Source organism: Paenibacillus sp. R-74696 (genome assembly GCF_055814915.1).
This window is the reverse complement of record NZ_JBPULM010000048.1, coordinates 1-57,671: the sequence shown is the minus strand read 5'-3', so window position 1 is coordinate 57,671 and position 57,671 is coordinate 1. Positions and strand designations below refer to the sequence as shown.

Sequence of the window (57,671 nt, the reverse complement as noted above, 5' to 3'; positions counted from 1 at the left end):
GGTAGTCAAAAAGTCCTCCGAACTGCTCATTGCAAGTGTCGATGGCGAAAAAATCAATATTACGGATGCTCTTAAGGAAAAAGGTTATTTTTACTATGATTATCGGGATGCTGCTGACATCCTTCATCGACTATATATCGTTAAAAATGCAGGGGGTACCAAGGATTATGCAGAACGCTGGTATTCCCAAGCTGAGTGGCTGCCGGAGCTTGGCATGAGTGGAGGTTCAAGGGGACTCAGCGGACCCTTGGGGATGGCCATTGGTTTGGCCGAACAAGATGTGAAATATGATCATGCTGAGCTTGAAACCGCGCTGCAAAAGCATTTAAAACATTATTGGAATGAATATGGGGAAGAATCGTTTTAACCCATAATGATTAAAAAGGAATTTTTGTTACGCTAACGGAGAAAGTTAGCTCAATAAACAGCGGCAGTCTAAGACGATATTACTCGTCTCTGGCTTGCCGCTGTTTTTAATGTTGGGATAGTTGTTAAAAAATGTGATGCTTCCAGCCGTTCAGCTTGGCAATTGCCTCGACATAATAATAATCGCCATAGATGAGCGATACATCGATAAAGCTAGTGCCGCTGCCCGTTCCATGCAGCAAAATCGCCTCATGCTCCGGCTGCTCCCATGTCGCATAATTTTCCGTCAGCGAACGCAAAATCCGCTCCGCAGCATTCGCATACAAGCTTTTCTCGCCCGGTGCCACAAGCTGCGCCAGCTCCAGCAGGCCAGATGCGGCGATGCTTGCCGCCGAGCTGTCCCGAAACAGCCGCTCATCGTCTCCGAGACGGAAATCCCAATACGGCACCTGATCCTCCGGCAGGCCAGCGATAAAATAATGGGCGATGCGCTTCGCCGTATCTAGGAACCGCTCATCTCCAGTATGGCGAAACGTATTTGTAAAACCGTATAGTCCCCATGCCGTACCGCGGCTCCATGAAGATTCCGGCGAATAGCCTTGGCCGCCGAAGTTTTCGAGGTAGGCACCATTTTCAGCATCAAAGGAAATAATATGCTTAGTGGAGCCATCTGGACGAATGCCGTGCTGCATCGTCGTCTCGGCGTGACTGATCGCAATATGCTTGTAGCGCGGATCTCCGGTCACTTTGCTCGCCCAGAACAAGAGGGATATGTTCAGCATGCAGTCGATAATGACCCAGCCATACTTATCCTCATTCCAGGCCCGAATAAATTTGCCGACCGGATTGTAACGGGCAGCGAGGAAGTTCGCTGCTTCGATTCCTCGGCGCAAAGCATCGTCATCGCCGGTGAGCGTATGCTTAATAACCGCAGTCGGCAAAAACTGAAAGCCAACATCATGATGCAGCTCAACCGTCGGCTTAATAAACCATTGCTCTAGCGTTTCATCCCAATGCCATGCAGCATCCTTGTATGCTGGCTTGCCCGTCATATCATGCATAATCCACAGCAGCCCCGGCCAGAAGCCCGTCGTCCACCAGTCGGACCCAATATCGTCAAATTTCCCGTCCTTGCCCGCAAAATGTGGACATTTGTCGCCGATTTGCTGAACCATGCGCTCAGCCTTGCTGTCCAGCCGTTTCATTATTTCTTGCCAATAGGACTCAGTCATTGTGCAGGCCTCCATCATTTTTGAATATGTGGTGACCTGAGTATAGCCCGTTTGAGACACGGGAAGTTGCAATTGAATATAAAGAAATGTTTATATTTTGTCATTACTGATTTTTGCGGTATTTGAGCGGTGTCGTTCCAAGCGCTTTGCGGAATAGCTGGTTAAAATAGGAGGCGTTCGGAAAACCGACGGCAATGCCAATCTGCTCAACGGACAAGTCGGTCGTGCGCAGCAGCCGGCAAGCCTGCTTAATGCGTCGGGCAGTCAAATAATCGACAAGCCGGCTGCCGGTTTCCTGATGAAACAGTCTGGAAATATAGGATTTGGACAAATGCATTTCTGCCGCCAGCTGCTCCAAATGGATTTCTTCATGGTAATGCTCCTCGATCCAGCGCATCATTCGCTCGGAATAGCGCAGCGAACGATGCTGCTCGGCAGGCAGGAGAGTGCTGTCGCCCATTTCCAGGCAGCTTACGAGCTGAAGCAGCAGCATGGTAATATTTTCAACATTTTCATGATGAATCGAACCGTTTGGCTGCTGATTGCAGTCGTAAGACTGCAGCATCCATTCCATAACCTCGGCTCGCTCGCTCAGATCAAAGCCGCACCGATCATTTGTGCCCTGCCATAGAGCCGAAAAGATCGTCTTCCGATTGGGAAAACCAAGCAGCAGCTTCTCAGCGGCATAGGGGTCGATGTAAAAAATCGAGCGATGAAACGGCTTTTCCGTTGAAACGTCCGAATAAATGCGATGCAGCTGATAAGGCTGGAAGAAAAACAGCATGCCTCCGCGAATATCGTACATTTGCTGATTGACGACAATATGCCCCTGGCCGCGATGGATGTACATAATTTCACAGCATTGATGCCAGTGGTAATAACCTTTGTAATGGTCGTTCGTGTACAGATTATAATTCCACACGAGCGACTGCTGATTTTGAAAAAGAACAGGTTCGAACAGCTGCTTCATAAGCCCTCCGCGATGACAAAATATAAACATTTGGATTCGGTTAAATTATAGCCTTATACAGAGGAAGAAAGCTATGATTCGGAACCTCTCTTTTTTGTTGCGAAGTGCTGTCCACTATCAAAACCATATTTGGCGAGATACTGCGGATACGAATGAAGATGCACAGCCCTTGCCGTGCGCTGAGCTTCCTCCCGGTGCTCCGGAACCTGCTCAGCCTCAACATAATCAGCCAGCACGTCGATGACGTCATCGAGCAGCTTCGCCCGAAAATACAGTTCCAATCGTTCGAGGGCCGCAGTCCCGGCTTGTGCCAGAACTTTATCTCTCCATATCGGCCAGGACGGGTTATGCGTTAGTGGCCAAAGCAGTACCGAGTAGTCCATCGCCGCATCGCCCTGGCCAGTTAGGTCGTCCCAGTCGATTATCCGGAAGCCGTAATTGTCGCATGTCAATATGTTGTTGCTGTTCAGATCGTTATGAAAAACATCGCTCGCAGGGTGTAGAAATGCAGGGGTGCGCCGAACGATATCCCGCAGCCTCTGAACCTCTTCTCCAAACCACAATATCGTCTCGTCCGATACAAAATCACGGAGCAGCTCGCGCGAATTTCGGATTTCTTCGAGATCCTCCGTAAACCGGGTAATATACTCGTCCTCGAACGCCTCCGCATAAGTGCGGGTCTCAGTATTAGGCAGCATTCCGCGAAGACGTTCGTCGCGATGGAGCTTAGCGACGGTCTCTATGACACCCGTTAGCGCAACCTCAGGATTCCGTGTTTCCATAAGCGGGATCGCTTCCTCGATAAATTCAAAAACGAGTCCGTAGGGATATCCCGGCACGATTTCGTACTCAATTGCATGGACCAGCCTGGGCGCGGTGTAGTTCTCGGCAAGATAATCACTGACGCCCGCCCATTGCTGCAGACGCGCAGCCTTGCTAGGTGGGGCCAGCTTGACATGAAGCTGAGTGCGTCCGTCCGTCAGCCGGACAGACAAGTTGCCGAAGCCTCCAGGGTTATAAATATATGATGCATGGATATGATTTGGCTCTAAATCAAGGGCATCGGCGTTCACTGACGCCCATTCCGCAATTATTTTTTCAACCAGTTGTACCTGCATATCTGCACCCTGCTTTCCCGGCATATTTTGGTCAATTCCGAATAGTTTTGCATATGATTAGCCTGAAATATATTCCCCGAACAGCTGCCGCGCTTTATCCCAGTCTACGCCTAGCTCGCCCTTCCAGCCTGCCCATGGCATCTCCATATCGGAGCGTCCTTTCGTATTGCTTAGCTGAAGCTCGCCGTTCAAAATGTCCTCCATATTCGTCCAAGAATCAGGAGTGAGGGGGAGAACCGTATTGGGCAATACCCCTACCGATGCTAGGGATTTCAGAATGCTGCGGCGCATGCCAGGTGTTCCTTTCAGAAGCTTCGCTGCGGTAAGGCACTTCTCCAATTTGCCGGGCGTTTCATCGTCCTCGGCTTCATCAATGAAGTGCAGAAGCTGGGAGAACTTTTGAATATCCTCAGCCGTTGGAACAATGGGACCATGCTCAGTCAACTCAGCTAACTCGGTCAAATGGGCGTATGCGCCCACTGTCGAATCATAGGCATTGCCCAAATGAATGGCGTACCGAATATACGTTAGATGCTCGTACTGGTCTTTGCTGAATCCGCAATATTTGCAGCATACGAAACGCTCCGCCTGCTCATACGGATGCTCCTGCATATGAATCATCTGTTTATAGTTCATTAAAGAAGAGATACCCGCTGGAAAGCTGCCGCCAACGCCGGCAATGAATACGCCAGCAATGCTGCCCCATGAAAATGCTTCATTGGATTGAAGCGAAATGAGCTTGCGGTTCAGCTCGTCATGGGTAAGCAGCTCGATTTTATTAGCTTCCCACTTATAATGCTCAAGCAGTTCACGCTCACTTGGCTCCAAAATATCCGTGTTATATAAACTGATGCTGCGATCTGGATTGTAGTGGGAATTGGCATACTTATAAAGCTTTTTGAGCGCTTTCATCAGTTTTTTATCCATTATGTAGACTCCTTGTCTATTATAAATGATGTAGAATGCCCTTCAAACCTAAGCTTAATAGCAACGCATGGAAAAAGGCAAATCGGGGAGGAAGAATTGGTAGAATACGCTAATAGGATGGTACAATAGGAAGCAAGAGCATGGTGAGCAGGAAGCAGGAAGCAGGAATAGTAGAAGCTAAAATGAAACAGAAGCTTGTTATTATCGGCAAGGAGGACATGGATAATATGAAAGAAGAGCTTATGGAACGATTAAAGGCGTTCCTTTATCGGGAGGATAATCTTTCTTTAGTCGGCATTGCTGCCAGCCAAGAAGAAATCGCAATGGCACAGGAGCGGCTGAATGTAAGCTTTCATGCGGACTATGTTCATTTTATCCAGAAATTTGGCGGTGCGTATGCGGGTCTGGCTGTTCATGCGTTCTCGAATGGCTCCAGCATTGGAAAAGAAACGGTTGTCGATTTGACGCTGGAGTTTCGAGAGCAGTTTGAAGGAAGTCTACTTGCCGAGCTTTTGGAGAGCAGCTATGTGATATCGATGGATGGCTCCGGCGATCCTATTATCATTAATCCGGCTGGGCAGGTTCTCATCTGCTATCATGATAATGGGGAAATGAAGCCATTGGCAGACTCATTTGAGGCGCTGATTGAGGATTGTTTTTTGGAGTGGTGAGAGATGACGGACAAGAAAAATCAGGCTGGCGGAGATTGGGGCTCCCTAACGGAGGCTGAGCAGGAAGTTGCGGCTTTATGGCTGCTGTAAGCCGATATGTATAACGGCGGGTTTTTGCAGTTTTTTTGCAACTGGGGATATGAAGCTTATTTGTACGCCGTTCGTGCTTTAAACACCATTGCAGCGCCAAAAGCGCTGGATATTCTCACAGGCTGCTATGCGGAGATTGATGCCTATAAGGATGATCCGCGATTGGAAGCGCTTTGGGACATCCCGAAGGTGCTGACGGAGGAAGAGAGCGATGCGCTCGAAGAGCAGGATGAGCAGTTTTGGGCGGATGAGGACAAGCTGTCCGAGAAGGCTTATGCGCATTATCATCTTTTGTTGCAGTTGAAGCCTTAATTATGGAGGAAATAGATGGGGACCGATATTCATTGTTTCGTAGAGCAAAAAATGTATCGCTATTCAGGTATAGATCAAACGGGAACATGGATTTCAATTGTAAATATGGTGAGTACCATAGCACGACTTGGTATACCGCTAAAGAAATCTTAGAATACGATTGGAACCAAGTGTTTGAATTCGAAGATGAAACGATGGACGGAAAAGTTTATATGGATACCGTAAATTATATGGAATGTAGCCGTGCTTTCTTGGATGTCGTCAACCGTTTGGTTGGAAGGAGAGAAGCATCAGAGCTACGTCTGATTATTACGTTTGATTGTTAAAAACCTTAAACAAACCCGTCAATTTGGTGCATGAACTGTCGGACTCCTTCGGGGCGAATTTGATACTCTACAAGTGTGGAAGGGAGGGCAACTAAAGATGCTTGAGCACATGAACCGGGCATTGGCCTATATGGAAGAACATTTGACGGAGGAGATTGATTTTAAAGAGGCGGCAAGGCGGGCGTTATGCTCGGAATATCATTTTAAGAGAATGTTCTCATTCCTTGCTGGGCTTACGATGTCTGAGTACATTCGCCGCCGGCGTCTAACGCTGGCTGCCTTTGAGCTGCAGCAAAGCCAGGTTAAAGTCATCGACGTTGCGATGAAATATGGCTATCAATCACCGGACGCATTTACGAAGGCGTTTCAGCTTTACCATGGGGTTACGCCATCCGAAGCAAGAAGCAGCGGACCATCGTTAAAGGTTTGCCCTCGCATGACCTTCCAGTTAATCGTTAAAGGAGGAGTCGAAATGAATTATCGCATCGAGGAAAAAGCGGATTTTCGCATCGTAGGCATTCACAAGCGGGTGCCCATCCAGTTTAACGGGGTTAATCCGGAAATCGCGGCAATGTGGCAAAGCTTGGATGAGCAAAAGATAACTGCGCTCAAGCAGCTATCCAATATCGAGCCTTATGGCATGATTAGCGGCTCGGCGAATTTCTCGGAAGGCCGGATGGAGGAGAAGGGCGAGCTGGACCATTATATTGGCGTGTCCACAACGCTCGCGTGTCCGGTGCCATTTTCACAATTGGAGGTTGCAGCATCTTCCTGGGCCGTATTTGAAGCAGTCGGGCCATTCCCGGGTACGCTTCAAGAAATTTGGGGCCGCATTTATTCGGAGTGGTTTCCGTCTTCCAGCTATGAGCAAGTGGAGGGGCCGGAGCTTTTGTGGAATGAGCATAAGGACATCACGTCCGCAGCGTTTAGAAGCGAGATATGGATACCGGTCAAAAAGCGGATGTAAGAAAGTAACGATTGATGCAGCGTATATGAAAGGGAAGCCGGAAGGAAGCGGGCTTCCCTTTTTGCATTCGTTGAGATTGCTGAATCAAGGTTAGGGACAACACTTCAGGCACATCTATGATTCCCACTATTTTCATTTTTAGCGGCATGCGCTATATTTGAGAGAAATAGAATGTAACGATAAATGAGGGGTTTATAATCATTTTGAGAAAACAGATTAAGTTAAGCCACGTGATTTACTTGGTATTTTTTGTTTTGCTGCTGATTGCTGTGCGCTGGAGCTGGCAAAATCAGCTCACCGTAGAGAAACCGCCAACGGTAAAGCAAGGCGTGCTGGATTTGCGCGGTGTAGATTTGGATGAATCCAAGCCGTTTCTGCTGGACGGAGAATGGTTATTTTATGCGGGGCAATGGGTTGGCGCGTCTAATGTAGAAAGCGCTGTTAAGGGACAACTGCTCCAGGTGCCAGGCAAATGGAATGCGGCCTTTGACCATGCTGATCAAGAGGCATACGGATACGGAACGTATTATGTGCGGATTTTGCTTGATCGGCCTTCGGTGGAGCCATTTAGCGTGTGGTTTCAATCCATTTATACCGCTTCGGAGGTGGAGATTAACGGGGAGCTGCTGGCCAAGTTCGGCGAGCTTGCCGAGGGGCAGGAAGGACATGTTTCCGAAAATAAATCATTCAAGGTGAGCTATGACGGTGAAAATCAAGTGGAGCTGGATTTGTTCGTTCGAGCATCTAATTATGAAGCGCCGCTGAACGGCGGCATTATTCGTTCTGTACAGATGGGCACAGAAGAAGGCATTGACCGAATCTATACCTATTCCAGTGCTTTTCAGCTAATCGTCATTGTCATTTTCCTGCTGCATGCGTTATATGCGCTGATCATTTATTTGATTAATGTTCGAAAAACAGAATTTATTATGTTTTTTCTCATGATGATTGCAGCGGCCATGACGGTTGCCGTATATCACCACGGGCTTTTATTCCAGTTAATCCCTGCTGATTTTGGAGGGACGTTGAAGCTGAAAGCTTATGCGTATACATGGTTCTCTTTCTTTCTGCTCATGATGGGCAGGGCTTTTATTGGGGTTACCCGCAAAGGCCTGTTGTTTTATAGCTATGTCTGCCTACTAGCGGCGTATACGATTTTTGTCGCAATGGGACCGCTAGAGCTGGTGCTGTATTCGATAGAATCGGGGCTATACATGCTGCTGTATTACCTCCCTTTGTTCTGGACGACCTATTATTTTATGAAAATGGTGTTAAATCAGGCAGAAGGCGCATTATTTCTCTTATTTTCCGTCGTATGTGTCATTAATAATATTTTGTGGGGAACGCTGTATTACGCCGGAACGTCGCAATATATGTTTTATCCGGTCGATTTAATTGCTGCGATTACCAGCTTCTCGGCCCATTGGTTTAAAAGATATTATCACAATTGGCATGAAAATGTTTCGCTCAACGCCCAATTGGCGGAGTCGAATCGCTTGAAGGATCGTTTTCTCGCCAATACGTCGCATGAGCTGCGCACGCCGCTGCACGGCATTATGAACATTGCCCAAAGCGTGCTGACAAGAAAAAAACACATGCTGGATGGGCAAAGCCAGCGCGACATGGAGCTGCTCATTATGATCAGCCGCCGGATGTCGCTTATGCTGAATGATCTGCTGGACGTCGTCAGGCTCCAGGATAAAAGGATTCAAGTACGAATGACCGCGGTGAAAGTTCAGTCAGTAGCTGCTGGTGTGCTGGATATGCTGCGGTTTTTGACCGAGGGAACGAAGGTTAAGCTGCGGATGGACATTAAGGAAAATTTGCCGCGTGTCTATGCCGATGAAGAACGATTAGTGCAAATTATTATTAATTTGGTGCACAATGCATTGAAATACACCCAAGAGGGAAACGTGGAGCTGGCTGCTGAGCTCATAAACGGACAAGTGCAGATACGTGTAACGGATACAGGAGTGGGTATGGATGAGTTGATGCAAAAGCGTGCTTTCAAGCGCTACGAGCAAGGCGCTTCTGGCAGAGGGGGAATTGGGCTCGGGCTAAGCATCTGCAAGGACTTGGTCGAATTGCATGGTAGCGAGCTGTTCGTCCAATCCCAGCCGGGCAAGGGAAGTATGTTCAGCTTTAACTTGTCCGTATTTGATGAGAGTGTGGAAGATGCGCTGACTCAACCGATGATTTTTGTGAAAAAGGAAGCGGAATCACTGGCGTCTGTCGGCGCACAGCTTGCAGCAGGAGCGGACGCGATGGCAGCCGCCCGTTATGATTTAACCGAAGTCGATCTGCCTGCTTTAAAGTCTGAAGGAGGTGCTGAACGAATTCGTGTGCTGGCCGTTGATGATGATCCTGTCAATCTGAAGGTGTTGGTTCATATTTTGTCCGCGGATATGTACCATATTGAAATGGCGTTTTCCGCGCAAGAAGCATTGGACAAGCTCCACCGTGAGCAGTGGGACCTTGTTATTGCAGACGTTATGATGCCAGGCATGTCAGGGTATGCATTGACGAGGTTAATTCGCGAGCGTTTTACGCTGTATGAGCTGCCGATTATTTTGCTGACCGCGCGCAGCGAGCCGGAAGACATTTATGCCGGTTTTGTGGCGGGAGCGAACGATTATGTTACCAAGCCCGTAGATGCGCTGGAGCTAAGGTATCGGGCGGGGTCTCTTTCATCGCTCAAGCAGGCGGTTAATGAACGATTAAGCATGGAGGCCGCTTATTTGCAGGCGCAGATCCAGCCGCATTTTCTGTTTAATGCTTTGAACTCGATTTTGGCGTTAAGCGAAATTGATGCGGATAAGATGAGAAATCTAGCAGAAGCGTTTACATCTTACCTGCGTATTAGCTTTGACTTTCTCACCGCAGGCAAGCTGGTACCGCTGTCGCGGGAGCTTGAGCTGGTGGAAAATTATTTATATATTGAGCAGCAGCGTTTTGGCGAGCGACTTAAGGTCGAGTGGGAAGTACAGGAGGATGTTGATAAGGACATGCCGATTCCTCCGCTTACCATTCAGCCGTTAGTAGAAAATGCGGTCAGGCATGGACTGTTAAGCCAGCGCAAGGGCGGAACGCTGGACATTCGTATTGTACAGCAAGCGGATACGGTGGAATTTTATGTGAGGGATACGGGGATTGGAATGGATGAGGAGCAGATTAGTCGGTTGTTGAAACCGGCAGGAAGAGAAAATCGCGGGATTGGGCTGCTGAATACGCATAGCCGCTTGACTCGGCTTTATGGTCGAGGGTTGAATATTGAGAGTAAAGTAGGTGAGGGGACTGTTGTAGGGTTTGGGATTTCAAGGTTTGGGAAGTAGAGGTTTTGCAGAATGTGTTAGGCAGGGAACGTGATGGCGTTCTAATTTTGCAGGAATTGAGGGAACAGATATGGACTGGAGAAAAATGCTTGGGACGTTGTTGACCGTTGTTGTTGTGCTGCTGCCCGGCAACACAGCGTATGCGGTATCATCGGAAAGCTATACGTGGAAAAATGTATCTATCGGGGGAGGAGGGTATGTGACAGGAATTGTGATTCATCCGTCTGAACCGGATCTGGTGTATATCCGTACTGACGTTGGCGGGGCATACCGTCTGGACCCGAATGATTCAAGCTGGATTCCGCTAATGGACGGACTGGGCCCGGAGCAGAGCAATTTGTATGGAATTGATGGTATTGCGCTTGATTCACAAAACCCTGATATCGTCTATGTATCAGCTGGAAAAACAGGGAGCGCATCCCCCAGTGATATTCTGAAATCTACCGACCGCGGGAATACGTGGTCCAGAACAAATTTGAACAAGCGCAATGAGGCTAACGGCAATGTGGAGCGGGCCATGGGGGAGAGCATTGCAGTTCACCCGAATCTATCTAACATGGTGTATGCGGGTACCCGGTATGACGGCTTGTATAGGAGTCAGGATGCAGGACAAACCTGGTCCAAAGTAAATGAGGTTCCCGCTGGGACAAGCGGCAAAGGGATTCGCAGCTTGATCTTCGGTAGCGTTCCCGGGGCAGCTAACCTGGAGACAGCACTCTATGTCGGTGTAATGGGAATTGGAATTTATGAGACACGAGGCGATGGCTCTACTTGGAATCTGATTCCGGGAAGCCCTGCACATCCGGCTCGTTTGGCCGCAGGACAGGATGGGTCCTTGTATGTAACTACGCCCAATAACGGAGTGCATAGGTATAAGGACGGAAGCTGGAGCAATATTACGCCTAATGCAGCATATACGTCCTATTACGGCATTGATATTGATCCTCATAATGACAGCCATCTCTTGGCAGCGGTCAGGACAGGCGGAGCCCAGCTTCCGTTGTATCGTTCCATCAACAGGGGAGAGAGCTGGACGCTAGTGAACAAGGCTCAAACCTCCAAGCCCGGCTGGTGGCAGCCTAATATGTTCTTTTCAGCCACGTCTACTGTCGTGTTTGACCCGCATCATGCCGGAACCGTTTATTCCGCAGACTGGTTTGGCGTCTATCGAACAAAGGACATTGGGACGTTGTGGACAAAGTGGGAGACCTTATCCAAAGGCCATGAAGAGGTGGTTGCCCTCACAGGAGCTGCGCCGCCAGAAGGAGCACCGCTATTCACGGGTGTAGCCGATGTTATTGGCTTTCGTCATATGGATGTGAATGCTTCGCCTGCAGCGAGGCTGGAGATGAGTTCGATGCGGGAGATGGTTAGTGTTGACTATCACGAAGCTAATCCACAATATATGGCCTTTATCGGGAGTGATGACTGGTATGGAACAGTTACCCGCATGTTCGTTTCATCAGATAATGGGCTGACAATGGAAGCCCGCCCTGTACCTGCGGGCTCTAAGCTGGGCAGACTGGCTTATTCCGCTACAGATCTTAATACGATTCTATGGTTTCCCCAATCTGGCAGTCCAGTGAGGACAACAGACAGAGGAGCTACATGGGAGGCCATGACAGGGGCGCCGACGGGTACGGTGGGCGGGAGTATGATATTTTCATACAATCATCCGATAGCTGCTGATCGGGTGGACGGAAGCAAGTTTTATGCCTATAAATCGGGCTATCTGCATGTGAGCTCGGATGCAGGACAAAGCTGGTCCATCGCTAACCAAACGCCACTGCCAGGGGGAAGTCCTGTGAAGATTGAGGCGGCTCCCGGAATGGAAGGCGTGCTCTGGATTATCTTAGGTGCCAATGGCGTGTATGTCTCAGCTGATTCAGGAGCCTCTTTTACCAAGCTGGATCAGATCAAGGAGGCTAGATTGTTTGCATTCGGCAAAGCGGCCCCGGGACAGACACAGCCAGCAGCTTTTATATATGGAGAGGTTGGCGGAATAAAGGGAATATTCCGTTCGGATGATAGGGGAAGCACATGGATACAAATTAATTCGCCGCAAATGCAAATCGGAAATGAGCCTCAGGTTATGGTGGCAGACCGTCAGGAATACGGAAAAGTATATATTGGCACGAACGGGCGCGGCTTTATGGCCGGAACAAAGGATTAGGATTGTGAGGCTGCGAGGTCTATAAAATCGCATTTCATTGAAGAGTTGCCCAATGATAATTATAACCCACGGTTTGTTTTTCCCATGTAATGGTTGCTGCGGTGACTTCATTATACAGGAAGCATCCGTGGGCTTTTTTTTTAACGCTACAGATCAAATAAATGTGAGTCGAGCGAAATCACCTAATAATGAACAAAAAATTACAACAAAATCCAAAAATAGTATAACTAAACGGTTGAGAAAATATGTTAGGATTGAATGGAAAACGTTTTCAATATTTAGGAAAAATTATCAATTAATAACGCTTGGCAGCATAATTGCACGATGTGTGTTTATTCCACTGGCTTCCTGAAAAGTGTTTTATTTCGCACAAATGCAAGCGCTTTCAATATGGTGTAGGCCATATTTCCAATGAAGACGGTGTTAAAACCAACAATCGGAGCACGAACCTTTACTAAGGCTTTGGCGAGAAATACTAGGGGCGGTTCGGTTTCGGAATCACATATGTTGGGGAAAGTGGAGTTTGAAAAAATATAGGAGGTGGGCATGACAACCGAGCTGAGTCAAGCGACTGGCGGAGCTGCAAATAATCTTAATTGATAACGGGACTTGGGATGCCTACGTAGATTATTTGGAAATTAATGAACGACAAATTTATTTGGGAGAGGATTTTAATATGTATAAGCGAATATCTCTTTTTTTATCGATTTTACTTTTACTCATGGGTATGATGTCAAACATCTCCATTTCTTCAGCTGCTACTTTTACAAATCCATTTGTAAATGCTGATGCTCCAGACAATGATGTGATCAGGGTGGGCAATACTTTTTATATGACGAGCACAACTATGCACATGAATCCTGGCGTTCCCATCATGAAATCCTATGACCTTGTAAACTGGGAAATCGTAAATTATGTTTACGATACCTATGCCAACAATGATGCACAAAATCTTAATAACGGGCAAAACGAGTATGGAAGAGGCTCGTGGGCAAGCAGCCTTCGATATAATAACGGAATCTATTATGTGTCCTTCGGCTCTAATTCTACCGGCAGAACCTATATTTATCAAACCAGCAACATAGAAACGGGTCCTTGGACATCATCCGTGCTTGGCAGCTATTATCATGATGCATCGCTGCTTTTTGATAATGATCGTGTATTTTTGGTTTATGGCAGTGATGATATTAGAATCATTGAGCTTTCCACAGATGCAAAATCGATCAAATCTGGTGGACTAAATCAGATCATCATTCCGAGTTCGAGTAACATTGCAGGGTCCAACTTCATAGTCAAGGCCGAAGGCGCACACATACAAAAGATCAACGGAATGTACTATGTATTCCTTATATGCTGGCCATCGGGAAGCGGGCGCACACAATTAACCTATCGTGCAAGCAGCTTGACCGGAGCCTATACAGGTCAGGTTTCATTAAAGGATTCAGGCATAGCACAGGGAGGGATTGTTGATACGGCTTCTGGCGCTTGGTATGCCATGTTGTTTAAAGACAGTGGGGCAATCGGACGTATGCCGTATATTGTTCCGGTTACCTGGGCAAATAATTGGCCGGTATTCGGCGTTAATGGCAAGGCACCTCTCACAATGAATCTTCCTGTTGAGGGTTATCCGGTTAAGAAGGTCTATGCATCAGATGAGTTTTCTTCGGCTCAAACCCCGAGTCAGCTAATGGTAAACGGAGGATTTGAAGATGCAACCATAAGCCCCTGGACAAATAACAACACGGCAACTGTCGCAGCAACCACTGCAGACTATTTCAGCGGATCAAAAAGCCTGTTTGTTAGCGGCAGACAGCAAACAGCTGCTGGCCTAAAACAAGTCATTACGGGAAAAGTGACAGTAGGCGGCGTATATCAATTTTCTGCAAAAGTTAAATATACCGATGGTCCCGCCACTAAATCATTCAACTTCAATATCCAAAACGGTCCAAGCTACACGGGTATAACCATTCTTGGCTCTAGCACGCTAACCAAAGGTCAATGGGGCACGATTCAAGGAACCTATACACTTCCGGCAGGTGCCGATCTCTCGCAAACCTTTATTTTTATTGAGACACCCTACAATTCAACCCCTAATCAGACAAATGACCTCATGAATTTCTATGTAGACGATGTTTCGTTTACAGGAACTGCTTCGTCAGGGGCGACTCTTGCAAAGGTGTGGCAGTGGAATCACAATCCTGACCATACGAAATGGTCCCTTGCACAGCGGCCCGGATTTATGAGGTTGACTACAGGAAAGCTGAGCACAAGTATTCTTGATGCCAGAAATACGCTTACGCAAAGGACATTTGGCCCCCAATCTACAGGAATTATTGCTATGGAAACAAGCGGCATGAAGGACGGAGATTATGCCGGTCTTGCGGCTTTTCAGGCTAAATATGGCTTTGTTGGTGTGAAGATGTCCGGAGCCTCGAAGTCCATTGTGATGGTAAATGCGAGCTCAGGAACGATGACTGAAATGGCAAGTATCCCGATTACTCAGGACCGAGTATATTTTAAGCTTTTCTGTGATTTCACAAATCAGACGGATAAAGCCTATTTCTCCTACAGTCTTGATGGCACAAATTGGACGTCCATAGGCAATACACTCCAAATGTCTTATACGTTGCCTCATTTTATGGGATACCGTTTTGCTCTGTTCAATTATGCGACTAAATCAACGGGTGGTTTTGTTGATTTTGATTATTTAAGATTGCAGTAATTAGATGGCTGTAAAGCATGCACCCGCAGTGTTCTGTGGGAGGGCTGCGGATGTTGACAGTGCCCGCTAGAGAGATAGCTGCAGCGGCTCGGAGGGACGAGATTAACTATACTAGTATTTAATTATTAGGAGGTACATGATGTTTAAATCAAAACTAGTAAGTGGATTAGTGGCATTGGCGCTTTCCGTTACGTTAATGTCCAGCTCAATGGTGCCAGGAGCCAGTGCTGCTGATGTGAACTGTCCGAACGGCTACGTAGGTTTAACATTCGACGATGGCCCCAATACCGGCAGCACGACAAATCTGCTCAATGCGTTGAAGCAGGCCGGCTTGCGCGCAACGATGTTCAACATCGGACAAAACGCACAAAATAACCCGTCTCTGGTGCGGGAACAAGTGGCCGCGGGCATGTGGATCGGCAACCACTCCTATACACATCCGCAAATGACTGCACTTAGCAGCTCGCAGATGACGTCGGAAATTACACGGACGCAGCAGGCGATTCAGTCCATTACCGGAACCGCGCCGAAGCTGTTCCGTCCGCCGTACGGTGCTACCAACTCGACTTTGAAATCTGTCGTGGCTCAAAACGGTCTTACAGAAGTGATGTGGAACGTTGATTCCCTAGACTGGAACGGTGCCACCTCCGCCCAGATCGTGGCCGCCACGGGCAGGCTGCAAAACGGTGACGTAATCCTGATGCATGACCAGTTTCAGGCTACGCGCCAAGCGATCCCGCAGATTGCTCAAAGCCTCAAGAGCCGCGGCCTTTGCTCCGGCATGATCTCGCCGACCACGGGCCGAGCGGTTGCTCCTGACGGTGGCGGTACAATTCCGTCTCCAGGTGCAGGTACGAAAGTGGAAGCTGAGAATATGACCAAAAGCGGTCAGTATACTGGGAATATTAGCTCGCCATTCAACGGGGTTGCTTTATACGCCAATAATGATTTGGTGAAATACACGCAATATTTTGCGAGCGGCACCCATCATTTTTCACTGCGTGGCGCTTCGAACAACTCCAGCATGGCCAGAGTCGACTTGAAAATCGGTGGACAGACGAAGGGGACGTTCTACTTCGGCGGGAGCAATCCAGCGGTCTATACCTTAAACAATGTCAGCCATGGAACCGGAAATCAAGTGATTGAGCTTGTTGTAACAGCGGATGACGGCACATGGGATGCTTACCTTGATTATTTGGAGATTAATTAAAAAAAGAAGCGGTAAAGGAGCCTTAGCGTTAATGACTTGAATTCTAATCTTTATAACAAAAGCCTGGCGGGAGCTTCCCCGCCGGGATTTTCGACGTTCACAGCATGGTAATCTGCCGAATCCTTTGTTGGGAATAGGGATATCAAAATGTCTATTGAAAACTAAATATAAATAATATATAGTATACATAAAATAGCCAATAGTTAGGATGAGTTTGAAATGTCATACTCCACAGCTCTATCGCAAGGAATTGCCATATTGCTCTATATTCACAGCATTGCGGAGGAGAACTGCTCTAACTTTTTGTCTACAAAAGTGATTTCTGAGCAATTGAATATTCCCGTCCCAACGACGGTTAAAGTCATCAGGAATCTGAATAATGCTAGGCTGACGCTTGCTAAAGAAGGAGCGAAGGGAGGCATTCTGCTGGCAAAGCCACTAGCAGAAATTACGTTATTAGATGTTTTTTTAGCGGTCGAACCTGGCAAAACGCTGTTCAAGCTTCATACCGATACCACACTTCAAGGGAAAGAAGTAGACGCAGTCAAACAAAAGATTGCCTCCAGTCTGCAAACCGTTGAGATGGATATGCAAAATAACTTGAAAGAAGTGAGGTTAACCGACTTTTTGAACTGAAAAAGGGTTACCTTCTCTTTTTTTGAATGAACTAGATATAATTAATATTTAATATATTACATTAATCACTTTTTAGTTTTATCAAACGAGAGGAGCATGAATATGACTTTTGAAAATAGAACAGTAAAAGCGATCAATGGGGTTGAAATTCCGCAATTGGGGTTTGGGGTATACAAAATAACGAAAGCAAAAGAGTTTGAAACGGCGATCAGCGAGGCGATTCGAATCGGATATCGGCATTTTGATACCGCTAAAATTTACGGCAATGAGGAAGCATTAGGAAGAGAAATACAGAAAAGCGGTCTGCCGCGCGAGGATTTTTTTATTACGTCTAAAGTGTGGAATACGGATCTTGGCTATGAAGCGACCAGAAAGGCTTTTGAGCAAACTTGCAAAAAGCTGAAGGTAGATGATCTGGATATGTACTTGATTCATTTTGCCGCACCAAATGATTTGGAAGCGTGGCGAGCGATAGAAGAGCTGTACTCCGAAGGGAAGATCAAAGTGATTGGCGTTGCAAATTTTGAGATTCAACACCTTGAACGATTAATGAAGCATGCTAAAATCCCACCGATGATCAATCAAATTGAGACGCATCCCGAATTTGCCCAAAATGACCTGCATCAGTATCTCAATGAACATCAGATTTTGCATGAGGCATGGGGGCCGCTAGGGCAAGGGAATAAAGCGTTATTGGAGCATCCGGATTTAAAAAGAATAGCTGATTATCATCATAAAACAGTGGCTCAGGTCATTTTACGTTGGCACTTGGAGCGAGGCATCATCGTTATTCCAAAATCATCGAGCCCAAAAAGAATGAAAGAAAATAGTCAGATATTTGATTTTGAGCTGACCGGTGATGAAATGAAGCAGATCAACCAGCTGAATATAGGCAAAAGGTATTCGGTTAATCCAACGGGTTATATGATTCATCCTATCTATAATAAACTAATGAAGCTTTTTATTAAATAAATGCAGCTGGATTTGCTTGATCAGTTTCGGCATACGGCTAGCGTATTGGATTATCATTAGAGAAATAATAAACCAACGAATAGGCCACCGGGCAAAAGGTGGCCTATTCGCGTGGGCGAAGTAGCCCCAACGTTAAGGTATCATTACGCTCTTGCTTGCGGCTGGAGTCGATACTGCTTCGGACTGACGCCATAGCAGGCGCTGAAATGGCGCGTAAACGGGTGGATGGAGGGATAGCCGAGCCGCTCAGCAATGGCGGTTACACTCAGCTCGGTTTCCAGCAGGAGATTGGAAGCCCGCCTCATCAGCAGCTTGTGATGATAGGCTTTGGGCGTTAGGCCGGTCTCACGCAGAAACAGGGCATGGAAGTAGGTGCGCTTCAAGCCGCAAAATGTCCACCAGGTTTCGACCGGCTCGCGCTGCTCTGGATGGTCGTTCAAGTGAGCGAGCAAACGGACAATCCGATAATCGGTTGGCTGATGGGTGTGAACCGTATTGTACCAGTTCAGCATCCACGCATAGAACAGACTATTAATCATCTCCATCCGGTAGAACGCCGCATTATGATAAAGCTTAGCGAGCATAACGAAAGATTCATACAGCTCAGGGTAGGGCTGCAGCGAATAGACGCGTGGCAAACGGTCGAGCTCGTCACAAGGAACTTTTCGTGAGGTTTCGTGCAGCTCAAACGGTTCTGGCGCATAAATAAAGGTTCGATTGGCGGAAACCGGCTCCTTATCATCCCATAAATCGGCATAGAGATTATAGGATTGCAGCGGATGGCTGGGTGTAATATGAAAGGCATGCGGCTCTGCCGGCTTTAGAAAAATAAGCGTTCTGCTGTCGATCGGGTAGCGTACTCCGTTAATCTCCATTTCCCCGGGTCCGTCGGTAAATAGATGAAAGGCATACACGCTGCAGACGCGGAGCTTCTCATTGGAGCTGCCATCATACAAGTAGTTCATGCAGTCGCCGACATAGGGGGTCATCTCGTTCAGAAGCTTCATGCGAGCACCTCATTTTCTATCCTTGTACTGAAAAATTAGCGGATGAATCGTCAAATTAATGGACGCCTGATCAAATACGAATAGCTACATCAATGATACAATAACTGCAATGTTAAGCCAAGTTCTGTTGGTAGTTATGTGGATTTATTAACAACAGAAAAAAAGAAGCGACTAGGTTCTGAGCTTCAATAGATGATCCCGTCCAAGGAGGTAAGCTTTTGCGATTTAACGAAAAGGTCGTGCTGGTCACGGGCGCTGGCTCTGGTATCGGTGAGGCATGCGCAGCGATGTTCGCTGCCGAAGGAGCATGCGTCGTCATAGCGGATTTGAATGCTGCGGAGGCACAGCGAGTGGCGGATGGACTGCTTCAAACAAATAAATTTTTGAAAGGGTTTCCAAAAATATTAGCGCTTCAGGCCGATGTCTCACGGGAGGAGTCCGTTGCTTCGCTAATAGCTTCAACACTGCAAACGTTTGGACGGCTAGATGTGCTTATTAACAATGCTGCCATCATCTGTCCGAAGCCCATCGAGGACATCGACGAACAGGCTTTCGACCGTCTGTATGCCGTTAATGTAAAAGGCGTTTATCTAATGATCAAGCACGCCATCACCCATTTGCGCAGCTCGAAAGGGGCAATCGTCAATCTAGCATCGTTGAATGGCCTCATTGGACAGCGGAACAATGCCGTATACGCTGCCTCCAAGGGGGCGGTTATCGCTATGACCAAATCGCTGGCCCTTGATTTTGCTCCAAGCGGCGTCAGGATCAATTGCGTATGTCCAGCGGGCGTAATGACGCCGCTGCTGGAAGAATGGGCTCAGCAGCAGGCCGATCCTATAGCAGCGCATCGCACTTTGGACGAGATGCACCCGCTCGGACGTCCGGCCAGTTCAGCCGAGATTGCCCAGGCGGTGCTCTATTTGGCATCAGAGCAGGCTTCCTTCATTACGGGTGTGGCGCTCCCGGTCGAAGGCGGCGCATCGCTAGGCTACTAACTTAAAGGGCAGGAGACTTAAAAATGAAAATGACAAAGGTAGAAACCTTCGTGCTGCATGTTCCGATTGATCCGCCAATTACAGATGCAATTAACGTAGCTACGCATTGGGGGCTGGCGGGCGTTCGGATTTTTACAGATGAAGGTTATGTCGGCTATGGATATACGGGCACTTGCGCGCATGGGGACGATATGATTGTCGATACGATCGAGCGCTATTACGCCCCGGAGCTAATCGGCAAGGACCCTTTTATGGTGAAGGAAATATGGGATACGCTGCGTTATGGAAAAATGCACTGGATTGGCCGTGCGGGTATTGCCCATATGGCGCTTGCGGCGGTAGATATTGCGCTTTGGGATATTATGGCGAAAGCCTCGAACAAGCCGCTGTGGCAGTATCTTGGCGGGCATAAGTCAACTGGAATTAAAGCCTATAACACGAACGGCGGCTGGCTGAACTGGCCTTTGGAGCATTTGCTGAAGGATGTAACAGACATTGTCGAGCAGGGCTTCACAGGGGTGAAAATTAAAGTGGGCAAGGCTGATCCGCATGAGGATTACGAGCGGGTGAAGGCGGTCCGTCAGGCTATTGGCGACAAAACTATTTTTATGATCGACGTGAACCAGCAATGGAATATCAATACGGCGATGACGTGGGGGAAAAAGCTGGAGCCATTCGACCTGTTTTGGCTGGAGGAGCCGCTTAACCCGGACGATATTATCGGTCACCGGAAGCTGGCAGATGCGCTCAATGTGCCGATCGCACTTGGCGAGCATGTTTATTCCAAATACGCGTTCCGCGATTATATCCATCAGGGGGCGATAGAATATTGCCAGGTTGATGTGACCCGAGTTGCGGGCATTACGGAATGGCTTCAGGTAGCGGGGCTTGCCGCAGCCTATGATATTCCGATCTGTCCGCATGTGGGCGATATGGGACAAATCCATCAGCACTTGGTCGCAGCGACAGCTGGAGCGATTATGCTGGAGTACATTCCGTGGATTAGAACCATTTTTGTAGAGCCGGCTACAGTCAAAAATGGGTTTTATGTGCTGCCGGAGCTGCCGGGAGCTTCGACCGAGATTATTCCTCGTTATTTTGATCAATATCGTATCAGATAACTGAAAGGGGCAATCCGATGAAACTGCATGGCAAAATAGCGCTCCTGACAGGAGCAGGCTCCGGCATTGGAAAAACGACGGCAGAGCGGTTTGCGAAAGAAGGGGCTGCAGTTATCGTTAATGACATTGACGAAGCGAAGGGATTGGAGACCGTCAAAGCCATTCAAGCTGCTGGAGGAGAGGCATTGTTTCTGCACGCTGACGTGACGGATGCGGACTCCGTGCGCTCCATGGTCGAGAAGGCGATAGCAGCGTATGGTGCCATCGATATTTTGTTCAATAACGCGGGAATTAGCGGGGTAGGGGCTATCCATGAAATTGAACCGGAGGATTGGGACCGTGTGGTTCGGGTCAATCTGCGAGGCGTGTTCCTGCCCACCAAATACGTGCTTCCCTATATGATGGAACGCCGAAGCGGCAATATCATTCATATGTCCTCTTGCATTGCGGAGATGGGCCTCGCACGAAGAGCTTCCTATTCGGCAACCAAAGGGGCGGTGCTGTCGCTCGCCAAATCAATGCAGGTCGATTATGCCAAATACAATATTCGGGTGAACGCTGTATTGCCTGGAACGATTATGACGCCGTTTGTCGAGCAATTTTTGAAAAGCTCGTACGAGGACCCGGATGCGGCAATTGCAGCCATCAAGCTGAGACAGCTTGGCGGACAATTAGGGAAGCCGGAGGATGTAGCGAGCGCGGTACTATTCCTTGCCTCCGACGAGTCTTCCTTCATGATGGGCTCTCCGCTTTATATTGATGGAGGCGTCGTCTTCGGCAAGGATGCATAATCGATGCGTTAACCATTTTGTGATAAAGGCGGTTGGATGAAATGAAGCTGGTAACGATTGATACGGCCGGAGTGTATCGTCTCGGTCTTAAGGTGAACGACGGCATATTGGATATTCAGGCGGCACAGCGATGGCTGCCTGAACCTGCTATTCCTTCAGATGTCATGGAGGTTATTGCGGGCGGCGCTCAGGTGCTTGCGCTGCTAGAAACATACGCTGTGCGCGTTATGAAAGCGGCAGAGCAGGCAGGTGCGGCGTGTGGAAAGCTTATTCTAGCTGAGGACGAAGTGAATTGGGGGCCTTGTGTCACTCGTCCAGGCAAAATCATTTGCGTCGGCCTGAACTACAGACAGCATGCAGTGGAGACCCATGCGCAGATTCCGGACTACCCGATTCTGTTCAATAAGTTTAACAACACGCTAACTGGTCATGGCAGGGATATAGCCTTGCCGGAGCGGGTAACCACGCAGGTCGATTATGAGGCGGAGCTTGTTATCGTCATTGGCAAGACGGCGAAATATGTCAGCGTGGAAGAGGCGCCCCGGCATGTTTTTGGCTATTGCTGTGTCAATGATTTGTCAGCACGCGACCTTCAAATGCGGACGCCGCAGTGGCTGCTCGGCAAAAGCTGTGATGATTTCAGTCCGCTTGGCCCTTATCTGGTGACAGCCGATGAAATCCCGGACCCCAATGCGCTCGCTATAAAATGTACCGTCAATGGAGAGCTCAGGCAGCATTCCCATACGAGCGATATGATATTTTCCTGCGCCGAAATGGTCAGCTATATTTCCCAGCATATGACGCTGTCACCGGGCGATATTATTTTGACTGGAACGCCAGAGGGTGTTGTGCTTGGCTTGCCAGAGGAGCAGCGGGTTTACTTGCGCCATGGCGATACGGCAACGATTGAAATTGAAGGCTTAGGCAGCTTGACCAACCGGTTTGTGAGCGAGGTTTAGCATAGTCCGTTCGTGAACGGCACATAACGACATTGTTGAAGGATGATGCAAAGTGAGTCAAGCGAAGCTTTGGTATAACGGTCCGGGCGAGGACTGGAAGCAGGGTTTGCCGATCGGCAACGGCCGGATTGGCGCCGTTATTTATGGCGGCAGCGAGCAGGAGACATGGTGTATGACGGAGCTGACGTATTGGTCTGGAAAGAAAGAGCGAATAGTTGGCAACGGAGGAGGGAAAGCAGGGCTTCAGCAGATGCGGGAAGCCTTCTACAAAGGAGATTATAAGGAAGGAGACCGGCTCGCCAAGGAGCAGCTGCAGCCGAAGAAGCAGAATTTTGGTACCAACCTCTCGGTTTGCGATATGGTGATGAGGTTCGGACATCAGAGTGAAGAAGTCATTCGCGAGCTCGATATGGAGCACGCGATGTCTGCGATGTCTTATTGGAGCGCTGACCAAACGTTCACCCGCGAAGCTTTTGCGACTAATGTAGAAGGGATCGTGGCAGCGCGGTTTACGGGCGAGCAGCCAGGGAGCATCAGCTTCACGCTTGGAGTTACGGGCCGCTCAGGACCGTTCGCGGCTGTCGTGGCTGGTGATGATACGATTGCCTTTCATGGGCAAGCAACGGAGGATATGCATAGCGACGGCACATGCGGTGTATGGTGCCACGGTCTGGTGAAGCTAGTCGTGCAGGGTGGCAGAGTTCAGAGCAGGGCAAATGAGCTTGTGGTGACAGATGCAGACGAAGCCTATCTTTATTTTGCGATGAATACGGATTATGGCCAAGAAAATGAGGACTGGAAAGCAAGAAGCGGGGAGCAGCTAGCAGCCGCTATCGCTAAAGGCTATGATCAGTTGAAAGCCGAGCATATAGCGGATTATCGCTCGCTTTATGCCCGTGTATCTCTGGATCTCGGAGCATCCGAGGCTGCTGCGCTTCCGACAGATGAACGTATGCGGCGGCTGCGGCAGGAGGGCCATGACGATGCAGAGCTTATCTCTTTGTTTTTCCAATATGGCCGTTATTTGACGATAGCTGGATCACGGGCAAATTCGCCGCTGCCGCTGCATTTGCAGGGCGTATGGAATGACGGGGAGGCGAACCGGATGGCCTGGAGCTGCGATTACCATCTGGACATTAATACGCAGATGAACTATTACCCGACGGAGATCGTCAATTTGGCGGAATGCCATGTTCCGCTTATGCACTACATTGAACGGTTGGCGGAAGCGGGGAAGCTTTCTGCACAGGATTTCTATGGCTGCGAGGGCTGGGTCGCACATGTATTCTCGAATGCATGGGGCTTTACCGCACCTGGCTGGGAGACGGGCTGGGGGCTTAATGTCACAGGCGGATTATGGATTGCCATGCATTTGAAGGAGCATTATGAATATGGGCTGGACCGCGCCTTTCTGACGGAGCAGGCTTACCCGGTTTTGAAGGAGGCCGTCGCCTTTTTCCTTGATTATATGGACGTCCAGCCAGCCAATGGCTGGCTAGTGACAGGGCCTTCCAACTCTCCAGAGAACAGCTTTTATCCCGCGGATCGGGAGCAGGGAGCGCAGCAATTGTCGATGGGCTCGACGATGGATCAGGTGCTGGTACGGGATTTATTCAACTTTTGTCTAGATGCGGCTAAATTACTCGGAACGGATACAGAGCTTCAAGCGAAGCTGGAGCATGCGATTGCTCTATTGCCGCCGCTGAAGGTCGGCAGCAGAGGACAGCTGCAGGAATGGCTGGAGGATTATGAAGAGGCGCAGCCGGAGCATCGCCATCTTGCTCATTTGTTTGCCCTTTATCCAAGCAACCACATCACTCCGCGCGATACGCCTGAGCTTAGCGCAGCCGCAAGGCAGACGCTGCTGGGTCGAATGACCGATGAACTGGAGGATATTGAATTTACGGCGGTATTGTTTGCAACCGGGTTTTCTCGCCTATATGATGGGGACCGCGCATTGTGGCACATTAACCATCTAGTTGGCGAGCTCTGTTTTGATAACCTGCTAACGTATTCCAAGGCGGGGGTTGCCGGGGCAGATACGAATATATTTATTATTGACGGCAATTATGGCGGTACGGCGGCGGTGGCAGATACGCTGCTGCATAGCCATGCAGGAGCTATTCATCTGCTGCCTGCCCTGCCTTCGGCGTGGCGATCAGGCTCCTACAAGGGCTTGCGCGCGAAAGGCAGCATCGAGGTAGATGCCGCATGGGAGAACAATAGGCTGACAGAAGCCACGCTCTACGCTCACGCCTCGGGACCGGCGATCGTTCGGTTCGGCGAGCTTGCCGTGAAGGTTGAGCTTGAGGCTGGTCAGGCTTACAGGCTTGATGCCGGGCTGCAAATATTGGAGCGTATAGCTATAGAGCAGTAGGGCAGTAGGGCAGTAGGGCAGTAGTCTGGTTCTCCACTATATGAACGATAAAGACAACTACGCTCTCGTATAAAGTAGTTGTCTTTTCGCATCGTTAGGTTATGATGTAGGTGCGGCCGTTTTTGGAGCTCGATGGGCATGCTTTCGTTATTTATGAAAGCGCTATTATATAGAGGGGTGGGTTGGCTGTGCCCAAATATACGACTATTTTTCGCAAGTTTCTGGTGTCCTACTTAATTATATTGATCATTCCGAGCATAGCGGGTTATGTGTCCTATCGCACCTCGATTTCGGTAACGCAATCCATTTCCATCGAAAATAGCGTGACCCAGCTGCAGCGAAGCCAGGAAATATTGGAGCGAAGGATGGTGGAGGTGGAAGGCTTCACCCGCCAGCTTGCCTTGAATCCCGATCTGAATAAGCTTATGAACGAGCAGAAAAATGGAGATGAAATCAACGTCTATGGCATCTGGAGCATGGTGAAGCAGGTTACGCCGTTTAGCCAGACGAATGATTTTCTGCAAAATTATTTTATATATTTAAGCAATTATGACGTAATATTCACCCAAGGCTCTGCCTACTTCCGTCCGGAGCATTATTACCAAAATTTTCACTACACGGATCTTTCGCTCGATGAGTGGAAGGAAGAGGTGCTTGGCAGAACGCATAGCAGCGAGATGATGCCGCTCCGTTCATTTATGAGCAATAAGAAGCAAAGCGCGGTTGTGACCTATATGCAATCGCTGCCACTCGACAGCTTCAGCGGTTCCTCCCCAGCTACAGTCGTTGTTATGATCGATGAGGAGCATATTTCCAATCTGCTTGCTGGACTGGAAGACCGCTATGGCGGTTGGGCTCATATTAGTGATGCGAATGGGAATACGGTAGGGCTGCGGGGAATAACGGAGGAAGCGGCAAGACAGATTTCCACGTCCACCGAGCTTGACCAGACAAAGCGCAGCCAATTTTACCATGACGATCTTGTCATTACGATTCAATCCGATACGAGTGGCTGGACTTATCGCGCAGGCATACCGCGTCAGGTGCTGATGGAGAATGCGAATCAAATCAAGCATATGACTTGGCTAGTGACCGGCATTGCTTTAGTGCTCGGGCTGCTGGCGGGGCTGCTGCTTTCCTATCGCAACAGTGCGCCGATTAACCGGCTGCTTGGCGTGATGAAGGAGCATTTCGGCAAGGACGGTTTCGCGGAGCGCAATGAATATGATTTTTTACAGGGCAATATTTCGATAATGATTACGAGCAACCGGCAACTGGAGCTTGAGCTTGAACGTCAGCTACCGCTCGTTCGGGATGGCTTTCTCAAGCGCCTGCTGGCAGGTGAATTTCGTACGCTGGAGGAAGTTGTAGCTGCTGCGGCTCAAGCGGACGTTAACCTTGCGGGAGGTGAGGGCTACGTGGGCATTTTGCGAATTAACGGCTATTCTGGCATGGATAGCATCGATATATTAAAGGAGCTTTCAGCGGCAAGGCTGATTATGAAGCAGATATTGTCCGAAACCGAGGAAAGCTTGTTGATGACCGATCTTGGCTCGGACCGTTTAGTTATGCTCTGGCTGAATCAGGAGGAGCAGAAAGCCCAGACGAGCGGCGCCGATCACCGTAAGCGGTTAAATGAAGCGCTGGAGGGGCTTGCTCGGACAGCCTATTCCGAATACAAGATTTCGTTGTCATCAGCGTTTGGAGAATGCTTCCAAACGCTGATGGATGTTAGCCATTCGTTTGAGCAGGCAGGGCAAACGCTGGAGTATACAGAGCTCTCAGGCAAGCAAAGCATACTGTGGTTCAGCGATTCCGGCCGGGAAACAGCGACCTATTATTATCCACTAGACATGGAGCAGCGGCTGATCAGCACGATTCGTGCAGGCGAGGCTGAGGAAGCGAAGCGGATCATGTCAGCGGTGATGGACAAAAATTCGGATCAGCACCAGCTAGCTCCGGAAATGAAGCAGCAGCTTGTCGGCGAGCTGAAGGGAACGCTGCTTAAGCTGCTGGATCAGAAGGCGCTCGTCCAATCGGAGCTGCTCCCTACGCTGAGGAATCAAATGATTGGCATCCAGGCAGCAGATATGCTGCCGGACATTCAGCAAGAGATCGACGGCATTATTGAAGCATTGTGCGGCATTATTAACAGCAAGAAGAATAATGCCCATATCCAAACGGCTAATGACATCAAGCGATTTATTGCCGAAAGCTTTAGCGATTCCGAGCTGACCTTATACCGGATCGCCGAGAAGGTTGAGCGTCCTGAAAAATATATTTCTCAGCTATTCAAGGAGGTGACGGATATGAATGTATCCGATTATTTGGAGATGGTCCGAATTGAGCGCGCCACCTCGCTGCTTCGCACAGAAGGCTGTACGGTTGATGAAATTGCCTCACGCGTCGGCTACAATAGCTCACATTCCTTCCGCAGAGCGTTCAAGCGGGTAGTGGGCGTGGCGCCAAGCTCTTACAGGCAGTCCATCCATATTTAGACGCACATTAGGCGCCGAAGGAGTGAAGGGAAGATGAAGCTGGGCCGCAGCGGCATTGCTGTCTTTGTGCTTATGCTTGCGCTTGCGGGGCTGTTGCTGCTCGTCTCATGCTCTACTAAAGAGAGTAAATCTGTAAGCGGAGATGAAGGCGAGCAGAATGAAGCGCCGACGGAGCTGCATGTATTTGCTTTGCAGGAGCCGGGAATAGAGCTTGGAACCAATGATTTCACTCGTTATCTGGAGCGAAAATTTAACGTGCATTTCAATTGGGAAGTTATTTCAGCAGACGGGGCAAGGGAAAAACGGCAAATATCGCTCGCAGGCGGCGACTATCCGGATGCTTATTTTCTGACGGCGTATATCGATCAATTTTCACAATCGGACCTGCTTAAGTACGGCAAGCAGGGCATAATTTTGCCCCTAAATGAGCTAATCGCGAAATATGCGCCCCATGTGCAAGCTGCTATGACGGAGCATTCGGAGCTCAAAGCGCTCAGCACAGCTCCTGATGGGAACATTTACGGCCTGCCAGCCTATAGCGAATGCTTCCATTGCTCCTATCCGAACAAAATGTGGGTGAATGACAAATGGCTCGCGAAGCTGGGGCTGGACGTACCGGCGACAACCGAGGAATTTAAGAAAATGCTGGAAGCGTTCAAAAGCTCAGATCCCAATGGCAATGGATTGGCTGATGAGGTTCCGCTCAGCGGCTCTACCGAGGATTTTGGCGTCCGAATGATTCCGTATTTGATGAACGGTTTTATTTATGATGATGATCGCCATTATTTGCTGCTGGAAGGTGGCAAGGTTGAGACGGCTGCGGATAAGCCGCGTTGGAAGGATGGGCTAGCGTATATCAGGTCGCTCTACAAGGGGGGCCTGATTGATCCGGGAGCTTTTATTCAAAATGCGGAAGCTTTAAAAAGAATCGGCGACAATAGTGGAGCACCTATGCTAGGGGCGTCGGCAGGGATGCATCCCGCTATTTTCGCAGGTGAGAGATTGAACGATTATGTGCCGATCCCCCCGCTTGCGGGACCTTATGCTTCCTATGCTACCTATCAAGGAGGCGGTATGCAGCCTGGAGCCAAGTTTGTCATCACAAACCGGGCGAGCAAGGAGGCACAGCGCAAATTAATCGAAATCATCAACTATATGTATACACCAGAAGGACAAACGACGTCCCAAAATGGTATGGAAGGTATCGGCTGGCGCAAGCCGCAAGCCGGAGAGCAGGCGCTTGGTGCAGGCGTCAAGCCGTTGTTCACAAGCCTTATTCTGATCAATGAAGCGAAGTCGACCAATTCCGGCTGGAGCGGAATGGCGCATCTATATATGCCTAGGGAGTATCGCGATAGCTGGGTGGTGGGAAGGGATATGTATACGCCTGATGGCTATGAACGCAGGCTTTATGAAGCCACAAGGCTGTATGAAGGACATGAGCCTACAGATATTTTTCCGATCTGGATGTTATGGCTGGACCCGGCCGAAGCGGACGAGGCTGGCATATTGCATACGAATTTAACCAATTATATCGAGCAAAGCACATTGCGCTTCATTACAGGCGATTGGGACTTAGACAAGGATTGGGACAGCTACACAGCAGGTTTGTATGATATGAGGGTTCAGCGATACGTAGAGATCATGCAAAGGGCCTATGATCTTTATAAAAAATAACAGACTCCTATAATGAAAAAATAAAACGTGTAAATCGGCTGGAAGCAGAGCCGGTTTTTTTCTTATGTCCATTATTGCCAAATTGGCTGGGACAAAAGGTTAATTCAGACCAAGCGCTCGTTGTAGTACCCAGCTCCACGTACTCTCCTTAGGCTCCCCGCCAAATGTACGGCCCCATGGGCAATTGTCCCCCCTAAAACGGCGTTATTGTACGCTAAACGACGCAAGTGTACCTGTCGCAAGCAGGGCTGAATCCCCTATCATCAAATCTATAGAAAGCGCTATCATTCATCGTCAGACAGCGAATTAGGGGGGATTGTTCTGGAGAAAGAGGTTGTATGGAAGCATCGAATGTTAAACGTCGGTGTCAAGCGAAGAGTGTCGGAGGAAGCTCGCAGAAGCTTAAGGAAACATTGGCAGCTTTATTTGATTGTTATACCGCCGGTGTTGTTTTTCCTTATTTTCAAATACTATCCGATGCTTAATGCGGTGCTGGCGTTCAAGGACTATAACGTCATTAAAGGGATCTGGGGCAGTCCGTGGGTAGGCTTCAAAAACTTTCAGCTGTTTTTTGACAATCCGATGTTCTGGCCGCTCGTCAAAAACACGATTTACGTCAGCGGCTACCTGCTGCTCGCCGGTTTCCCGGTGCCGATACTGCTGGCGCTCATGCTAAATGAGGTCGGCAGCGGAAGATTCAAGCGGCTCGTCCAGCTCGTTACTTTCGCGCCGTATTTTATCTCGACGGTCGTGATGGTATCGATCATTATGCTGTTTCTCGCTCCGCGGCTGGGCTTTGCCAATGTGGCTTTGAATTTTTTTGGTATGGACTCCATCAATTTTCTCGGCGAGGCCAGCATGTTCCGCTCGATCTATGTATGGTCTGATATTTGGCAGACGGCAGGCTATTCGGCGGTCATTTATTTGGCGGCGCTCGCGGGCATTGATCCAACGTTATATGAGGCAGCCAAAGTGGATGGCGCTTCGCGCTTTCAAAAGATTGTGCATGTGGACATTCCTGGCCTGCTGCCGACGATTACGATTATTCTCATTCTGAATGTGGGCAGCGTGATGGCAATTGGCTTCGAAAAAATATACCTGCTGCAAAATCCGCTGAATATGGTCAATTCAGAAATTATTGCTACTTATGTGTATCGAATTGGGCTGCTAAATGCCAATTACAGCTTTGCAACCGCAGTCGGCTTGTTTAACTCGCTTATTAATTTGGTGTTATTGGTTACGGTGAATGGCCTAGCCAAACGCTTTACGAAATCGAGTATCTGGTAGAAGAAGGGGAGTACGCCTATGGCAGCGACAAAATCAGCAATGCAGCAAAAGCCGTTCAGGCTGAAAATCAGAGAATCGGCTGGTGACAGGCTATTTCTATTCATCATCTACACGGTACTCTCACTTGTGCTGCTCGCAGTCATTTATCCGCTTATTTATATTTTGAGCAGCTCCATCAGCAGTCCGGCAGCGGTGACTTCTGGCCGTGTCTGGCTGTGGCCCGTCGATATTTCCTTCCGCGGCTTCGCGGTGCTGTTCAATACCCCGCAAATTATGACGGGCTACGGCAATTCGTTGTTCTATACGACGGCGGGAACGCTGATCAGCGTGACGCTTACGGTTATGATCGCCTATCCGATGTCACGCAAAAGCTTTTTTGGCCGTGGCGTTATTATGATGCTGATCACGTTCACGATGCTATTCAGCGGCGGCCTCATTCCAACTTATATGGTGGTCAAAGAATTCGGCATGATCGACTCGCGCTGGGCGCTGCTCATTCCGAATGCGATCTGGGTATGGCAGGTAATCATCGCCCGTTCCTTCTTCCAGTCGTCGATTCCCGATGAGCTGATGGAGGCGGCGGAAATAGACGGCTGCAGCGATCTCCGGTTTATGCGCAGCATCGTCCTCCCACTGTCCAAGCCGATACTTGCCGTGCTGTTCCTGATGTATGGGGTGGGCCAGTGGAACGCTTATTTCGATGCTCTTATCTATTTGAAATCAGCCAATCTGTTTCCACTCCAGCTTGTGCTGCGCAGCATCATCATTATGAACAATACCGCAGGCGTGACGGACGCCCTTAAGCAGGTGGAGCGTCAGCAGCTATCCGAGCTGCTGAAATACTCGCTGATCGTCGTAGCTACGCTGCCGGTGCTTATTATTTATCCGTTCGTACAGAGGTATTTTGTGCAAGGCATGCTTGTCGGCTCGGTCAAGGGCTGATGATGAACTGGAGAATGAAGGGAGGTGAGGCTTGGTATTGAAAGCGCAAATGTAAGAAAGACAACTATTATTATGAGATGAAAAGGGAGCGAACAACAATGAAGAAGAGACTGTTAGGCCTGCTCGCCATCGCAGTGGTCGTTAGCATGATGCTTGCTTCATGCTCGCAGAACAATAAGCCCGCCAGCAGCGCGACCAATGCGCCTGCTTCGCAATCGGAAGAGACGGGAAGCACCGCACCGGTTGAAATTACGATGTTTGCCGTGCAGGAGTCGGGCATCGATCTGACAACTAACAAGTTTACCAAATTCGTGGAAGAGAAGTTCAATATTAAGTTTAAGTTCGATACGACGCCACCGGACGGGGCAAAGGAGAAACGCCAAATTTCGCTCGCGAGCGGCGATTATCCGGATGCTTACATGCTTCCGGGCTACATCGATCAATTTTCGCAGGCTGATGTTTTGAAATACGGCAAGCAGGGCGTAATTGTACCGTTAAACGACCTGATTGAGCAATATGCGCCGAACATCAAAGCGGCCATGGAAAAAGACGCAGATTTGAAAGCGTTTAACACGGCGCCTGACGGCAATATTTACGGTCTTGTCGCATACAGTCAATGTTTCCATTGCTCGTATCCGAACAAAATGTGGATCAACACGAAATGGCTGGATAAGCTCCAGCTTGAAATGCCGAAGACGCCGGAGGAATTTAAAGCGGTGCTGAAGGCGTTCAAAACCCAAGATCCGAACGGCAACGGAATTGCCGACGAAGTGCCGCTCAGCGGCTCGATCGAGGATTTTGGCGTACGAGTTATGCCATTTCTGATGAACGGCTTCGTCTACGATGACGATCGCAACTATTTGAACCTGACGGGCGGCAAGGTTGAATCGGCGGCGATAAAGCCCGAATGGAAAGAAGGTCTGGGCTATATCAAATCCCTGTATGATGAAGGGCTGATTGATCCGGGCGCATTTGCACAAAACGCGGAAGCGTTCAAAAAAATCGGCGAAAACGGCGATTCGCAAATTTTGGGTGCGGGAGCGGGCATGCACCCTGCTATTTTCATAAATATCGACACGGGCAACCAAAACTCAGCTGATTACAACCCTGTACCGCCGCTTACTGGACCGCATGGCTCCTACGCAACGCATGATGGGGGCGGCGTAGCTCCAGGTGCCAAGTTTGTGATTACGAATAAAGCATCCGAGGAGCAGCAAATCGCCTTAATTAAGCTGGTCGATTATATGTTCACGCAAGAAGGCCAGACGAATGGCGCCTCCGGCATGGAAGGCATTGACTGGAGAAAACCAAAGGATGGCGAGGTTGCGCTTGGTGAAGGCGTGACGCCGCAAATTGCTACCATCCCTGCCGCTGAAGGCGAAGCCCCTCGCAATGCGGGCTGGAGCGGAACCGCTCATTTCTTTATGCCGAAGGAGTACCGGGACAGCTTTGTTCAAGGAACGGATATTTATGATTCCGCCAGCTATGAGCGCAGATTGTATCAGGCCACCCTGCTGTACCAGGGTCATGAGCCGAAGGAGCTGTTCCCGCTGTGGTCGATCTGGGTCCATCAGAACGAGGTGGATGAAGTGAGCATTTTGCAAACGAACCTTAAATCGTACATTGAGCAGAACGCATTGCAATTTATTACCGGCAACAAAAGCTTGGAGAAGGACTGGGACGCTTATGTGAAAGGCTTGAAGGACCTGAAAATCGATCGTTATTTGGAAATTTTGCAGAAAGCTTATGACACGTCGTTCAAGTAATACTGCGGATATAGCATATGTTGTGGATGAATCAGATTCTGCAACGCCGAACTCACAGGATCAGGTTATTATTGCGAGATAATGGCCTGGTCCTATTTTCTGAAAAAGGAGCTTAATTATGATCCCATTCATGAAAAAAATACGGCCTTGGCTGCTCGTTGTCGTTCTGCTTACGATGCAGCTCGGACTGGTAGCGCCTTACGGTAACGTAGCGAAAGCTGCGGACAATGGTCTTGCCCAGAAGCCGTATATGGGCTGGAGCAGCTACAGCATGCAGGTGTATACGAACAACGGCCACTGGATTACCGCTGATCAGATCAAGGCGCAGTCCGATGCGATGCACGAGAAGCTGCAGCCTTACGGCTATGAATACATTAATATCGACGCAGCCTGGAATGGTGACATGGATGGCTACGGCCGGCCGATTCCAAGCACGACCCTTTATCCAAACGGCTTGCAGGAAGTGATCGACCATATTCATGATAACGGCCAAAAGGTAGGGCTGTACGGTATTCCGGGCATGTCGCCGCAGGCGTATGATCAGGATTTGCCGATTTACGCTGCGCCGGGCTGCTCCATGCAGGATATTGCAGCGCAGCCGCTGCAAGAATCGGATTACTGGGGGCTCGGCTACAAAATCGATTTCAATCAGCCTTGCGCACAGAAATATATTGATTCAATTGCCAATTTGTATGGCGAATGGGGGATCGACTTCCTCAAGTTCGACAGTGTGACGCCGGGCTCTGGCATATCGGACCTGTCGCTTGATGCGCGAGATGACGTCAAAGCATGGTCGCAGGCGCTTGAGCCGCACCATATTTGGCTTGAGCTCTCATGGGCGCTGGACATCAAATACATCGACTACTGGAAACAATACGCCAACGGCTGGCGTGTAGATTGGGATGTAGAGTGTTATTGCGGCACTGGCGGTTTGACGGTATGGTCAAGCATAGCCCGTCTCTTCCCGAAAGCCGAACAGTTTTGGCGCCATGCTGGGCCAGGCGGCTGGAACGACTTCGATTCCTTAAATGTTGGAAATGGTTCGATGGATGGCCTAACGCAGGATGAACGCAAGACGGCTATGTCATTTTGGGCACTGTCATCCGCGCAATTGTACATTGGCAATGATATGACCAACCTCGATGCTTATGGCCTAGAACTATTGACTAACGAAGAGGTCATCGCCGTCAATCAGGCGGGCCGTCCGGGGCATCCCGTATCTACAGCTACCGAGCAGCAGGCATGGTATGCAAATAACGGTGATGGCACCTATACAGTTGGGCTTTTCAATCTGGGCAGCTCGGCGGAGACAGTGAGCGTGGACTGGAGCGAGATCGGACTGGAGGGGCCAGCCAAGGTGCGCGACTTGTGGACGCATCAGGATCTGGGTACGTTCAACACCGGCTTCAGTTCGGCAAATTTGGCCTCGCATGGTTCGAGATTGCTGAAGGTTACGTCGCTTGGCGGAACCTCGATTGCTAACGATGACGATACCGGCTTCAAGTATACAGGGGAATGGACGCGCAATGGGGGGCAGGAGCTTGCCGGCGGCACACAGAACCTCATTATTGATGTAGGCAATGCGGCAGCGCAGAGCAGCGCCATCACTCCTTCAACGGCCAGCTTCGATAAAAAACAATCCGAGCAGGCTGATGTCGCCACGACATTGACGCTGAATGGCAACACGCTGTCCAGTATTTCGGCGGGCGGGACATCGTTAACAGCAGGTACGGATTATGTTGTGAATGCGAACGAGGTGACAATCAAAAAAGAATATTTAGCGGCCAAAGCGGTCGGTACATTAAATTTGTCCTTTACATTCAGTGGCGGCTTGCCGCAGACGCTAGCTGTTGCGATAAATGATTCGACGATCAGAGACAGCAGGGTAACTCCGTCAACGGTCAGCTTCGATTTGTTGACGTCTGCGCAAACGGATGTGGAGCTAACAACGGCGCTCAATGGCAATACGCTGACAGACGTCAAGCATGATGGAAATACGCTCGCAGCGGGAACCGACTATACTGTAAGCGGCAATACATTAAAGCTCAAGAAAGCGTGGCTTGCTGTGCAGCAGGCGGGAACGAAGGCACTCACCTTCACCTTTAGCGCCGGAGCAGAACAGACGGTATCGCTTGTCATTCAGGATACAGCAGTTGGCGGATCAATTACACTGAACGATGATGATCCATCTATCGTCTACACAGGCGGTTGGAATCGCAGCTGGAATCGTGGACTTGGCGATTATATGGATGATGTGCATTATGCCGAAGCGAATGACAACGATTATTTTTCGTATACGTTCACAGGAACGGGAATTGAGTTCATTACGGAGCTTGACCCGTCTCAGGGAGCAGTCGACATTTATATGGATGATCAATTTCAACGTACGATCAGCACGTACAATATGGGAAGACTGGCGCAGAAGCCTGTGTTTAATATCACTGGCCTGGCTGACGATACGCATACCCTTAAAGCGGTGAAAAAATCAGGCTATTTCCTTCTGCTCGATAAGCTTCGAATACTGTTGCCTGATCTTGTAAGCGCAGCGGGCGGCGGATTCGACAGGGCAGCGGGGCAGCAGTCAGACTTAGTTTTTACGACGACAGGAGCCCGCAGCGGTTTCAGCGGCATTTCGAACGGCGCAGCAGCGCTGACAGAAGGCACGGATTATACAGTGTCCGGCAATGACATTACTGTGAAGAAGGAATATATGGCGGGACAGCCAATTGGTACAGCAAGCTTGACGTTCTCGTTCGCAGGAGGCGCTGTGCAGACGCTCGTTGTAGCTGTTAGCGATTCGGCGGCGGCAAGCAGCACGATTAGCCCTTTTGAGGCGAGCTTTGACAAAAAAGCATCCGCCCAGGCAGACGTTGCTGTGGCATTGATGCTGAACGGAAACACGCTCTCGGGCATCAGCAACAATACAGCGGCTCTGACAGCAGGCACGGACTATACCGTATCCGGCAACGATGTGATTCTTCACAAAGCGTACCTTGCCAGTCAGCCCTTAGGCACAACAAGCCTGCGCTTTGATTTTAGTGCGGGGGCACCGCAGACGCTGGCCGTCGAGATCACTGACACCACTGGGCAGAACAGTACGATTAGCCCAAGCACACTAAGCTTTGATCATAAAGCGGCGGCACAAGCAGATATTGCGACGATCATTAGTTTGAACGGCAATACGCTAACTGAAATTGCTAATGGCGCGACAGCGCTGCAAGAGGGAACGGACTATCAGCTTTTCGGCGACCAGCTCACGATCCGCAAGGGCTATCTTGCGCAAATGCCAAATGGCATGACGAATTTGACTTTGTCCTTCAGTGGCGGTGCTTCGCAAACGCTGGCCGTTGCAATTAGCGATACGTCGAGAGGCCGCTATGTTGCCGTCAACAACGATGACAGCGAGATTTCGTATAAGGGCGCCTGGCAGCATGGACGCAATAGAGGGCTTGGTGATTATAAGGACGATGTCCATTACACGGAGACGACGGGCGACTATTTGGAATATACGTTTGAGGGCACAGGCACTACGTTTATAACTGAAAAAGACTCGTCCCAAGGCGATATGGACATCTATATCGATGGCGTATTCCAGCAGACGGTCAGCACGTATTATCCTAGCCGCCAGATTAATCAGACCGTATTTGTCGCAGAAGGCCTGACACTGGGCGAGCATACGCTCAAAGCGGTCAAAAAATCCGGCTACTACATGCTGCTCGACCAATTGAAATTCCGAATGGCCGATATGATCAGCCCGGATACAGGCAGCTTCGACAAAACTGCGCAGGCAGATGTAACAACAACGCTTCAGGTTGACGGAAGCAATTTGCTGGGCGTGAAAAACGGAAATGCAACGCTCACGGCTGGTGTGGATTATACGGTGTCGAGCAGTTATATTACGATCAAGAAGGAATATTTGGCAGCTCAGCCTGATGGCGCTATTAGCTTAGCCATCTCTCACCGTGGCGATTATTACAACGATCTCCACCGTACAATGACCAATGGGGATTATGCCGAATTTTCGTTTACGGGCACAGGGGTTTCCCTGATTGCGCCAAAATCGGATGTTCAGGGAGATATGGATATTTACATCGATAACATCTTTCAACAAACGGTTAGCGCCGTCCATGCAAGCCGATTGACGCAGCAGGAGATTTACGCAGTGACCGGCTTGACTGATACGGCTCATACGATTAAAGCAGTGAAAAAATCAGGAAATTACATGCTGCTTGACGGCGTGAAGTTTGCAGTGAGCGGTCAGCTGCAGCCATCGGCGACACCAACTGGCACGCCGTCAACAGCGCCGTCGACGGAGCCTACAGCGACAGCAACGGCACCTACTGCTACACCAACGGAGACCTCAGCAACGCCAACGTCACCTACTGCAACACCAACAGCCGTGCAAACCGGAGGGGGAGGGGCAACCAATGCTCCTCCCCCATTTGGGGGGAACGGTACAGCTCCATCCTCGGAGCTGATTACAGTTGAGATAGGGAATGGAATCAATAAGACCGTCAATCGAACCAAGCAGGCTAGCGGCAGCAAGCAAGATGAGCTTTCGCTGACGGCTGACGAGGCTCGCAAAGCCGCAGACAGCGCAGCTGCATCAGGTGCGAAGGCTGTGAACATTATCATTCAAGACACGCTGGATGAAGTGGAGGAAACGACGCTTAAGCTGCCCAAGGAAGCAGTCAAAAGCTTGACGACAGCGGAGGTTGGCCTGCAGTTATCAACTGCAAATGCTGTTATTGCGGTCGGCAGCGGCCCATTATCGCGGTTGCAGGATGAGCTGTATTTTAAGCTGGCACCAATAAAGGACGTTGTTAAGCAGCAGGAGCTTGCTGGGAAGGCCAATCGCCAAGCAGCTGTCAGCATCGTCGTCGGTGATGGTCAGGCAACTGTTGTCGGGCGTCCGATGAACATTGAAACCAATTTGCAAAATGCGGAAGTTACGATAATCCTACCGTTAAAGGGCACCAAGCTTGATGAGGCAGAGTGGCAAAGTCTAGCCGCATATATTGAGCATAGCGACGGAACGAAGGAACTGCTCAGGGGGACTGTCGTTCCTTACAACGATCAGGGTGACAAAGGACTTGCATTTACCGTTACAAAGTTCAGCTTGTTCACGCTTCTTCACATTCCGGGGCTGGATCAGTCCAGTCTAGGCGTTGCTTATATGAAAGGCTACGAGGATGGCACGTTTAAGCCGGACAATCGAATAACAAGGGCGGAAATTGCCGCCATACTGTCCCGTATTTTGACGCGCCACAACGCGGGCGCGGCGAATACAGAGTACACTGATGTCGCAGCAGGATATTGGGCTGAGGAGTATATAGCCGATATGACCCGAATGGGCTTAATGAAGGGATATGGCAGTGGGGAGTTTAGAGCCGACCATTCGGTCACACGTGCTGAGATGGCACGGCTTGTGTCGCAGCTGCTCAACAGCGGTTCGGGCTCACAGTCCGGCAAGGGCTTTGACGACATAGCGGGGCATTGGGCGCAAAGCGATATTAGGCAAGCGCAGGCTCAAGGTTTTATAAATGGCTACAACGATGGCACCTTCAAACCGAATCAGGCGCTGACACGCGCGGAAGCAGCCACAATTATCAACAAGGTGCTGGGCAGACCAAGTGCGAGTGCTTCGGCATTATCATCGTGGAAGGATGTCCCGGCTGCGCATTGGGCATTCGGAGCTATTGCTGCAGCATCGCAAGAATAGTTGAAACGGGTCCCCCTGATGTCAGGGGGACCATTTTTTATTTTAGCCAGGAATGGAGGGGGGCAATGAATATAATCTTCACTTTTCAAACAAAGTATTTGATTGAAAATACTACCTTGACAGACATAGTAGTGTGCCGTATTATACAAATACGGAGGTGATTATATGAGTGAGAGCAAAATTACATCCGACCTGCTGCGAGGACATACCGATACAATGATTTTACGGCTCTTATCCGAAGCTGACCGATACGGATACGAGATTGTCAAACTAATTGCCGAGCGCTCGGGCGGCGAGTATGAATTAAAGGAAGCCACGATGTACTCCAGTGTCCGGCGGCTTGAGGCAGACGGCGATATCGAGTGGTATTGGGGGGATGAATCGCAGGGCGGGCGGCGCAAGTATTTTAGGATTACCGATAAGGGCAAAGTGACTTACGACCGCAACAAAAGCAATTGGGAGTATTCGAAGCGCGTGCTAGAAAACTTATTATAAGGAGATGTGGTGTGATGAATCAGAAATTGACCAGCTATTTGAATGGCGTGTTTACGCCATATGATGGGGTGAAAAGCGTCACCGAATTAAAGGCGGACCTGCACTCCGATTTGCAGGAGCGATATCATGATCTCAAAACTGAGGGCAAGGATGATGAAACAGCGTTTAACATGACCATTGAGAGCATCGGCGACATCGAACAAACGATAATGGAGGTCGCCAACCTCTCCCGCTCGTTGGAGCGGCAGGTGCTGACAAACCTTAGCGCAAGCAACTTGCAAATGAGCGACTTTGCTGGCGTTATTGCCCATAAAGGTCAATTTAAAGCTAGCGCATTGCGCGGTTCCGACTTTGCTGGCGCAGACTTGACCGGAAGCTCGTTTAAGAGCAGCGACGTACGTGAAGCCAATTTTGACGGGGCAAATCTGACGGACTGCATTCTATCGACCTCTGACCTTACGAATGTTAGCTTCAAGCAATCCATCCTTGTACGCACTACCTTCAGCATGTCTGGGCTGGACGGAGCAAAATTCACAGGTATAAAACTGACCGACGTCACGTTAAGCAAGACCGACCTTAGAAAAACAATCTTCGAAGGCTGTTCCTTTCATGGCGTGGACTTCGAATATTCCGACCTGAGCGGGCTGTGTCTGGATGGGCAGACCTTTATCGGCGTTAAGTTTGACAAAGCGGCATTAAACGAAGTTTCGTTTAGGGGCGCTACACTCAAAAATGTATCCTTCAAGTCTGCATTTTCCTTTTCTAAAAGGTATTATCGTGCAATCCAATCGATCTGCTTTGACGGCGCAATGATGGATAAACTGACCTTTGCTGTGCTCAAAGGCATGGAGGCCGATTTATCAAAAGTTAAGGTGATATAAGGAGGGGAAATATGAAAAATAAGTCCATTCAAGTGATTGGAATGACAGAGTCCTACAAGCAGCAACAAGTCCTAAAGGGCGTAGATTTCGAGGTGGAGGAGGGCAGTGTTTTCGCCCTGCTCGGTTCTAATGGGACCGGTAAGACAACGGTTGTCAAAATTCTAACTACGCTGCTCAAACTAGACAGCGGAACCGCCACAGTAAACGGATTCGATGTTGCGTCTAGCCCCGAGCATGTAAAGCAGGCTGAGCAGCTTGCCGACCGAATCGATGCCGTCGGCCGCTCGTGCCTTTGCCGAAAATCAGCCGGTGACCTCAATCGTGGAAGCCATCCGTGCGCTATTGTCAGATCAACCGGTGGGTAACGATATATGGGTCGCGCTTGCGAGGTGCGTCGGAATTTTATTCGCAGCATATTTTTTAGCAATGTGGGTGTATAAGAAGCGGGTGTGAATTTCATTGATGCCGTGAATTTTCTAAATGCCGCTGCAGCAGCTTAGCTTAAAGCACCTAAGAGGTGCTTTTTATTTTGTAACCTTCCAACTGCAATAGCTTGGTTTTCATCTCTATTCCACCTCGATAGCCAGTGAGTGTCCCGTTTTTGCCGATAACACGATGGCAAGGAATGGTAATGAGTATCGGGTTCGTTCCAATGGCTGCACCAACAGCTCGAACCGCCGCAGGTTTTTGAATATGGTTGGCAATATCCGAATAGGACCAGGTTTGCCCATATGGAATGCTGCAAAGAGCCTGCCATACTGCCTCTTGGAAAGGTGTTCCTTGAAATACGGTAGGGATTGTAAATGTTTCAAGCGTTCCTTGCAAATATTGAGCTAGCTCAGCCTTATACGGAAGCAGCTTTTCATCATCCCGAATCAAAGGGCTATGCGGAAAACGCGACGCAGCCCATTTCGCTAACTCCTCATATGGCTGTTTCTGCGAACCTACAAAGCAAAGCCCTTCGTTTGTAGCTGCAACGTGCAGGCCCCAATCTTCATAACTAAACAGCGACCAATATATGCCCCCGTTAAATGAATTCTTCATTTTGGATGATCTCCTTTATTTGTTGTAACTCCACCATTGTTATGCCACTGTCGGTAGCCTTCTGGTGTATGCCCGGTTTTCTGCCTGAACAAGGTAATAAAATAAGGGGTATTAAGCAAGCCGACATATTCGCCTACTTCTGCAATTGGTGTAGGGGAAGAGAGGAGTATCGCCTTGGCTTTTTCGATTCTAATTTGCTGGATATAATCGACGGGTGTTTTGCCCGTTACTTTTTTGAACGTTCGGTGCAAATGATACGGTGTGCCATGACAAATGGATGCTAGGGTGGCAAGCGTTAGCTTATCTTTATATTGTCGATCAATATATTCGGTCACCATCGCGATCCATTCTTCATCAGGCAATCGCTGCCCTGTCGGTTTACATCGTTTACAGGGACGAAATTGGGCAGCCAACGCTTGCTCAGCAGTCAGGAAGAATCCGATATTCTCCCTGTTGGGAGGTCTAGATTTGCAGGACGGCCGGCAAAAAATACCCGTCGTTTTGACAGCGTAATAAAATTGACCGTCATATGAAAGGTCATTGCCTAATATGGCTCGCCATTGTTCATTAGACACAGGCGCAGGCGGGATGGGCTCGTCCTTATAGCGCAGGCTGTCAGAAATCTGATCCGGATTCGCTTTCCATTCGTCGGACATTGTCGTTCACCTCTAAGGTTAGTATAACCGTGAATGGGGGTATTTGGTGCAATCTTGAATGTAATAGCAAGATAACGAAATCCTGAGGTATGATTTATACAGCTATTTCAACCAAACGAGTTGGTTTTGGTAATAGGTCTGCCCGGAGGTGAAAGCAATTCAACAGTGAGGGTATTAATGCAAAAAACAACAGCAATAATAGGGCAGCCAGTTTTACTGGCTGCCCTAATTTTCATAAAATCTGTATCACAGATTCAGCTGCTTGCCTGACCCGACTTTTTAATACTGTCAATTAAGAGGGGGAGTAGCTTGCTCTCTTGGATTTTTATTGTATAAATATGCTTAAGAATGATATCGACATTTTGTTGGTTTTTACTGATTCTATTTTTTAACTGTGCATTTCTGCATATTAATGATAATCTTTCTAGTTCTTTATATCCCTCATATAGAAATTCAAATACATTATCAGCAATAACGCCATTACGCTGCAAATGAGCTAGTCTCATTAACATAAGCTTTTTATGTTCATAGACGACATGAAGGGGACGAATATCTTTCTGATGAGAAGAAAAATTTTCGATTAAGCTATCATACGCATTTAATCCATATACGATATTTGGCTCGTAATTTCTGTTGGCAGACAAGCAGGAGAAGAAATCTATCGAGTTAAGATGAGCCTCGAGCTGTTTTTTTATCATATATGTATTTAATTCATAATTGTAGTAATGGTGAACACGGAGTAATATTACATTGCTTTCTTTATGCCTAATGAAGGCATGTCTAAAATCTGTAAATGTGAGCATACCTGTTCGGAAAATATTTCCTTCTGCATAGCCTGCTATATCAAAAGTCTCATCTGCACGATTGTAGCCAAATAATAAATTTGAATGCGCCCGAAAATATTTTTTATAAGCTCTGCGACCCGGCACAAACATCTCATTTAAGTCTAAATCCACATAATTTCCGTCATCAATAAAACTAATCATGAGTTCAACGATGTCGATTTTGTTTTTTTCAAGCTTTTCAATTAAGGTGTACTCTAAGTACTGTGTCATGAGATAGGGGCAATAAGCAAAAAAATGTCTATCTTTATGTAGTCCGACATTAAAATCAAAGGGTATTTGGTGTATTTTAAAGTCCTTATAACTATACAATTGAATATAGTTGGAGCAGTACCAACTAAGAAAAGCGTTATCTGCAGGAGAGCATGAAGCCAAGCCCATGTAGGCTCCGGGATTAAAGTTGAAAGGTACTGTTCTTGTGAAGCTCCACTTTTCCTTGTCATTACCACAATATAGATTGATTTGATCACCGCAGCACTCCATTTTCAACCATATAGGAGGGTTTATATCGCTTACCAATTCGAATGTTGTTTCATCCCCATTAGAATCTCTGCTCTGGATAACAACACCGTTCACGGAGGGGGTGGCGAATAGAAACAAATATTTTGCATCAGGGGCCAGGCTTTCTCTTAACATCAAACCGACCTTCGACCAGACAGAAGTTCTTTTTATGCGCTCAATTTTAACTTCTAATCCATTGTGACCCGATAGGCTGGTATGGATATAGTTGAAACTGTCTCGTAGACCGCTGATATCTCCTTCATGGCAAAAAGCATGGTTCAAATGTTGAAGGGCAAAAGATTTTTGATCGTTTTGTAGACTATGATCATCGGATATGGTGGATTGAAACCACGCAGCATGTTGGCTAGGAGGAATCACATTAAGATCTTTAAAACTAATATTTGGACTATCATGCATATAATTCTCCAAAAGTATTGAAGAAATATATGCATGATAGGAATAGGAATTGAAAATGTTATCAATTTGAAATGGCAGTTGCTTTTTCAATTCTTTATCCTCCTATGATAGTTAATAAATAAGTAAGATAAATATATTGTAGTGGTATTACTATTCTAAATACAACCTTATAAATTATTGTTATCTGTATCCCCGATTGAAAGTATAACCTTTCTCTATCAAGTTAATGAATTGATCGATCACTGTTTCCTCACTAGTTTTGATCTCATTGAGATGATACAGGATACGATTCAATATTCGGTTGTTCATGGTCAGATTATATTTTAAAACGAGGTTCTTGACGATGATGGATTGCTCTAGAATGGAAGTAAACGTTTTCAAAATATCATCTGCCTGGCTCACATGATTATAATGAATCATATACTTGATTCGTTGTACCATCATATTTTTATGTTCCCATATTGTATGGAAAATCCGTATATCTATTTGTTTTTTGAGCATTTTAATGTCTTTTTGCAAGTATTGTAAAATAGGCTCATATACCGACATCCCGTAGATCCACCAGTCGTTTGGAGGATTCAGTGCCCGATAATGTAGAGAAGAGTTGGAGCTATAACGATATTCTTTTAATGATTGTATGACAAGCTGCAGGTCAAAAGGGTAGTGGAAGTCGTGATCAAATTCTAATACATAGATATATTCTCTGATGGGATTCGACTTATCGCACTGTTGGAACGCAGTGTTAAGCTCCTCAAAACCCACCTCATGTGTACCGAAAACTCGTTTGGAATTGTAACCCACAACAACTGCTTTTTGTTCTTGTCGATTGTACCCAATGATTAGCATCTCGTGAGGTAATGAATATTTTTTATTATAGGCTTGCTTGTCTGGTATGTAGTATTCGTCTATATACATGTAGATATAGCCATTCTTGTCTATAGAATTGCATATAAAATTTATTAAGTTCCCATCATATTTCTCAATAAAGCTATAATGGATTTTTTGAAACTGGATGAAGGGACAACTCAGAAATAGACGATCCCATTCAAAATAGGAATTGTAGAAGGTGAAAAACTTGCCCTCAGGAAAATTGCCGGAACATATGAGTTGAATGTAGTTGCTGAAAAACCAAGCTTCCGCATTCTGGTACTGCAGGGCAATGGCAAGTGGGTAAGCATTGCAAAGGTAGCCATAAATAGGGGGAACGGCTATAGGGAGAGTATGTTTATTCAATTGGACCACCTCCAGATAGATATTCTATACATTAAAAATTAGGTAAAAAATTTCTAAAGAAATCCTTTCGCATCATAATATACTAATAATACGTGAATGTAAACAGCTATAATGAAACCCATTTCATGAAACTTGTTTCTGATTAATTGAGAATATAAATTCTTGAAATAATCCTCAAGGTACTCATTCTTACTTGATAACAAAGATCCGATCTATGCATTTATCATCTAAAAATACATATTGTATCTAATTATACAAAAGAGTATTGTTTTTTAAAGAAAAAAATACTATATTAGTTCTCAATTCAATCATTTGGAGAAACCGACAATCCGTGAGGTGAGGATATGCCACTCGAACTATTGAAGTTTGTTACTACACGTCTTGAAAAATATTCCAATATTAGTTTGTATCTTGTTGGGAGTGCGGCCTATGAAGGATATAATCCAGACTGGAGTGACTTGGATATTGTAGTATTTTCTGAAGATAGAGATGTTGCTTTGTTGAAGGAATTGAATTTTATTATGGAGGAAGCAAATAGCAGATATAAAGGTGTAATGGCTGGGGGAGGGGACCAAATCCTCGATCTCATTCCTATTTTTAAGCAGGACTATCATGTAGTTACCGATTCTGAGTTTTATTTTGCTGAGAAGTATAGAATTATTGCTTTTACACTTGAAATTGTTATGCATGGTAAGTTGCTATACGGTCTAAATCGTATTGAATGGCTAAAGAATGCTTATTTTAAATTAAGTCGTGAAATGATTGGAAATGTTTTCTTGCAGAGCTGTTATGATCGTATTAATCTCTACCACAATATTTATGAACCCATTTCTAGCCATCGAGGTTCAATTAATCAGTATGCGCCGCATGGGAAATATAAAGTTATCCCGCTTTTATATATTCAATTGGTAAGAACACTACTTTTAGTGAAACACGGGATTCCAGTGAATAAGAGTGAAGCGGTTTTAAAGTTTCGATCGATATATCCTCATATTTTCCCGCAAATAGATTCAGCTTTTAAACTTAGAGAAGCTTGGAATTCTAATTTCAAGTTAGAGGAATTAACGTTCATAGCAGAGGGGCTTCCTCCTGTATTGGAATGGTTTATGGATCAAACCAAGCAGGATTGCGACCTTGATAACATGATTTTTTTACGCGGAAGAAAATCATGGCATTATCGTGATGGGGATAGAGAGCGCATTCGAAAATTTTTGAACGAAAATAAATTATCATACATACAAATAAATCCTTTTTTATATTTTGAGGAATCGAAAGAAATTGTATTTTTGGAATTGAAAAATGAAATTATTGCTTTGGCATTGCTAGAATACGGAACCAGCGATTTGCAAGTTCATACGATTAAATCTTTATCTCCAGCGGGCTACCAAGTACTTGATTATTATCTTTATCACAGAGCAAACGAAAAAAATAAGAAACTCACTCTAAATACTTGTCCGTTTACACATGAGTATGCTGTTTATCTAAAGTGGATTAATAAAAATCAAAAGGTTACTTGAACTAAATATGGAGTTGATGAAATGAGAAAAATTCCTGCATTAAAGGACATTGAGGCAGTATTTATTGATAGAGACGGAACAATTGGAGGTACAGGACATTTTATACATCCTCGGGAATTTACTCCTTTCCCATTTGCTGAAACTGCAATTAAGCTTTTGAAAGAACATAATATAAAGATATTTGCTTTTACTAATCAGCATCGTATCTCCACAGGCAGGGCCTCGATTGGTGATTTTGAAAATGAATTTAGAAGTATGGGGTTTGATGGCGAATATATTTGCCCACACGGGCAGCAGGAGGCATGTCATTGTAAAAAGCCTTCCGCTGGTATGTTATATCAAGCAGCAGAAAACTTTCAACTCAATTTGAATTATTGTATTGTCATCGGAGATGTTGGATCAACCGACATGCTAGCTGCTCACGCAGCTGGCTGCAGTAAAATACTTGTGAGAACAGGTTGGGGAGAAGAGTCTTTAAATGCTTACAGAACAGCATGGCTGGAAACGGAACCGGACTACATTGCAGATAACCTTTTAGAAGCGGTGAAGTATATCGTTCATGATTGACGTTCTAGTTTTATTCGGATAATAAGGATGGGTGTTTGAAATGTTTGTCGTTACTGGAGGAGCGGGATTTATTGGAAGCAATCTTGTTAAAGGTTTGAATGAAGCGGGTTATGAAAATATATTAATTGTGGATTGGCTTGAAAGCGGTAATAAGTACAAAAACCTAAACTCATTGAAATTTTGTGATGTTATTGATCCGGATCAATTTAGAGAAAAAATAATTCGGAATGATTTATTGCATATACAAGGCATTTTCCATCAAGGAGCATGTGCAAATACGCTTGAAACCAATGCAGTTTAAATTGAGGTTTGCGGGCAAATGAATTATAATTCTCGTTATTGATAATAGTTATCAATAATTATAAATGCGACATAAGATTCTACATAAAAAGGGGCTTATCACTTGACTGTCATGCTTAATGCGGAAGAGCATATCCAGCTATGGAATGCTGCTGCTATCAAGGTGATCGACGTAAGGCACTTCAGCATGATGCATGGCGAGGAGTTGCGGTCGTACCTCTTTCCGTCAAGTGTCTTCCTATATGCCATTCGCGGCGAGGCTCAGGTGCTGCTGGACGGGATCGAACATTCCGCGAAGCGCTTCCATCTATGGCACGGTGGAAAAGGGACCTGTCTGGATATTTTTCCAACGGAAGCGGAGTTTGAATATTATTTAATCTTCTATAAAGCAACGATTCCATCGACTGGCAGGCGGGAAATCTTGCAGCTCATGGAGCGGTATAATCCGTTTCAACTGCAATATGGTTTGGCTCCACTGCATGCTGCTGTTTTATTTGACAAGGTGGATACAATGCTGAAAGAATGGCAGAGCTCGCGCGCGTTAGAAAAATTTCATGTTAAAACGTTGTTTTATCAATTTGTTTATGAACTGCTATGGCAGCTGGAGCATCAGCAAATTGGCATGAAAAGACCTGATCTTGCAGCTCAGGTCGTTCGCTATATTCAGGAGCATTACCATGAGCCTGTAACCCGCGAATCGATCGCGCAGATTTTTCACTACAGCGTCCCCTATGTATCCAGACAATTTAGACAGGAAACGGGGATAAGCATGATTGATTATGTGATAAGAGAGCGTGTTAACAAAGCCATGGAATACCTGCAGAAAACAGATATGACTGTGCAAGAGGCATCTGCCGGTGTCGGCTATGACGATGTATCCTATTTCACGAGAATTTTCAAAAAACATACCGGGATGACTCCCAAGCAATTCAAGGATCAGGATAAAGCAAAGAAAGCAGGGTTCGATTATCCTATCATTAGGGTTGGATCGTCCCTTTTCCCGCGCAGACTGCAACGTTATATTGGTAGTGGATATGAGAACCATTATCGATATAAAAGAGAGGGAGATTTATCGATGTACAGACACAAATCATCTATGGGGGTCACTTTACTATTATGCCTTACGCTGTTACTTAGCGCGTGCTCAGGAACAGGCAGCTCTAATAATGGACCAGTTGCGTCATCTACACCAGCAGCAACGACAGATGGAAGCACTCAAGTGCAGGCCTCAGCATCTAACGGTGGTGCAGCGAGCGCAGGGGAAATGGTGACTTATTCGGCAGTGAATGGCGAAGTTAAAATTCCCAAAAATCCGCAGCGTGTCGTTATTATAGCGGGCGCCTTTGTTGGCCATTTGCTGGCACTCGGCATTAAGCCGGTTGGTGCGGGAGAAGAGGCTTTTAACAGCTATACGGAAGGAAAGCTGGATGGGGTCGAAAGTATAGGCGATGGGATTGCGTATGAAAAGATTTTAGAGCTGCAGCCGGATCTCATTATCGTATGGAACGACCCAGCTGTTCTCGACAAGCTGAACCAGATTGCTCCGACGGTAGTTGTCGATTATGGCGTGCCTGTAAGGCAGCAGCTGCTGGAATTCGGGAAAATGACGGGCCGGGAGGAGCAGGCAAATGCCTGGATTACGGCTTGGGATAAAAAGATAGCCGATTATAAGCCGAAGGTGCAAGCGGCTGTGGGTGACAAAACCGTTGCTATCTTTGACTCTGGCAGCGCTAAAGAGTTTTATGCATACGGCAATAAGCTGGGAAGAGGCGGCGAGATTATTTATGGCGAGTTCCAGTTGAAGGCGCCGCCTATTATTCAGAAGGAAGCGATCGACAGTGGTACAGGCTGGGCGAAGCTGTCTTTGGAGCTGCTGCCCGAATATGCAGGAGATTATATTTTGATAAGCGAGTGGACGGGCAAGGAAAATCCAGAGGCTGTTTTTGAAGGTAGCATCTGGGAGCAGCTGGACGCAGTCAAAAACAATCGCGTATTCCGCGAAGAAGGAAGAGGCTTTATGTTCAGCGACCCTGTGTCTTTGGACGCTCAGTTGGAGTTTGTTGTGAAGAGCTTTATTGGGAAATGATTGGTGTTTGACAGGGAGAAGCCAGAACCGTGAGTATGCGGTTCTGGCTTTTTTATCCCATATTCTATATTATTTTTAAAATCGGTATGGAGTTGTGGGGCTATAACCTTTATAATTTGACGAGAATACTTTAATAAAGGAATAGGTGTTATTGATGAGCATATTAAATGTAGAGCGGCTGAGCCACGGTTTCGGAGACCGGGCAATTTTCAGCGATGTATCATTCCGCCTTCTGAAGGGCGAGCATATCGGTCTGATTGGTGCCAATGGTGAAGGGAAGTCCACCTTTATGAACATCATCACAGGCAAGCTTCAGCCGGACGATGGTAAAGTTGAGTGGGCAAGACGCATGCGGACGGGCTATCTGGATCAGCACGCTGTGCTGACAAAGGGACAGTCCATGCGCGATGTTCTGCGCGGTGCGTTCCAATATCTGTTCGATATGGAGCAGGAAATGAACGATATGTATGGCAGAATGGGTGATGTTTCTCCAGAAGAGCTGGAGCAGCTGCTGGAGGATGTCGGAACGATTCAGGACACGCTAACGAATCAGGATTTTTATATGATCGATGCCAAAATCGATGAAACGGCTCGCGGTCTTGGACTTACGGATATCGGTTTAGACAAGGATGTTCATGATCTCAGTGGAGGTCAGCGCACCAAGGTACTGCTGGCCAAATTGCTGCTAGAGAAACCGGATATCCTATTGCTTGACGAGCCTACGAATTATCTCGACGAGCAGCATATCGTATGGCTTACCCGATATTTACAGGAATACGAAAATGCCTTTATTTTAATCTCGCATGATATTCCGTTCTTGAACAGCGTCATTAACCTGATCTACCATATGGAAAATCAGTCGTTGTCGCGCTATGTGGGGGATTATGAGTATTTCCAGCAGGTGTACGAGGCGAAAAAGCACCAGCTTGAATCTGCTTTTAAACGGCAGCAGCAGGAAATCTCGGAATTGAAGGACTTCGTTGCACGCAACAAGGCCAGCGTGGCTACGCGTAATATGGCGATGTCTAGGCAGAAAAAGCTCGATAAGATGGACGTTATAGAACTCGCTAGGGAAAAACCAAAGCCTCAGTTCAACTTCAAGCCGGCGCGCACTTCCGGCAAGGTTATTTTTGAAACGAAGGATCTCGTCATCGGCTATGATTCACCACTGTCGAGACCGTTGAATCTGAGCATGGAGCGGGGACAAAAAATAGCGTTGGTCGGTTCGAACGGGATTGGTAAAACAACGCTGCTGCGCAGTATTCTCGGCCAAATACCAGCGATTTCAGGCTCAGCAAGGCTAGGGGATCTGCTGGAAATCGGCTATTTTGAGCAGGAAATGAAGGAAACGAACAACAACACCTGTATCGAAGAAGTTTGGAAGGAGTTCCCGTCCTTTACACAGTTTGAAATACGGGCGGCTCTTGCCAAATGCGGCCTGACAACCAAGCACATCGAGAGCAAAATCGTGGTGCTAAGCGGGGGAGAGAAAGCCAAAGTCCGCTTGTGCAAGCTGATCAACCACGAGACGAATCTGCTCGTGCTGGATGAGCCGACCAACCATCTCGACGTGGATGCAAAGGATGAGCTGCAGCGTGCACTGAAAGCATATAAGGGAAGCATTTTGCTGATTTCCCATGAACCCGAATTTTACCGCGATATTGTGACGGATACGTGGAACTGCGAAGATTGGACAACGAAAGTATTTTAATGGTAAAACAGGAATACAGGGCTGCCCTCATAGAGGCGGCCTTTTTTTACTGGAGGAATGAACCATTTATACGATGAATCCGAGCTTGAAACGAAGCTATCGAAAGGAATGAGGGAGATGAAACACCCTTTTCATCTGAAAGCGGTATGGAATGGTGGGCGTAACAGTGAAGGACATATCAATGCCGGCGGGTTAAAAACGATCATTTCGATTCCGCAGGAGATGGGCGGGCCAGGAACCGGCACTAACCCTGACGAAATGCTTTTGGGGGCAGCAGCGACCTGTTATTTGATTACCCTTGCAGCGATGCTCGAGCGTTCGGATATTACACCGCAGGAGCTGACTCTGGAGTCTGAAGCGATTGTAGATGTAACGAATAATGTGTTTACATACGAACGGATTGTACACAAACCGCGAATTGTGCTAGAGGTGGATACATCCGAGGCAGAACGGATGAAGGTAGAGCGGCTGGCACATCGGGCAGAAGAGTCCTGTATGATCTCGAGAGCTGTTGCAGGCAATGTCTTGATAGAGACGCAGCCTAGTATTGTGATAATAGGGGTTAATGCGGTGTAATGTGCTGTATTTGTCAAAGGGGATTGAAAGACAAACGGAATCATAGGGGTGTAGCTAGTTTTTGATTTACAGGTACCTTCCATTGAGAGGATGTTTGCGTGAATCAATTATTCAAAGAACCTTCTGCTGGTATGTTGGCGGGAGTTTTTTGTTTGAAATATAGGTTCGATTGATAATAAAGGCGATCATTCCTTCGGGGATGATCGCCTTTGTTCGAATCGAAGACTAAAGTTCTTTCCAGTAAAAAATGGATATCCTATATATGTTACGACTTCTGATAGCTGCGGCGGAAGGCGCCGGGTGTGAGCCGTTCCAGCTTCTTGAAGATTGCTCCATAATAGCTGGCAGATTCGAAGCCGACTTGATGAGCAATATCCTGCATCCCACGCTGCACATTGTCGAGCAGCAGTTCCTTGCTCTTGTTGACCCTTACCTGATTGACATAGCTGATGGGACGAATGCCTGTCGTCTTCTTGAACAAATGGCAGAAATATTCCGGTGTAACGCACATCAGTCCGGCGAGCGTCTGCAAAGTAATCTCTTCGGCATAATGCTGGTCAATATAGTCCAGGACCGGCTTTAACCGCTCATACTGCTGCCCGACAGTATCGCTGCCCTCGACAGAGACGCGCTGAATAATCTCCGTCAATAAGGTATAGAGGATGGCGGAGCAGGCGTAATTGCTTAACGTTTGCTCTTGCGGCGTAAGAGCAGCTTGCAGCAGCTCCCGCATTCGGGATAGAAGGTATTCGGGCGATGCGAGCGTGAATACGCATGTGTCTACAATGCCGACTGTTTCAAACAAGCCCGCTGACCCGCTGCCATCGAAGATGATCCAATCGACTTTCCAGCTCCCCGATAAAGCATAGTATTCGTGCTGCTGGCCGGGGAACAGCAGCATGCCCATGCCTGGCTTGACGATGTGCTCCGTTTCACTTAACTTGAGCTTGCCCTCGCCACTGCGGCATTGAATCCACTGATAGTCCAGGATACCTGGGTCTCGGCGTATATGCTCCTGTTCATGATGCAGACCGATGCCAAGCAAATAAAAAGGGAGCAGCTTGTCTCGGGCGGATAGTACCGGGAAAGCACGATTAGGGTGAGGCATGTCACCAATCCTCCTATTTTCTTAATATTATTATATCGTATTAATTATTTAAGATATTCACTCCAATTAATATATCATATAATCGCAATATATTGATAATAAAGGAGATCTCAGGATGGCGATTAAGATTGGAATTGATTATTATCCAGAGCAATGGGCTCCCGAGCTATGGGAGAAGGATGCAGCGCTTATGCAAGAGACGGGTGTTGCTGTTGTACGAATGGCGGAGTTCGCCTGGAGCCGAATGGAACCGAACGAGGGTGATTATCGGTTTGAATGGTTGGATGCGGCTATAGAAGTATTTGCCGCGCGCGGCATGGAGATCGTCTTATGCACACCTACCAATACCCCGCCCAACTGGATGACAACCCGTTATTCAGATGTATTGCCAATGGATGAGCACCGTCAAATAATCCGGAAGGGTGTGCGTGGACATCGTTGCAACAACAGCTATTCCTTGAGAATGCTGGGCTCCAAATTTGTGGAAGCGATGTCACTGCGCTATGCGAAGCATCCAGCCGTCATTGGCTGGCAAATCGATAACGAGATGCACTACCAAGAATGCCATTGCGATACGTGCAATCGTTCATTTGTCGCTTGGCTGCAGAAGCGTTATTCCAGTCTGGAAGAGTTGAACCGGGAGTGGGGTACGGTCGTCTGGAGCGGGGAGTACAGCAGTTGGGCCGAGGTAACGACGCCGCTCGGTACCAGCAAGCCGATGAATCCTTCCTATCTACTGGAGTACAAGCGGTTCTGCTCGGACAGCGTAGGCTATCTGTTGGGATGGCAGCTTGAAATTCTACGCAGCAACTGTCCAGGCCAATTTGTTACGCATAACATGTGGCAATACCCGAATAACCTGGACTATTATGATCTCTACAAAGAGCTGGACTTCGCCTCTGTCGATTATTATCCGAATGAGCTGTATCGCGATTATGGCGATCGGTTTCCGAGGAACGGAGCGCTGACGCTGGACTTGGTTCGCGGCATCAAGCGCCGCAATTTCTGGGTAATGGAGCAGCTGAGCGGAGCGCAGGGTGCCTGGATGCCGATTCAGCGCACTCCTTATCCTGGACTGATCCGGGCCCGTTCCTGGCAGACAATCGCCCGCGGCGCCGATATGGTCGTCCATTTCCGCTGGCGGAGTGCTGCCGTCGGAGCCGAACAGTTCTGGCACGGGCTTATCGACCATAGCAATGTTCCTGGACGCAGGTTCAGGGAGTTCGCGGAGCTTACCTGCGAGGTGAACCGGCTAGGAGAACGGCTGGCCGGCTCAACAATCGTTACCCAGGTTGCGATTCTACATTCGCATGATCAGCATACGGCGCTTTCCCTTCAGGCACAAGCGGAGGGGGGAATGCACTATATCGACAACCTGTCCTCAATGCATAATGCATTTCTGAAAATGGGCGTCGGTACGGACGTTATCAACTGGACCGAGGAGCTCGATGGCTACAAGCTGGTCATTGTCCCTTCCCTCTTTCTGTTAAGTGAAGAAGCAGCGCAGCGGCTGGAGCGATTCGCAGCCGGGGGCGGCACAGTCGTCCTCTCCAATCGGACAGGCGTGAAGAACATGAGGAATGTATGTGAGATGCTGCCTCTGCCGGGGCTGCTGGCGGAAGCGGCGGGTGTTGTCGTTAGTGAATATGATGCAATTGGCAACAGCGAGCACCGGATTCGGAACGCGGAGGGCCAGACATTCGCTGCGAAGCAATGGTGCGATCTGCTGGAACTGCGAGGAGCGGAACCGATTGCCTGGTATGACAACGACTTTTACGAGGGGGTGCCGGCGATTACTGTCAATAAGCTTGGTGAAGGTGAAGTATATTATGTCGGCACTTGGCCGGAGCCATCGTATTTCTATCAGCTGTTCGAAGGCATATTAAAGGAAAAGGACTTGGCGCCTAAGCTCCAGTTACCGGAAGGTGTCGAGCTATCGATTCGCACAAAGGGGGAGGAAAGCTTCCTGTTTCTGATCAACTTGACGAACGAGGAACGTGAGGTTACGCTTGACGCTCCCTATCGCAGCTTGTTAACCAGCGAGAAATTGGAGCAGAAAATGACGCTCCCAGCTCTAGGAGTAGATATTCTAACTTTATAAGATCAGCGGGTTGCATCTTAAAACCATATTTATTTTGTGGAGATTAACTTTTAATGGATAGTGCGAGAGGAGTATTTTATATGGGCATCATTGTTCAAGAGAATAGGGGGATATTTCACCTGCAGTCCACCGGAATGAGTTATCTTATTCAAATCGTGGACGGATATCCTATTCATGTATATTGGGGAGACAAAATGAAGCATCGCGAATCCATGACGGATTTATTAATTCACACTCCCGAGAAGGCCGGATTGGATCGCTTGCTGCAAGAATACCCTCAATATGGGAGCGGGGACTTTCGCAACCCGGCTTATCAAGTAGAACTTGAGGATGGAACTAGAATTACGGAGTTAAAGTACGCAAGATACAAGCTCATTAAGGGAAAACCGTTGTTAGCTGGACTTCCGGCCGTTTATGTAGAGAATGAAGACGAAGCAGAGACATTGGAGCTGGAACTGAAGGATGCTTATTCGGGTCTAAAAGTTGTCCTTATCTATACGATCTTCGCTGATCGAAATGTCATCGTCCGTTCTGCACGTTTGAGCAATGAGGGGGGCAAGAAGCTTCGGCTACTCCGTGCTCTAAGCGCAAGTGTGGACTTCGGTGGCAAAGGAAACTTGGAGATCATCTATCTTTCCGGAGCCTGGGCTCGGGAAGGCAATATTACCCGTAGAGCGCTTCATCAAGGTGAGACCCGAATCGACAGTAAGAGAGGAATGAGCAGCCATCAATTAAACCCATTTTCTGCGTTAGTCACACCGGAAACGACTGAGCACAATGGTGAAGCTTACGGCTTCAGTCTGGTGTACAGCGGCGGATTTGAAGCGGTAGCAGAAGTGGATTCATTTGGCTCTACGCGAATTAGTATGGGAATAAACTCCTTTGATTTTACATGGCTGCTAAATCCAGATGAGAGCTTCACATCGCCGGAAGTTATTATGGTTTTCTCCAAGCAAGGATTAGGAGAGATGTCGCGTACTTATCATCGTTTATATCGTACAAGGCTATGCCGAGGGAAATACCGGGATGAAGAACGGCCAGTTCTAGTCAACAACTGGGAAGCTACTTATTTTAATTTTAATGCCGATAAGTTGGTATCAATAGCAGATGAGGGTGCAAAGCTAGGAATAGAGCTGTTTGTTTTGGATGACGGCTGGTTCGGGAAACGGGATTCCGACAATTCGTCACTTGGAGATTGGTACGAGGATCGCCGGAAACTGCCTGACGGACTTTCGGCCGTGGCGGAACGCATTAATGGGCTAGGGATTAAATTCGGACTCTGGTTTGAGCCCGAGATGATCTCGCCGGACAGCGATCTTTACCGAAAGCATCCGGACTGGTGTCTTCATGTTCCTGAGCGCAGGCGCAGCGAAGCAAGATGGCAGCTCGTGCTGGATTATACTCGCAAGGAAGTTCGAGATTACATTTACGATTCCCTTTCAGCGATCTTCTCAAGCGTGCCTGTCTCTTATGTAAAATGGGACATGAACCGTGCTCTGACGGAAATCGGTTCCGCAATGTTGCCGCCTGAACGTCAATCGGAGACGGCCCATCGCTATGTTCTAGGATTGTACGAGCTGTTGGAACGCATCACCACGGCATATCCGGATATTCTGTTTGAGAGCTGCTCAAGCGGAGGGGGCCGTTTCGATCCCGGAATGCTCTACTACATGCCTCAAACTTGGACAAGCGATAATACGGATGCTGTAGAACGGTTAAAAATACAATATGGTATCAGCCTTGTTTACCCTATAAGCGCAATTGGAGCGCATGTATCAGCCGTTCCGAATCATCAAGTCGGCCGGATAACGCCACTTGATTTTCGAGGGAACGTCGCCATGTCCGGGAACTTTGGATATGAGCTTGATCTAACCAAATTCAGTGATGAAGAAAAAGAGATTGTCAAAAACCAAGTCAAATCCTATAAGCAGATTCGCGGATTAGTTCAGAAGGGCGACTTGTATCGCCTAAAGAGTCCGTTTGAAGGGAACGAATCGGCTTGGATGTTTGTATCCGAAGACAAAGAGGAAGCCGTTGTGTACTATTTCCAAGTGATGGCCGTGCCGAACGCACCGCGAAAAACCTTGCGGCTAGATGGGCTTAACCCGGAACTTGATTACGAAGTTTGGTCAAGTGATCGTGGGGAAGAGTCTAGCTATTATGGGGGAGACAGGCTCATGCAGTTGGGACTGCATCTTGCTAATCTGCAGAAAGATTATGAAAGTGGATGGTTCAGACTTAAAGCAGTTAAGGCATCCAATACGTAATCCCTATGGAATAAAAACTAGTAACAAAACAATTTTTCTAGTAGTCAGCGATAGAGAATATTCTATGCTGACTTCTTTAGTATCGATAGGTTACTTGTTCAGCTTATTATAAAATAGTTTGGAAACGAATACCAATTATCCCGATTTAGTTATGATTGATAATATAGGTAAATACATCGGAAAACTAAGTGTTTAGAGAA

At 47.7% G+C, this 57,671-nt stretch carries 41 protein-coding genes and 2 pseudogenes (1 of these 43 running past the window's edge); 33 read left to right on the top strand and 10 right to left on the bottom strand.

Features of this window, described 5'->3' with window-relative positions; all coding sequences use genetic code 11:
* Positions 1-367 carry the 3' portion of a hypothetical protein gene (locus ACSR9A_RS28240; protein WP_473761503.1) on the top strand. 254 nt of this gene lie to the left of the window's left edge, so 367 of the gene's 621 nt are visible here — the last part of the coding sequence; its start codon lies beyond the left edge, outside the window; the stop codon is at positions 365-367.
* 124 nt (positions 368-491) lie between these two features.
* On the opposite strand, the gene ACSR9A_RS28235 is transcribed toward ACSR9A_RS28240, so the two are convergent.
* The 4 genes from ACSR9A_RS28235 to ACSR9A_RS28220 all read right to left on the bottom strand — a co-directional run bounded on the left by ACSR9A_RS28235 (position 492) and on the right by ACSR9A_RS28220 (position 4,613).
* Positions 492-1,598 carry a glycoside hydrolase family 88 protein gene (locus ACSR9A_RS28235; RefSeq protein WP_473761501.1) on the bottom strand — a complete coding sequence of 369 codons (1,107 nt, stop codon included), beginning with the start codon at positions 1,596-1,598 and terminating at the stop codon, positions 492-494.
* A gap of 103 nt (positions 1,599-1,701) precedes the next feature.
* Positions 1,702-2,568: an AraC family transcriptional regulator gene (locus ACSR9A_RS28230; RefSeq protein ID WP_473761499.1), complete on the bottom strand. Its 867-nt coding sequence runs from the start codon at positions 2,566-2,568 to the stop codon at positions 1,702-1,704.
* A gap of 71 nt (positions 2,569-2,639) precedes the next feature.
* Positions 2,640-3,686 carry an aminoglycoside phosphotransferase family protein gene (locus ACSR9A_RS28225; protein ID WP_473761497.1) on the bottom strand — a complete coding sequence of 349 codons (1,047 nt, stop codon included), beginning with the start codon at positions 3,684-3,686 and terminating at the stop codon, positions 2,640-2,642.
* 57 nt (positions 3,687-3,743) lie between these two features.
* On the bottom strand, positions 3,744-4,613 hold the full coding sequence (locus tag ACSR9A_RS28220; protein ID WP_473761496.1) for a hypothetical protein: 870 nt from the start codon (positions 4,611-4,613) through the stop codon (positions 3,744-3,746).
* A 140-nt stretch (positions 4,614-4,753) separates the two neighbouring features.
* Here ACSR9A_RS28220 and ACSR9A_RS28215 point away from each other — a divergent pair, with 140 nt between their 5' ends.
* The 9 genes from ACSR9A_RS28215 (at position 4,754) to ACSR9A_RS28175 (ending at position 18,024) form a co-directional block, all read left to right on the top strand.
* A complete protein-coding gene (locus ACSR9A_RS28215; protein ID WP_473761494.1) occupies positions 4,754-5,284 on the top strand; it encodes an SMI1/KNR4 family protein in 531 nt (176 codons plus the stop codon).
* Positions 5,285-5,380: 96 nt separating this feature from the next.
* Entirely contained in the window at positions 5,381-5,686 is a 306-nt protein-coding gene (locus ACSR9A_RS28210; RefSeq protein ID WP_473761492.1) for a DMP19 family protein, read from the top strand.
* 423 nt (positions 5,687-6,109) lie between these two features.
* The gene (locus tag ACSR9A_RS28205) at positions 6,110-6,979 is read left to right on the top strand and encodes an AraC family transcriptional regulator (RefSeq protein ID WP_473761490.1); all 870 of its coding nucleotides are present in this window, start codon (positions 6,110-6,112) and stop codon (positions 6,977-6,979) included.
* 203 nt (positions 6,980-7,182) lie between these two features.
* Positions 7,183-10,311 (top strand): hybrid sensor histidine kinase/response regulator, encoded by a 3,129-nt coding sequence (locus ACSR9A_RS28200; protein ID WP_473761488.1) that lies wholly within the window; start codon positions 7,183-7,185, stop codon positions 10,309-10,311.
* A gap of 70 nt (positions 10,312-10,381) precedes the next feature.
* Positions 10,382-12,484, top strand: coding sequence for a WD40/YVTN/BNR-like repeat-containing protein (locus tag ACSR9A_RS28195; protein WP_473761486.1), 2,103 nt, complete (start codon positions 10,382-10,384; stop codon positions 12,482-12,484).
* Positions 12,485-13,160: 676 nt separating this feature from the next.
* Positions 13,161-15,206 carry a beta-xylosidase family glycoside hydrolase gene (locus ACSR9A_RS28190; RefSeq protein ID WP_473761484.1) on the top strand — a complete coding sequence of 682 codons (2,046 nt, stop codon included), beginning with the start codon at positions 13,161-13,163 and terminating at the stop codon, positions 15,204-15,206.
* A gap of 139 nt (positions 15,207-15,345) precedes the next feature.
* The gene (locus ACSR9A_RS28185; protein ID WP_473761482.1) at positions 15,346-16,416 is read left to right on the top strand and encodes a polysaccharide deacetylase family protein; all 1,071 of its coding nucleotides are present in this window, start codon (positions 15,346-15,348) and stop codon (positions 16,414-16,416) included.
* A gap of 219 nt (positions 16,417-16,635) precedes the next feature.
* Entirely contained in the window at positions 16,636-17,052 is a 417-nt protein-coding gene (locus ACSR9A_RS28180; protein ID WP_473761480.1) for an RrF2 family transcriptional regulator, read from the top strand.
* A gap of 102 nt (positions 17,053-17,154) precedes the next feature.
* Positions 17,155-18,024: an aldo/keto reductase gene (locus ACSR9A_RS28175; protein WP_473761478.1), complete on the top strand. Its 870-nt coding sequence runs from the start codon at positions 17,155-17,157 to the stop codon at positions 18,022-18,024.
* Between the two features lie 143 nt (positions 18,025-18,167).
* On the opposite strand, the gene ACSR9A_RS28170 is transcribed toward ACSR9A_RS28175, so the two are convergent.
* Positions 18,168-19,031, bottom strand: coding sequence for a helix-turn-helix domain-containing protein (locus ACSR9A_RS28170; protein ID WP_473761476.1), 864 nt, complete (start codon positions 19,029-19,031; stop codon positions 18,168-18,170).
* A 218-nt stretch (positions 19,032-19,249) separates the two neighbouring features.
* On the opposite strand from ACSR9A_RS28170, the gene ACSR9A_RS28165 reads away from it, so the two are divergent.
* The 15 genes and pseudogenes from ACSR9A_RS28165 to ACSR9A_RS28095 all read left to right on the top strand — a co-directional run.
* Positions 19,250-20,029, top strand: coding sequence for an SDR family NAD(P)-dependent oxidoreductase (locus ACSR9A_RS28165; protein ID WP_473761474.1), 780 nt, complete (start codon positions 19,250-19,252; stop codon positions 20,027-20,029).
* Positions 20,030-20,052: 23 nt separating this feature from the next.
* Positions 20,053-21,150, top strand: a complete 1,098-nt coding sequence (locus ACSR9A_RS28160; protein ID WP_473761472.1) for a mandelate racemase/muconate lactonizing enzyme family protein — start codon at positions 20,053-20,055, stop codon at positions 21,148-21,150.
* Between the two features lie 17 nt (positions 21,151-21,167).
* Positions 21,168-21,941 (top strand): SDR family NAD(P)-dependent oxidoreductase, encoded by a 774-nt coding sequence (locus ACSR9A_RS28155; RefSeq protein WP_473761470.1) that lies wholly within the window; start codon positions 21,168-21,170, stop codon positions 21,939-21,941.
* Positions 21,942-21,982: 41 nt separating this feature from the next.
* Positions 21,983-22,900 carry a fumarylacetoacetate hydrolase family protein gene (locus ACSR9A_RS28150; protein WP_473761468.1) on the top strand — a complete coding sequence of 306 codons (918 nt, stop codon included), beginning with the start codon at positions 21,983-21,985 and terminating at the stop codon, positions 22,898-22,900.
* Between the two features lie 52 nt (positions 22,901-22,952).
* A complete protein-coding gene (locus tag ACSR9A_RS28145; RefSeq protein ID WP_473761466.1) occupies positions 22,953-25,277 on the top strand; it encodes a glycoside hydrolase family 95 protein in 2,325 nt (774 codons plus the stop codon).
* Between the two features lie 188 nt (positions 25,278-25,465).
* Positions 25,466-27,775 (top strand): AraC family transcriptional regulator, encoded by a 2,310-nt coding sequence (locus ACSR9A_RS28140; protein ID WP_473761464.1) that lies wholly within the window; start codon positions 25,466-25,468, stop codon positions 27,773-27,775.
* 33 nt (positions 27,776-27,808) lie between these two features.
* Positions 27,809-29,452, top strand: a complete 1,644-nt coding sequence (locus ACSR9A_RS28135) for an extracellular solute-binding protein (protein ID WP_473761462.1) — start codon at positions 27,809-27,811, stop codon at positions 29,450-29,452.
* A gap of 351 nt (positions 29,453-29,803) precedes the next feature.
* Positions 29,804-30,739, top strand: coding sequence for an ABC transporter permease (locus ACSR9A_RS28130; RefSeq protein ID WP_473761460.1), 936 nt, complete (start codon positions 29,804-29,806; stop codon positions 30,737-30,739).
* 18 nt (positions 30,740-30,757) lie between these two features.
* Entirely contained in the window at positions 30,758-31,681 is a 924-nt protein-coding gene (locus ACSR9A_RS28125) for a carbohydrate ABC transporter permease (RefSeq protein ID WP_473761458.1), read from the top strand.
* Positions 31,682-31,779: 98 nt separating this feature from the next.
* Entirely contained in the window at positions 31,780-33,447 is a 1,668-nt protein-coding gene (locus ACSR9A_RS28120) for an extracellular solute-binding protein (protein ID WP_473761456.1), read from the top strand.
* Between the two features lie 118 nt (positions 33,448-33,565).
* On the top strand, positions 33,566-39,169 hold the full coding sequence (locus ACSR9A_RS28115) for a X2-like carbohydrate binding domain-containing protein (RefSeq protein ID WP_473761454.1): 5,604 nt from the start codon (positions 33,566-33,568) through the stop codon (positions 39,167-39,169).
* A 165-nt stretch (positions 39,170-39,334) separates the two neighbouring features.
* Complete coding sequence (locus ACSR9A_RS28110; protein ID WP_341277974.1) at positions 39,335-39,664, top strand: PadR family transcriptional regulator; 330 nt, start codon at positions 39,335-39,337, stop codon at positions 39,662-39,664.
* 14 nt (positions 39,665-39,678) lie between these two features.
* Positions 39,679-40,545 (top strand): pentapeptide repeat-containing protein, encoded by an 867-nt coding sequence (locus ACSR9A_RS28105; protein WP_473761452.1) that lies wholly within the window; start codon positions 39,679-39,681, stop codon positions 40,543-40,545.
* An 11-nt stretch (positions 40,546-40,556) separates the two neighbouring features.
* A pseudogene (locus ACSR9A_RS28100) lies at positions 40,557-40,823 on the top strand (ATP-binding cassette domain-containing protein); the annotation flags it as partial.
* Positions 40,801-40,998: pseudogene (locus ACSR9A_RS28095) on the top strand (ABC transporter permease); the annotation flags it as partial. The pseudogenes ACSR9A_RS28100 and ACSR9A_RS28095, both read left to right, overlap by 23 nt.
* A 57-nt stretch (positions 40,999-41,055) precedes the next feature.
* On the opposite strand, the gene ACSR9A_RS28090 reads toward ACSR9A_RS28095, so the two are convergent.
* From ACSR9A_RS28090 to ACSR9A_RS28075, 4 genes are all read right to left on the bottom strand, one after another.
* The gene (locus ACSR9A_RS28090; RefSeq protein ID WP_473761450.1) at positions 41,056-41,589 is read right to left on the bottom strand and encodes a methylated-DNA--[protein]-cysteine S-methyltransferase; all 534 of its coding nucleotides are present in this window, start codon (positions 41,587-41,589) and stop codon (positions 41,056-41,058) included.
* Positions 41,586-42,245, bottom strand: a complete 660-nt coding sequence (locus ACSR9A_RS28085; RefSeq protein ID WP_473761448.1) for a bifunctional transcriptional activator/DNA repair enzyme AdaA — start codon at positions 42,243-42,245, stop codon at positions 41,586-41,588. The genes ACSR9A_RS28090 and ACSR9A_RS28085 overlap by 4 nt, the downstream gene beginning before the upstream one ends.
* Before the next feature lie 254 nt (positions 42,246-42,499).
* The gene (locus ACSR9A_RS28080) at positions 42,500-44,095 is read right to left on the bottom strand and encodes a DUF1349 domain-containing protein (protein ID WP_473761447.1); all 1,596 of its coding nucleotides are present in this window, start codon (positions 44,093-44,095) and stop codon (positions 42,500-42,502) included.
* 90 nt (positions 44,096-44,185) lie between these two features.
* A complete protein-coding gene (locus ACSR9A_RS28075; protein WP_473761446.1) occupies positions 44,186-45,238 on the bottom strand; it encodes a hypothetical protein in 1,053 nt (350 codons plus the stop codon).
* A gap of 344 nt (positions 45,239-45,582) precedes the next feature.
* Between ACSR9A_RS28075 and ACSR9A_RS28070 the strand changes: the two genes are divergently transcribed.
* The 6 genes from ACSR9A_RS28070 to ACSR9A_RS28045 all read left to right on the top strand — a co-directional run bounded on the left by ACSR9A_RS28070 (position 45,583) and on the right by ACSR9A_RS28045 (position 51,995).
* Positions 45,583-46,755, top strand: coding sequence for a nucleotidyltransferase domain-containing protein (locus ACSR9A_RS28070; protein ID WP_473761444.1), 1,173 nt, complete (start codon positions 45,583-45,585; stop codon positions 46,753-46,755).
* Between the two features lie 21 nt (positions 46,756-46,776).
* On the top strand, positions 46,777-47,322 hold the full coding sequence (locus tag ACSR9A_RS28065; RefSeq protein ID WP_473761442.1) for an HAD-IIIA family hydrolase: 546 nt from the start codon (positions 46,777-46,779) through the stop codon (positions 47,320-47,322).
* A gap of 40 nt (positions 47,323-47,362) precedes the next feature.
* On the top strand, positions 47,363-47,623 hold the full coding sequence (locus ACSR9A_RS28060) for an NAD-dependent epimerase/dehydratase family protein (RefSeq protein WP_473761440.1): 261 nt from the start codon (positions 47,363-47,365) through the stop codon (positions 47,621-47,623).
* 111 nt (positions 47,624-47,734) lie between these two features.
* Positions 47,735-49,708, top strand: coding sequence for an ABC transporter substrate-binding protein (locus tag ACSR9A_RS28055; RefSeq protein ID WP_473761578.1), 1,974 nt, complete (start codon positions 47,735-47,737; stop codon positions 49,706-49,708).
* 154 nt (positions 49,709-49,862) lie between these two features.
* Positions 49,863-51,419 (top strand): ABC-F family ATP-binding cassette domain-containing protein, encoded by a 1,557-nt coding sequence (locus ACSR9A_RS28050; protein ID WP_341277968.1) that lies wholly within the window; start codon positions 49,863-49,865, stop codon positions 51,417-51,419.
* Between the two features lie 117 nt (positions 51,420-51,536).
* Complete coding sequence (locus tag ACSR9A_RS28045) at positions 51,537-51,995, top strand: OsmC family protein (protein ID WP_473761576.1); 459 nt, start codon at positions 51,537-51,539, stop codon at positions 51,993-51,995.
* A 265-nt stretch (positions 51,996-52,260) separates the two neighbouring features.
* Here ACSR9A_RS28045 and ACSR9A_RS28040 read toward each other — a convergent pair whose 3' ends face one another.
* Positions 52,261-53,103: a helix-turn-helix transcriptional regulator gene (locus tag ACSR9A_RS28040; RefSeq protein WP_473761437.1), complete on the bottom strand. Its 843-nt coding sequence runs from the start codon at positions 53,101-53,103 to the stop codon at positions 52,261-52,263.
* A 115-nt stretch (positions 53,104-53,218) separates the two neighbouring features.
* Between ACSR9A_RS28040 and ACSR9A_RS28035 the strand changes: the two genes are divergently transcribed.
* On the top strand, positions 53,219-55,204 hold the full coding sequence (locus tag ACSR9A_RS28035; RefSeq protein ID WP_473761435.1) for a beta-galactosidase: 1,986 nt from the start codon (positions 53,219-53,221) through the stop codon (positions 55,202-55,204).
* A gap of 80 nt (positions 55,205-55,284) precedes the next feature.
* Positions 55,285-57,471: an alpha-galactosidase gene (locus tag ACSR9A_RS28030; protein WP_473761574.1), complete on the top strand. Its 2,187-nt coding sequence runs from the start codon at positions 55,285-55,287 to the stop codon at positions 57,469-57,471.
* The last annotated feature ends 200 nt before the right edge of the window (positions 57,472-57,671 follow it).

Bases quoted from the DNA above. Each gene is read 5' to 3' on its own strand.
- ACSR9A_RS28235 (WP_473761501.1), bottom strand. From the start codon at position 1,598: ATGACTGAGTCCTATTGGCAAGAAATAATGAAACGGCTGGACAGCAAG.
- ACSR9A_RS28230 (WP_473761499.1), bottom strand. From the start codon at position 2,568: ATGAAGCAGCTGTTCGAACCTGTTCTTTTTCAAAATCAGCAGTCGCTC.
- ACSR9A_RS28225 (WP_473761497.1), bottom strand. From the start codon at position 3,686: ATGCAGGTACAACTGGTTGAAAAAATAATTGCGGAATGGGCGTCAGTG.
- ACSR9A_RS28220 (WP_473761496.1), bottom strand. From the start codon at position 4,613: ATGGATAAAAAACTGATGAAAGCGCTCAAAAAGCTTTATAAGTATGCC.
- ACSR9A_RS28215 (WP_473761494.1), top strand. From the start codon at position 4,754: ATGGTGAGCAGGAAGCAGGAAGCAGGAATAGTAGAAGCTAAAATGAAA.
- ACSR9A_RS28210 (WP_473761492.1), top strand. From the start codon at position 5,381: ATGTATAACGGCGGGTTTTTGCAGTTTTTTTGCAACTGGGGATATGAA.
- ACSR9A_RS28205 (WP_473761490.1), top strand. From the start codon at position 6,110: ATGCTTGAGCACATGAACCGGGCATTGGCCTATATGGAAGAACATTTG.
- ACSR9A_RS28195 (WP_473761486.1), top strand. From the start codon at position 10,382: ATGGACTGGAGAAAAATGCTTGGGACGTTGTTGACCGTTGTTGTTGTG.
- ACSR9A_RS28190 (WP_473761484.1), top strand. From the start codon at position 13,161: ATGTATAAGCGAATATCTCTTTTTTTATCGATTTTACTTTTACTCATG.
- ACSR9A_RS28185 (WP_473761482.1), top strand. From the start codon at position 15,346: ATGTTTAAATCAAAACTAGTAAGTGGATTAGTGGCATTGGCGCTTTCC.
- ACSR9A_RS28180 (WP_473761480.1), top strand. From the start codon at position 16,636: ATGTCATACTCCACAGCTCTATCGCAAGGAATTGCCATATTGCTCTAT.
- ACSR9A_RS28175 (WP_473761478.1), top strand. From the start codon at position 17,155: ATGACTTTTGAAAATAGAACAGTAAAAGCGATCAATGGGGTTGAAATT.
- ACSR9A_RS28170 (WP_473761476.1), bottom strand. From the start codon at position 19,031: ATGAAGCTTCTGAACGAGATGACCCCCTATGTCGGCGACTGCATGAAC.
- ACSR9A_RS28160 (WP_473761472.1), top strand. From the start codon at position 20,053: ATGAAAATGACAAAGGTAGAAACCTTCGTGCTGCATGTTCCGATTGAT.
- ACSR9A_RS28155 (WP_473761470.1), top strand. From the start codon at position 21,168: ATGAAACTGCATGGCAAAATAGCGCTCCTGACAGGAGCAGGCTCCGGC.
- ACSR9A_RS28150 (WP_473761468.1), top strand. From the start codon at position 21,983: ATGAAGCTGGTAACGATTGATACGGCCGGAGTGTATCGTCTCGGTCTT.
- ACSR9A_RS28135 (WP_473761462.1), top strand. From the start codon at position 27,809: ATGAAGCTGGGCCGCAGCGGCATTGCTGTCTTTGTGCTTATGCTTGCG.
- ACSR9A_RS28130 (WP_473761460.1), top strand. From the start codon at position 29,804: ATGTTAAACGTCGGTGTCAAGCGAAGAGTGTCGGAGGAAGCTCGCAGA.
- ACSR9A_RS28125 (WP_473761458.1), top strand. From the start codon at position 30,758: ATGGCAGCGACAAAATCAGCAATGCAGCAAAAGCCGTTCAGGCTGAAA.
- ACSR9A_RS28120 (WP_473761456.1), top strand. From the start codon at position 31,780: ATGAAGAAGAGACTGTTAGGCCTGCTCGCCATCGCAGTGGTCGTTAGC.
- ACSR9A_RS28115 (WP_473761454.1), top strand. From the start codon at position 33,566: ATGATCCCATTCATGAAAAAAATACGGCCTTGGCTGCTCGTTGTCGTT.
- ACSR9A_RS28110 (WP_341277974.1), top strand. From the start codon at position 39,335: ATGAGTGAGAGCAAAATTACATCCGACCTGCTGCGAGGACATACCGAT.
- ACSR9A_RS28105 (WP_473761452.1), top strand. From the start codon at position 39,679: ATGAATCAGAAATTGACCAGCTATTTGAATGGCGTGTTTACGCCATAT.
- ACSR9A_RS28090 (WP_473761450.1), bottom strand. From the start codon at position 41,589: ATGAAGAATTCATTTAACGGGGGCATATATTGGTCGCTGTTTAGTTAT.
- ACSR9A_RS28085 (WP_473761448.1), bottom strand. From the start codon at position 42,245: ATGTCCGACGAATGGAAAGCGAATCCGGATCAGATTTCTGACAGCCTG.
- ACSR9A_RS28070 (WP_473761444.1), top strand. From the start codon at position 45,583: ATGCCACTCGAACTATTGAAGTTTGTTACTACACGTCTTGAAAAATAT.
- ACSR9A_RS28065 (WP_473761442.1), top strand. From the start codon at position 46,777: ATGAGAAAAATTCCTGCATTAAAGGACATTGAGGCAGTATTTATTGAT.
- ACSR9A_RS28060 (WP_473761440.1), top strand. From the start codon at position 47,363: ATGTTTGTCGTTACTGGAGGAGCGGGATTTATTGGAAGCAATCTTGTT.
- ACSR9A_RS28055 (WP_473761578.1), top strand. From the start codon at position 47,735: ATGCTTAATGCGGAAGAGCATATCCAGCTATGGAATGCTGCTGCTATC.
- ACSR9A_RS28050 (WP_341277968.1), top strand. From the start codon at position 49,863: ATGAGCATATTAAATGTAGAGCGGCTGAGCCACGGTTTCGGAGACCGG.
- ACSR9A_RS28045 (WP_473761576.1), top strand. From the start codon at position 51,537: ATGAAACACCCTTTTCATCTGAAAGCGGTATGGAATGGTGGGCGTAAC.
- ACSR9A_RS28040 (WP_473761437.1), bottom strand. From the start codon at position 53,103: ATGCCTCACCCTAATCGTGCTTTCCCGGTACTATCCGCCCGAGACAAG.
- ACSR9A_RS28035 (WP_473761435.1), top strand. From the start codon at position 53,219: ATGGCGATTAAGATTGGAATTGATTATTATCCAGAGCAATGGGCTCCC.
- ACSR9A_RS28030 (WP_473761574.1), top strand. From the start codon at position 55,285: ATGGGCATCATTGTTCAAGAGAATAGGGGGATATTTCACCTGCAGTCC.